We start from the raw sequence: 55179 nt of genomic DNA, 5'->3' as shown, positions 1-55179 counted from the left end.
AGACCTGCTCGCGCATCAGCCCGCCGAAAACGTAAGTGGTGGCGGTCAGGACGGCGATCGTGACATAGGCGACGGGCGCGGCGGTGCCGGTGAAGACTTCGCCGAGCAGTTTCGGCGCATCGGCGAAGTAGAAGATCCAGGCGCCGCCGGTGGCCGCTCCGATGATCAACCAGATGGTGTGCTTGATCGTACGCAGGGAGAGCTTGCGAGCCGTCCAGGGTGCAGCGTCCAGCTTCATACGGGCATTGCGGTCACCCTCGATGGCGCGTTCCACGACCAGGAACAGGTCTACCCAGACGGTCTGCGGACAGGCATAGCCGCACCAGGCACGTCCGACCGTTGACGTGACGAGGAAAAGGCCGACGCCCGCCATCATCAGAAGGCCGGCAACGTAGTAGAATTCCTGCGGCCAGATCTCGATGAAGAAGAAGTAGAAGCGCCGGTTCGCCAGATCGATGAGAACGGCCTGGTCGGGCGCGAAGGCTCCGCGGTCCCAACGCAGCCATGGCGTCAGGTAGTAAATGCCGAGCGTGATCGCCATCACCAGCCATTTGAACTGGCGGAATCGGCCGGAGGCGCGCTTCGGAAAGATCTTCTTGCGCGCGGCGTAGAGAGGCTGCCGCGTCTTGGCGGAATTGACCGCTTCGGCCTCGAGCCGTTCTACCTGCGTTTGGTCCAGCACGTGCATCTCCGATGGCGGCAGGGAAGGTGCCGCTTTCATCGCGCAGTCTTGCCGCAGGTCTCATCGTCGCGCGTTGATGCAGGTCAAGAATCTGCCGATGGAAGACAAGTCGAGGCCCGGCTTGGCCGGGCCCCGTCGCTTGTACGGTCCAGGGCCGGGAACTAGACCCCGTTCCTATTTCCCGCCCCCAAGCGAATGGACATAAAGCGCCAGTTCCTTGACCGTCGTCTCCCCAAGCCGCCCGGCCCAGGCCGGCATGACGCCGTGCCTGGGGGCGCGGACCTGGGCGGCAATGTTGTTCTCGCCGGATCCATAGAGCCAGATCGCGTCCGTCAGATCGGGGGCGCCGAACTCCTTGTTGCCCTTTGCATTCTCGCCGTGGCAGGCCACACAGTTTTCCTTGAACACCTTGGCGCCTGGCTCGATCAAACTTGCGTCCTGGACGGCTCCCGACAGGCTGGCCACATAGGCGCTGACCTGCCGGATCTGGTCCGAGGTGATGACATCGCCAAAGGCAGTCATCTCCGACTGCCGGGTATCGGGGTCGGACGCGAAACGGATGCCGTGCATGATCGTCTGCTGGATTTGCTCCGCGGTGCCCCCCCACAGCCAGTCGTCGTCGTTGAGATTGGGGAAGCCCTGGGAGCCTTGGGCGCCCGAGCCGTGGCACTGAACGCAATTGACCTTGAAGGCGGCGCCGCCGGCCGCGACTGCAAACTCGCGCAAGGCATCGTCGCCAGCGACTTCGGAAACGGTCTTCGACTCGATCGCCGCGACATATTTGGCCTTGGCGGCTTCCGCGGCGGCCATTTCGATCTTCACGTCATTGCGGCTCGAAAAACCCAGCACCCCTCGAGTGGCGGAACTGAGCATCGGCCAGGCCGGATAAGCAATCGTATACGCGAGCGCCCAGGCGATCGTAATGTAGAAGCAGATCACCCACCACCGCGGTAGCGGATTGTTGAGCTCCCTGATTCCATCCCACTCGTGACCCGTCGTCGAGATACCCGAGACGTCGTCGATATGCTCGTTGCTCATGTCAGTCGTCCTTGAGTGGAATGCGCGCGGCTTCGTCTGCCTGCGGCTTGCCGCCAGGACGGAGCGCGAAGGCGATACAGCCGACGAAGAACAGCGCCATGGCGAGCAGGCCCCAGCTGTCGGCGAATTCCCGCATCAGATTGTAATCCATGGGCCCCTCCTCAGCGGTAGCCGGCGGCTTCGTCGTAGGTCTTGAAGTCGACCAGGGTTCCGAGCATCTGCAGGTACGCGACCAGGGCGTCCATTTCGGTGACCTGCTGCGGATTGCCGTCGAAGTCGCCGATCTTGGCCTTCGGGTAACGCGCTTCGAGACCCGACGTGTCGGCATTGGGGTCCGCCTGCGCCAACAGATCCGCATTGGCATCGGCGATCATGTCGTCCGAGTAGGGAACGCCGACGCGCCGGTTCGCCACCAGATGGGTGGAGAAGTCCCTCACGTCGATCGGCGTGTCCTTCAGGAAGGCATAGCTGGGCATGATCGATTCCGGCACCACCGAGCGCGGGTCGGCGAGGTGCTGGACGTGCCATCCGTTGGAATAGCGATCACCGACGCGCGCCAGGTCGGGGCCGGTGCGCTTCGACCCCCACTGGAACGGGTGGTCGTACATCGACTCGGCCGCCAGGCTGTAATGGCCATAGCGCTCGACCTCGTCGCGGAACGGCCGGATCATCTGGCTGTGGCAGAGATAACAGCCCTCGCGGATATAGATGTCACGTCCGGCAAGCTCGAGCGGCGAATAGGGTCGCAAGCCCTCGACCTTCTCGATCGTGTTGTCGAGGTAGAAGAGCGGCGCGATCTCGACAATGCCGCCAATGGTCACGACGAGCAGAGACCCGACGAGAAGAAGCGTGGCGTTCCTCTCGATGAGCGCGTGTTTGTCCATCAAGCCCATTTTCGGCTCCTTATTCGGCAGGCTGGAGGGCGGGCGCGGAGCCCGGCAGAGGTTGTTCCTCGCGCTGGTAGCCGAGGATGGTCATGGTGATGTTCCATGCCATGATCAGGGCGCCGGCGAGATACATCGCGCCGCCCGTTGCGCGCATGACGTAGTAGGGGTGCATGGCAGCGACCGTCTCGGCGAAGGAATAGACGAGGAAACCCTGCTCGTCGTACTCGCGCCACATCAGGCCCTGCATGATGCCCGAGACCCACATCACCGCCGCGTAGACGACGATACCGAGTGCCGCCAGCCAGAAGTGCCAGGTCACCAGCCGCAGCGAATAGAGCCGCTGACGGTTCCACAGTTTCGGCACCATGTAGTAGATGGCGCCGAACGAGATCAGGCCGACCCAGCCGAGCGCGCCCGAATGGACGTGGCCGATGGTCCAGTCCGTGTAGTGGGACAGCGAGTTGACCGCCTTGATCTACATCATCGGACCTTCGAAGGTGGACATGCCGTAGAAGGCGATGGCCGCGACCATCATGCGGATGATCGGATCGGTGCGGATCTTGTCCCAGGCCCCGGAGAGGGTCATCAGGCCGTTGATCATGCCGCCCCATGAGGGCATCCACAGCATGATGGAGAACACCATGCCGAGCGTCTGGGCCCAGTCGGGCAGGGCGGTGTAGTGAAGGTGATGCGGGCCTGCCCAGATGTACAGGAAGATCAGTGCCCAGAAGTGGATGATCGAAAGGCGGTAGGAATAGACCGGCCGGTTCACCTGCTTCGGCACGAAGTAGTACATCATGCCGAGGAACCCGGCGGTGAGGAAGAAGCCGACCGCATTGTGGCCATACCACCACTGGGTCAGCGCATCCTGGACGCCGGAAAAAGCCGAATAACTCTTCGATCCCAGGAATGAGGCCGGCATCGACAGATTGTTGACGACGTGCAGCATGGCGATGGTGACGATGAAGGACAGGTAGAACCAGTTGGCGACGTAGATGTGCGGTTCCTTGCGCTTCAGAATGGTGCCGAGGAAGAGCACGAGATAGGCGACCCACACGATGGTCAACCAGAGATCGACATACCATTCGGGCTCGGCATATTCGCGGGCTTCGGTGATGCCGAGCAGATAGCCGGTCGCAGCCATGACGATGAAGAGCTGGTAGCCCCAGAAGACGAACCAGGCCAGATCGCCCCCGAACAAGCGAGCGCGGCAAGTGCGCTGCACCACGTAGAGCGAGGTGCACAGAAGCGCGTTGCCGCCGAAGGCGAAGACGACACCCGATGTGTGAACGGGGCGCAGGCGGCCGAAATTGAACCAGGGCGCGACGTTGAGGTCGGGATAGGCGAGCTGAAGCGCGATAATCACGCCGACCAACATGCCGACGACGCCCCAGAACATGGTTGCGATGGCGCCGTAGCGGACCGGCCCATCCATGTAAGCCTCGGGGTCAACCGGCGTCGCCGGCTTGAAATCCGTGTGGCGCAACAGGATCACAGTGAAGCCAGCGACAATGAAGAACAAAACCCACATGTGCTGACGAAAAGGTTCGTCCACGCCGAAGCCGGCGGCCACAAGCGCCGCAAAAGCAAAAAGGCTCAGAAGAACGATCTCCGTGCCAAATCTCATCGCAAGTCCCCGATCTCGAATTCCGGCGGATGCCGACGCCCGCATGAATTCCGCAATCGGAGACAATCGGCCTTGATTTAAGTCAAAGCCCCGTCGTTTCGGTTTGGGCAGCCTCGAGTCCGGTTCGATCAGGAGGCGGTCGTTGAACGAAAAAGGGCACGCCGGCACGTCGCCTTGGGGATGCCGCGACCATGTGTCACCGGAAGATGGGTTCGGTGATCAGGCCGTGCCAAGCGCTATGATGAGACGTGCGCATCGGGAAAAGCTGCGGCTCTGCGACGCGCTCGAGAAATTGGCCGACGCCCTGCCGAACGTCGACCGTCTACAATGCCTCGGCGTGGCCAACACCATCGTTCCACTGCTGCGAGAGATCCATCGCTACGAGGAGACGGTCGTCTTCCCGGCCTATGAGGCGGCTCTCACCCTGGCCGAGTCCAAGCTGGCGTCCACCAACCGGTTGCGCGCGGAGCATCTCGAGGATGAATGCTACGCGGACGAGTTGACCGAGGCGCTTCTGGCGATCGGCCATGGCGACAGGATCGAGAATGCTGAGGCCGTCGGTTTCATGCTGCGTGGCTTCTTCGAAAGCGTGCGCCGCCACATCGCGTTCGAACGCGAACACATTCTGCCGAGGATCGGACTAGGCGGCTTCTAACGTCCCTCGACTGAGGCATCGCCAACGGAGTCGCCCACGCGTTTCAGTCGCCGCAGCGCTGTTCCAGTCGGCTCGTGCTTTCCACCGTGACATGCCGGTTGTTCTCGATCCGGATCACGCCGTCGGTTCGCAATCTCGTAAGCTGGCGGCTCACAGTCTCGATCGTCAGTCCGAGGAAATCGGCGATGTCGGCGCGCGTCAGCGGCAGGTCGAAGCTCGCCGACTTCACCGTGGGATCGACGGCCGGATCGATGTTCTTGGCGATCATCAGAAGGAAGCTGGCGACCTTTTCCGCCGCGGTCTTGCGTCCCAGCGTCACCATCCAGCTGCGTGCTTCGTCAAGCTCGTTCAGCGCCTGCCGGAGCAGGCGATGTTCCAGCTCCGGCGAGTCCCTCATCATCCGCTCGATCACGGTTCTTGGAAAAGAACACAGCGACACCTCCGTCGCGGCCTCGGCGTTGATCGCACTTTCGGTCTTGAAAGGCCTTCCGAGAAAATCCGGCGCGAACTGAAGACCGACGATCTGCTGCCGGCCGTCGGAAAGGCTTTTCGTCAGCTTGACCACTCCCGAAAGCACGTTGGCATAGCTTTCAATCACTTCGGCATCGCCGACCAGCTCGACGCCGGGTGAAACGCTTCGCCTCGACGAAGTCTTGGCCAATTCGATCAACTGGTCAGCGTCGAGCGCGCCGCACACGCCGCGATGACGCGCTTCGCAGGATTGGCAAAGCACAGGGATGCCGGCGCTGTGGATATCCTGTCTGATCGTCATTGCGTTGCCTGAAGTCATCACCCGAAGTCCGGGACACGCACAGGATATCACCGTCGCTTCGCAACATGTTGCGGCAGTTTGTCCACGCCGCCGGCGGCTTGATCAGGATCAAGGTCCAGCGCGGTGGAGCGGCTAGTTTGCCGGCCATGCAACAGACAGCCGCCAACGACTCGCGCCCCGCTCTCACAGCCAAGCTGGCAGAGAACGTGCCGCGCTACACGAGCTACCCGACCGCGCCGCATTTTCATTCAGCGGTCGACGCCACAACGGTACGCGGGTGGATCAATGCCATCGCAGCCGGCGACGAGATATCGCTCTACCTGCACATTCCGTATTGCGACAGGCTGTGCTGGTTCTGTGCCTGCCACACCAAGCAGACACGCCATTATGCGCCTGTCGCGACTTTCCTTCGCTCGCTGCATCGTGAGATCGGGACGATAGCCGGCCTGGTGAGCGGCAAGGGCAGGGTTCGTACCGTTCACTTCGGCGGCGGCTCCCCGACCATGCTGAAGCCCGCAGACATCCTGGCGCTTGGAAAAGCATTGCGCGATCAATTCGATTTTCTTGACAACGCCAGCCTCAGCGTCGAGATCGACCCCAACGACATGGATGAAGGCCGCCTGGATGCGTTCGCCGCGATCGGCATGACGAGGGCGAGTCTTGGCGTTCAGGACTTCGATCCGAAGGTGCAGAAGGCGATCAACCGCGAGCAGAGCTTCGAGCTGACGCGCGATGTGATCGAAGGCATCCGCCAGCGCGGCATAGATTCCGTCAATCTCGACCTGCTCTACGGATTGCCGCACCAGACGCTGGAAAGCGTCGCCTCCACCGTGACCCAGGCGCTGACACTGCATCCGGACCGAATTGCACTGTTCGGCTACGCGCACGTGCCCTGGTTCAAGAAGCATCAGACGATGATCGACGAGGCCTGGCTGCCCGAATCCGAGGCACGTCTGGCGCAATCGCAGCTCGCCTCGCGGATGATCGTGGATGCCGGCTACGAGGCCATGGGTCTCGATCATTTCGCCAAGCCGGCCGATTCACTCGCGGTCTCGGCGCGCGCCGGCACGATACGCCGCAATTTCCAGGGTTATACCGAGGATGGGTGCGATACTCTCATCGGCCTTGGCCCTTCGGCGATCAGCCGGTACCGCCGGGGTTACGCCCAGAACATTGTTGCGACCGGAGAGTATGAGAAGGCCGTGAACGCGGGTCATTTGGCGACCGCGCGCGGCATCGAGTTCAGCGTCGACGATCTGGCGCGAGGCTGGATCATCGAGCGCCTGATGTGCCACTTCTCGTTTTCAGCCGTCGAACTCGTCGAACGTTTCGGCGAAGTCGGACGGAAGCTGCTGCTCAAGGCAAGCAGCGTTGCCGTCGACGACGGCGGCAGCATGCTTGCGCTCGATGGCGAGCACTTCGTCGTGCCGAGAGACAACTGGCCGCTGGTCAGGACGGTGGCGGCAAGGTTCGACAAGTACCTCGGAAACGGGACCGGCAAGCATTCGGTGGCCGTGTGACCAGCGCCAGCAAGCCGCGGTTCAGAAGTGCTCGCCGACCCTGAAGGGGCCGATGCGGGTTCCGGCAGCGATCAGATAGGCGGTCGACCAGCCGATCAGCAAAAACCCGTTCACGCCTTCCAGGGCTGCCAGGACGCGCCATCCGTGCGCCGGCACCACATCGCCATAGCCAACCGTCGAAAAGGTGATGGTGGAAAAATAGAGCGGTCTCGAAGTCCGGCAACACGCCGACCGTCAGATATACCCCTGCCCACAGCCACACTTCGGTGGTGATGATGGCAAAGAGCCCCACCACGACGCTGATCATTGCCGCGATGCGACTGCGCCGGCCATGCATGCGGAAGCGGTCGACCAGGCGCGCCATCGCATGGGTGACAGCGATGAGACCGAAAGTGTGGATCAGGACGGTCAGGCTGATCACCACGGTGCCGAGGCAAAGATTAAGGATCATCCGAGGAAACTAAGGGCAGCGACGGTCGCGATCCTTGCGCAAAATCAAGCCCGGTCCAGGTTCTTAAGACGACTGCATGGCTCGGCGGCGCCTGCCAGGTCGACCTTATGCGCCACCCGGGTTTGGGGCAGGACCAAGGCGAAAGAACATGGCGAGCTTCAGGCTCGTCGCTATCCGTTCGGCGCGTTCGACGAACACCGCCGCGGTTTCGGGAGCGAACAGTTCAGCCGCCGTTTCGGCAAAGAGGGCCAACCAGATGGCGAAGTCTGCTTCGGTGACATCCTTCAGCTTCAGGTGAGCCGGCACCGGCCGCCCATGATAGTCGCCGCTCTTCAAGACGACGGAACACCAGAAGTCCGTCATCTTGTCCAGATGAGGCTCCCAATCACCGGTGATCTCGCGGGCGAAGATCGGTCCGAGGCGTTGGTCCTTCCGCACCCTTGCATAGAATTGGCGGACCAGCGCTCCGATCGACTGCCGATCGACGCCGGGGCGCTCCAGCGACGCCTCGGCGGCAGGGCGAACCCGGTCAAGCAAGACTGACTTTGAAATCATCACGTTCCTTGTTTCTCGAGCAATCAGGTCAAGCCCAGGCGGTGAAGGGCGGCCTGAAGGAAACCGCGGCGATCACGGACGAGCCGGAAGCCGAGATTGTCGGGCGGCGTGCCGACCGCGCAACCGCCGCTTTTGCCGTCGCGGATGAAGTTCGACATGTAGGTTCGATGGAAACCTTCGACAACATGCACGCCGCAATTGTCGACCGAACTGCCGATGCTGGCGCCGTCGCTCGAGATCGAAGTGTGGGTGTAGCATGTCGATGTCCACTCCCAGACATTGCCGGCAATGTCGGCAACCCCCTTTGAGTTGAGGCCGAAGGCGCCGCGTGCCCGCGGCTCAGGATCCGGTTTGCGACCGAGCGCGGCCTCGTTGCGATACTGCTTGAGCCACCGCTTCGCGGGGTTCGCCGGATCGGCTTCGCCGGCCTCTATGTCTCCCCGAAATCGCTCACCGGCGGCATAGGCCCACTCCGCGTCGGTCGGCAGCCGCCACGCTTCACCTGTGCGCGCCGACAGCCATTTCGCATAAGCTTCGGCATCGAAAAGGCTGACGCCGGTCACCGGAACATCGCCGGCGAGACGCGAGTCGGCAGGCTTGCAGACGCCGTCGGCGACGCAGCGATCGTAATCCAACGCCGTCACCTGGAACTTCATGATCTCCAGCGGCGCATGGAGGGTCTCCTCCAGGACCGGTCCTGGTGCCGGGTGACCGTCCTTGAGGAATTCACCGGGCAGCGGGTGATTGAAGGAGCTCGGTTCCAAGACCACCAGCTCACTCAGGACAACCGGATCCCCAAACTGCGAGGAGGGCTCTTTGATGGTCTGGCTAAAGCCCAGACCGACAAGGGCAGCCGCCCCGAGAGTTCCGAATGTGAAGACAGGATCGAAAGACATGTGGCACTCCCGGGAGGCAGCGCAACCACCGCCAGTGGTTGCGCTGCGATTTTTGGCCTCCAGCTATGAGGCAACCGCCCTGGGAGCTTCGATCTGCATCATCAGATCGTCGTCCCATTTTCCGTCGACCGTGAAGTGCGCGGTCGCCCCGAGTTCGACTGCCTCGATCAGATTGTGATTGACGTAGGCGTAGACGCCGGGCTGCAGGAATGTGTAGAGCGCCGCCCCTGCGGAACCGCCGCGGATGAACCAGGTCTCCATGTCCTTGGCAGGTGGGTTCGCGAACTTGCCACCTTCCCAGACGAAGTCACCGTGACCGCCGATCAGGTGCGGACGCGTGTCGCGATTGGCCTGCGAGTGAATGATGAGAACGGTCTCGCCGACGTTCGCCTTCATCGCGTTGTCGCCCATCAGCGATCCCGCGCCGCCGTTGAACACGACATGCGTCGGGATCAGGCCACGCATCACCTTCACGGTGTCGTCGTAGTTGTCACCGACGGAGTCGTATTTCTTGAACTTACCCTGCTCGTCGCGAGGGATGTAGAAGTCGTTCTCGCCGATGTAGTAGATGCGGTCGTAGCGGATGGCCTTGCCCTTGTTGTCCTTCAGACCGTCGCGGGGCAGCACCATCACCGCTCCGCTCATTCCCGACACGACGTGCCAGGGGATCATCGCCCCGCCAGGCGCGCAGTGATAGACGAACGTTCCGGTTCGCGTCGCCTTGAAGCGCAGCGTCACCTGCTCACCGGGGTTGATCAGCGTCAGCGCACCGCCGCCGAGAGCGCCCGTCGCCGCATGAAAGTCGATGTTGTGAGCGAGACTGTTGGTGTCGGGGTTGATCAGCGTGAGCTCGAGATAGTCGCCCTCATGCACAACCATGAGCGGGCCTGGGATGGAGCCGTTGTAGGTCATCGCGTTCAGCTGCGTGCCATCGGCGTCGATGACCATGGGCTTTTCCTCGATGGTCATAGTGAACTCGACGACCTTGGGGCCTCCCTTGGCCACCTGATCGTGAGGGTGCACCAAAGGCGGCGCGACCAGGGTCACCTTTTCGCGCGGCAGCCCGGCGACATCCTGTGCCTTGGCACCCGCCATGACCGGCGTCGCGCCGGTGGCAGCGACTGCGGCTGCGGTAAGAACAGAACCCAACAAAGCCTCGCGTCTGGTAAGCATCTCAGTCTCCCTTTGGTTTCGACCATTCGATGCCATTAGGATAGCGGTTGCGGCGGATACTTCTTTGCACCGGCGCAAATCCGTGCTCCTAAAATGATTTGTTTTTGAGGTGCTTGCGTGGCCCAAGAGTCGCAACGGGAGAGAGGGCAGCAACCAGCACACGCTGAGGCCATCGCATAGCATGGCCGACACAAAAGGCCGGACAGACCACTCCCCTGGTCTGCCCGGCCTGTGCCTTCGGCCCGCCATTGCCGAAGGCAGTCTCACATGGAAGTCACGTCAGTTGGACGCAACCTTGCTCGCTTCGGCGAGCAGTTCGGCGAACACGGTCTTGGCCTTGCCGACCTGCTTGACGGCCTCCGCCGCGGAGAGGTTGACCGGCTTGCCGACGAGGATCAGAGCCACCATACCCATGCCGTAGTGGGGAGCGCATTTCACGCCGTAGACACCTTCCTGGGTCAGCGTCACGTCCACTTCCTCATTGGGCTTGCCCTTGAACGGCTGGGCGCCGTCGGGGATCATGTCCTTGATGCTTTCGGCATTGTGAGACTTGTCGGTCGGAACGAACTTGATCGTGTCACCGGGTGCTGCCCGGACAAAGGCGGGCTGGAAGACCATCGAGCCTTTTTCGCCCTTGTTCAGCATCTGCACTACGTGTTCTTCGGCATTTGCCGCGCCAGCGATTGAGAGCAAGGCGATCGCCGCGGCAATCAGGGGCAGTTTCATTGGAGAATTCCTTTCTTAATTTCACCACGGCACTAACCGTGGCGCCTTTGTAGTTCATGAGACGACTTGGCGATTTGCGCTGGCGCAAATTGCTAGACGAAATGATCGGTGCAGATCCGGGGTGGAAATTGAGCAGCGGGGCCTTGCCCGCCTATCTCGAATTCTCACGGCGCCCGCCAACACGCGGCCGCATGAGCATGCCGCCAAACAGGATCGCATAGCCGGTGAAGGCGGCCACCCACAGCGCTGCCGAGATGTGCAGGAGGATTGCGAAGGAGGGCGCCAAGCCGGCGGCCACGCGCAGGATTGCAGCGACGACGATTGCAACGAAAACCGCGCATGTTCCGCCGCTTGCTTTCAATTCACGACCGGTGTGGCCGAAGGTGGCGCGGGTCATGACGGCAAGCGTCATGCAGGCGATCGCCCCCACCGCCAATGCGTGGATCCCTGCCGCCATGGGAATGGTTTCGGGGGCGAAGGCAGACAGCCCGGCAAGCAGAAGCCCAACGGGCACAAAGGCGAACGCGATGTGCAGGATCAAAACCAAGGGATCGGGCAGTGTCCGGGCGCCCGCCCAGCGGGCGAGCCGGGCCGCATTGAAGACCGCACCGGTGATCAGCAGAGCGCCAGTTCCTGTGGCGTCGGGAAAAATGGTCCATGCCGCAAGCCCGACCGCAGAAAGGGCGATGGTTGCGATATCGAATCTGCCGAACGATGCTGGCAGCCGGCCCGGCTTCTCGCGAACCAGCCAATTGCGGGTGAAGCTCGGAATGATACGGCCGCCAATGATCATGACGAGGATGACCACTGCGCCCAGACCGAGACGGCGGCTCGCGTCTGAAACCCCGTCGTAGTGAGCTTCGACATGAAACATGGCATTTGCCGCCAGAAGGGTCGCAACCGGCAGCAGCACCTTGAGGTTCCGCCAGTTTCGACCGGCGATGATTTCCGTGGCGGCTGCAACGACCACGGCAAGAGAAGAGAGCAGTCCATGACTGCGGCCAGGAGTCAGCCGGTCTCCTGCGAAAAGAACACGGCAATCCGGCCCATGATCCAGAGCGATACCAGCACCAGCAAACGAAAGTCCTGGACGGGCAATCGTCCGGTCCAGTTCGGAATCGCGGTGAGCAGGAATCCCGTAACGACAGCTGTCAGATAGCCAAACAGCAGTTCGTGAATGTGCCAATCCACAGGCACCAACAGGCTGAGCGTCGCGAGCTTGCCGTAGTAGAGAGGCAACCACAAAAGCATGGCGACGCCGGCTTGCAGCGAGCCGAGCAGAAAGAAGGGCCGGAAGCCGTAGGAGAGAATTGCAGGATAAGCGCTTGGCTGTGTCCGCGGAATTGCCATCATATGCCTCTCTGGAAGCGGGCAGGATGCCCATCTTGCTCTTCTATCCGGTGTGCGACGGATGAAGTTTGCCCCAGCGCAAACAAGGCCCGCGGACGACGTTGGACAGGAGGTGTCACCTTGTCGATAGGCGGTCGGCCGTGACACAGTCTGGCAAGGTGCGCGCGCGCCTCGTAGTGTCGAAGCCGGGGAGGACGGGCAGTTGGCAAATCTCGACCGATCGCTGATTGCCGGGCTGGATGTCTTCGAGAGCATGACTGCCGCGGATCTCGACCGGATAGTCGGGCAGGCGAGGTCCATGCGAATCGCCCGGGACCAGCCGGTTTTCGAGCAGGAGCAGGATGCGCATTCCTTCTTCCTGCTGCTCGATGGCCATGTGCGAGTCGTGAAATCCACCCCGGATGGGCATGAAGTCACCGTGCGGTACATTAGCCCGGGCGAGTTGATGGGGATCGCCAGCGCGCTGGGCCGGACCACCTACCCGGCAAACGCCATCGCCGCCGTTGACTGCGTGGTGCTCGCCTGGCCGAGCCAGCTCTGGCCCACATTCGCGACCAGTTTTCCGAATTTCAGCGCCAACACCTACAAAACCGTGGGCAGCAGGCTGCAGGACGCCCATACGCGCGTCATCGAAATGGCCACCGAGCAGGTGGAGCAGCGCGTCGCCCACGCGCTGCTCAAGCTCATCAAGCAATCGGGAAGGAAGACCGACGAAGGGCTCATGATCGATTTTCCGCTTTCCCGTCAGGATATTGCGGAAATGACAGGCACTACCCTTCACACCGTGAGCCGGCTGCTTTCGGCCTGGGAAGACCAGGGCCTGGTCAAGAGTGGGCGCCAGAGGGTGGTCGTGGTCGAACCCCACAAACTGCTTGTCGTCGCCGAATGTCGCACGCCGAAAGGCTAGTCCGGGCTATCCCGGTCCATGGCTGCCTCCAGATCGCGACGGAGCCGGTCCTCGTCCAGATCGTGCTCGCGTGCCGCATCCGAAATGGTGTGAAAGGAAGCGATCGGGCAACCGACGCAGAGCATGCGGTGCTGCAGGACGACACGGATCGCCGCCGGCCTGTCGCGCATGATCCCGTCCATTGTCGCATCGTCGTCGAGTTTGCGTTTCATGGCGCTTCTCCACTGCGGAGGCGGGCATGTTGCATCCTATTCCCGGGATGCTCGTTGCGCTAAGACAAAGAGCGCGCAGTTCGCTGTCGTCCCCGTTCACATTCGAACAGTGCAGATCGTCGATCGCGTCAGGAACCGCTTCTCCCGCCCATTGTCGAGCGAGAACATACCACCACGCCCTGGCACCACGTCGATAATGAGATCGGTATGCTTCCAGGCCTCGAATTGCGGTGCCCCGATATAGAACGGCATCTCGGCGATATAACCGAGCAGCACATCCTACTCGCTGACAATGAACCCGTCGCGCGGGTAGCACATGGGCGACGAGCCGTCGCAGCAGCCGCCGGATTGATGGAACAGCACCGGACCATGCTCGGCAACGATTTCGGCGACAAGCTCGAGGGCAGCCGGCGTTGCAGTGACCTTCGCTTGCATGGGCTTTCCCCAGCCTTCACTCTAGGCGCGGCTTCCTTTCGATGCCGCCCCTACGAGCCAGAGAGGCGATCAGAAGAAGCCGAGCTTCTTCGGGCTGTAGCTCACCAGCATGTTCTTGGTCTGCTGGTAGTGATCGAGCATCATTTTTGTGTGTCTCACGGCCGATCCCGGACTGCTTGTAGCCGCCGAACGCCGCATGCGCGGGATAGGCATGATAGCAGTTCGTCCAGACGCGTCCGGCCTGGATAGCGCGACCGAACCGGTATGCGCGGTTTCCGTCACGCGTCCAAATACCCGCGCCAAGGCCGTAAAGCGTATCGTTGGCGATCCCAAGCGCTTCATCATCGTCCTTGAAGGTCGTCACCGAAACCACCGGCCCGAAGATCTCCTCCTGGAAGATGCGCATCTTGTTGTGCCCCTTGAACACGGTGGGCTTGACGTAGTAGCCGCCCGCCAGATCGCCGGGCAGAAGATTGCGGGCTCCGCCGGTTAGCACCTCCGCTCCTTCCTGTCGGCCAATATCGATATAGGATAGGATCTTTTCCAGCTGCTCCGACGAGGCCTGCGCCCCGATCATCGTTGCCGGATCGAGCGGATCGCCTTGCACGATCGCCTCGACACGCTTGAGCGCACGCTCCATGAACCTGTCGTAGATCCCTTCATGGATCAGCGCGCGGCTGGGGCAAGTGCAGACCTCCCCCTGGTTCAGCGCGAACATGACGAAACCTTCGATTGCCTTGTCGAAGAAGTCGTCGTCCTCGGCGACAACGTCCTTGAAGAAGATGTTCGGCGACTTACCGCCAAGTTCCAGCGTGACCGGGATCAAATTCTGGCTGGCATATTGCATGATCAGCCGGCCCGTCGTGGTTTCGCCAGTGAAGGCGATCTTGGCGATGCGCGGCGAGGAGGCCAGCGGTTTGCCGGCCTCGAGGCCGAAGCCATTGACGATGTTGAGCACCCCCGGTGGCAACAGATCGGCGATAAGGCCTGCCCACAGCATGATGGCGGCGGGCGTCTGCTCGGCAGGCTTCAGCACCACGCAATTTCCGGCCGCCAACGCTGGAGCAAGCTTCCAGCATGCCATCAGCAGCGGGAAATTCCACGGTATGATTTGGCCGACCACACCAAGCGGCTCATGGAAATGATAGGCCACGGTGTCATCGTCGATCTGGGAAAGGCTGCCTTCCTGACTGCGTACAGCGCCGGCGAAATAGCGGAAATGATCAATGGCCAAGGGCAGGTCAGCCGCAGTCGTTTCGCGGATCGGCTTGCCGTTGTCCCAGGTTTCGGCGCATGCGAGCAGATCGAGATTTTCCTCCATGCGCTCGGCGATGCGGTTGAGGATAAGCGAACGCTCGGCTACGCTGGTGCGCCCCCAGGCATCCTTTGCCGCGTGCGCGGCGTCCAAGGCTGCTTCGATGTCCTGGGCATCCGAACGCGCTACCTCGCACAACAGCTGACCGTTCACCGGCGAGTGGTTCTCAAAGTAACGACCGGAGCGCGGCTCGGTCCATTTGCCGCCGATGAAATTTCCGTAACGCTTGTCGAAGGGAACCTTAACCGAGCGTGAGAATTCAACCTTGTTCATGCGTCTTCCTCCCAAAGCTGGCGCCGCGGAATGCGACGCTTCGAGGAGAAAGACTTGCGGGTTTCGCCGCTGTTGTCACCGCGTCGAACGCGGTGCCCGGCCAGGATGTGTCGCAAGATTGCGACACATCCTGCGAGGATTCTCGTAGTGCTCAGTGAGATCGGGGGACGTCCAGGCGATTGAGCTTCCGGTGAAGCGTCGCTCGGCTTATACCAAGCGCCTGGGCCGCAGCCGAGACGTTCCATCCGCCCGCGCCAGCGCGCGCTGCAGGACACCGCGCTCCGCCTGCGCGAGGACTTCAGCGCCTTTCTCCGCCCAGCCGAGCAGGTCGGCCGCGAGCATGGGCTTGTCGAAACACTTTTGGGTGATTCCAAGTGCAAGGCGCGCCGACCGGGTGGCCCCTACCACGAGGTCGTCACCATCGACGGCGATCAGTGCGCCGGAACCCTTGTCGGCGACTGGCGCCAGCAGTATCCGCGCCTTGGGGAACGCAAGCTTGAAATTCTCCGCTTCGATCCGGCGCGCTGCGTCGACCACCGCCACCGAGATTATGTTGACGAAAGCCTCAGTTAGATCGGCCCGGCAGGAAGACACGTCGAGCGCGGCGACAAGATCGCCCTGGTGATCGTAGATCGGAGCGGTGGTGCAACTCAGCCCCGTGTTGCGAGTATGAAAATGCTGATCGCGATGGATCGTCAGCGCGCGCTGCTCAACCAGACAAGTGCCGATGCCGTTGGTACCCTGGCTTTCTTCATTCCAGACGGAACCGGCCCACAACCCCCAGGAATGAAAGGTCTTGTCATCCGCTGGCGCGCCGCGCCGTTCGACCGGCACGCCCTCGCGGTCAGCCAGAAGGACGCAGCATCCTACGCCACCCACAGCAAGATAGAGCCGGTCGAGACTGGGTTGGGCAGCCCGGATGAGCGGTTCGACCGCGCCCCAGTTCCAGCTCCGTCAGGTAACGAGCCGGGCCGCGGTCGGCCGGATCGAGCCGATGCAAATTGGAAGACCGCCGCCAGGAGGCGACCAGCGCGGACGTCGCGGCCGCGTTCGAAGCGATAGCGGCCTGAATCTTGTCGGCATGATGATCGGCCAAATCCTCGTCCTCCCAGAGTTTGCCACGGCTCCCGATTTCTCAACCGGTCCGACTGAGAGCGGCGCCGTCCGGATGCAGTTTCTGATGCAATCAGCGCGCCCGTCAATTCGACAGAAGGACCAGGCAAAATGCGAGATGGGTGTTTTTTGGTCTACGAGGCCGCTGCATGGCCGGACGTTATCGAGACGGTTTAACGGACCAGCCGGGAACTGGTCGACACCCAGAATTCGCAACTCGCTTTCATTGTCGTCCAGAGTAATGCGCGCGGGCGACTGGCCGCATGACATCATTCTCCCATCGCAAGCAGCGTATCCCACTTGAGGATTTCGACGCTGCGCAGGCTGAGCAGCCGGATCACGCCTTTCTCCTTCAGGCGGGTGAAGACGCGCGAGACGGTTTCGATCGTGAGGCCGAGATAGTCGCCAATATCGATCCGCGACATCGGCAATTCCACCTGCCTGAGCTCGCCCTGGCGCTCCGAAATCTCGACCAGGAATGCAGCAACGCGCTCGATGGCGTTCTGACGGCCAAGCACGAGAAGATGCTCTTGCGCACGGGTAAGGCTCTTGAGAGCCAGGGGCAGGAGCTGGCGGGACATGTCCGTTCCCGCGGAGGCGCGAAAGACCCGCACGCCGGTTGAGTTGATCGCTTCGGCGAAGAAATGGTGCGTGGCATCGGCTTCGAAGCCGAAAGTCTCTCCCGCCAGATGGAATGCGCTGATCTGTCTACGGCCGTCGGCGAGCAGGCGGTAAACGCGGACCGCGCCGAATTCGACCTGGTAGAGAGCGCCCGCCTTTTCGCCTTGAGCGTAAATCTCGCTGCCTGCAGGGAAGAAGCTGACCGGCTGCACCGTCGCTCCTTCGAAGACTGGCGAGGGATCCTGCTGCGGCAGATAGGAGGACGGCAATTCAATCTTGGCGGAAGCTTGAGCGTGCATGAGCGTGATCCTGGTTGATCCGTGACAACAGCAATCGCGCAAATCCTCCCATGCCGAAATTCGGTTTGGTCCCTACGGGAAAATACTTAGCTTCGCTCTGGCGCGTTGGTCGAATGTCTTGCTCATACATCCCACAGCGATGCGCGGGGCGTTGTGACCGGCAACCGTCACGGTTTTCCTACTCCGGTCGTGCTGGCTTTCTTCTGCGCCGATTGGTGTGCGACTGCGCGACGGCGACCAATTCGGGCGTGATCGCCGGGGACGCAGTCTCTGCCCCGGCCGGGTTCAGCGGCCCCTGGATCTGGACGGTTGGGAATGGGAGTTCGATGCCCTGCTCCTTGAAGACCTGGCGGAGGCGTACATAGAATTTGCGTTTCATACCGAAGGCGCCTCCCGGTATGGTTTTGACCTTGACCCGCAATACGATGCCGTACTCACCGAACTCCTGCACGCCCTGCATCTTGATCGGTTCGAGCACCCAGTGTTTGAACTCGGGATCTTCCGCCAGTTCGAGGCCAATTCGCTTGATCAGCCTGCGAGCGAAGTCGATATCGGTGTCATAGCCGACGGTGATGTTGAATTTGTCGGTAACCCAGTCACGGCTCTGGTTCTGGACTGCCCCGAGTTCACCGAAAGGGATGGTGAACAGCGAGCCACGATGGTGCCGCAGCTTCACGGAGCGCAGCGAAAAGCTCTCCACGGTGCCCACATAACGGCCCGACGAGATGTATTCGCCAACACGAAACGCATCATCGAGCAGAAAAAATATGCCCGAGATGACGTCCTTGACTATGGTTTGCGCCCCAAATCCCACAGCGACGCCAACGACGCCGGCGCCGGCGATCAGCGGGCCGATCTGGATACCCATTGAGGCGAGCATCATCAGCACCGCCATCACGACGATCAATGCGAGCAGAATGTTTTGGATGATCGGCAAGAGCGTGTGCAGACGCGCCTGCTGCGGATCGACAATCGGCATCTCCTCGTCGCCGATCACCGCGTGCGGCGTCTCGAGGGAATCGAACGGGCTCCGGGGGTTTTGCACCCAACGACGCAGTACCCTCGGTCAGGGCCGCACCGCAGACCGGACCGGGCGGCCAGAGGATTGTTCCGTGACAGGGATCGTCTGTCGAACAGTTCGCCTTTGCCGAAACATAGGCGGCCCGCTCCGCTTATCGGAATCATAACACGGGCCTACTCCACCTTGGGGGTGGGGATGATTTCAATGACCGACATGAGGCGGGTAGGTTCGACATCGCCACCCCACATCACCTCGTCGACCTCCGGCGGAGTTGTCGGCTGGTACCGTCCAGAATGGACTATTCAAGGCCTGCACGTCGTAGGCCTTCGATATATCTGGCACGGTCCTCCGACCGTATCAGTGGGTGGTATTTTTCGACCCAGTCGATGCTGAGATTCGGCTGTAGACGTTTGCATTCGACGAGTCCTTGACGTGCGATTTCCAGATCACCGGCCAGTCCTGCGGCTGCTGTGAGTGTGCGCCAAGCGGTTCCAAAGTTTGGTCTCATCAGCACGGCCCGACGTTCAGCTCTTACCGCTTCGGCGTAACGGCCGGCGACTAGATGGCAAAGACCTTCGACCGAAAGATTCGCTGCTTGGGTTTGGTCAAGGGGGCTCAGTCGTCGTGCGATTTCGAGCTGGCGGAGACCATCTTCTGCAAGCCCGGCATAGCCGTACGCTACCCCCAAGATTATGTGGACGAATGCAAAGTTCGGGTTGCGCTGCAGTGCCTCGTTCAGTTCCTCCACCGCCGGCCCAAATCGTCTCGAAAACGCTGATATGTACCCTGCCGCGAAATGGGCCCATGGGTCGTCGGGATCGAGGTCTATCGCACCCTGGGCAAGCGCGAGGGCACTTGATATGCCTGGTTCAAACTCCAAATTGCCGGAAATTACACGGGTGGCGAAGGCCCACGCGAGTAGGCTGCGAGCGCGTGCATAGTGGGGATCGAGCTCAATCGCTCGCTTCAAGAGGCTGATGCCAGTGTCCTCGTCTTGGATAACCCATGTCCAGATATAAGGCATTGCTCGGACAACGCAGCCCCAGGCGTCGAGACTCTCCGGCGCCTTACTTTGAAGGCGAAGGCGTTCGGCTGCGTAAATCTGCGGCTCTATCGCGGCGACAACGCTATGAGTGATCTCGTCCTGCACGGCGAAAATATCAGAGGCGGGGCGGTCGTAGCGCTCTGCCCAGATGTGATTGCCGCTGGCCGCATCGATAAGCTGGCCAGTTACCCGCAATCGCTCACCCGCCTTGCGGACGCTGCCTTCCAGTACATAGCGAACATTCAGCTCGCGCGCGACCTGACGGATATCTGGCGCCTTGCCTTTGTACGCGAAGGATGAATTGCGCGCGATAACGAAGAAGCCCCGCAGCTTGGATAAGGCGGTGATGATGTCCTCCGCGATCCCGTCGCCGAAGTATTCCTGTTCGGGGTCGCCGCTCATATTCTGGAACGGGAGGACAGCAATCGACGGCTTGTCGGGCAGGGCCAGTTTTCCGCCGGAAGGGTCGGGCACTGTCGACACGCTTGCGATGTGACGGTCTAAGGCCACGCGATAGACTCGCACCGGCCGTGCAATGTTTTTGAGTTCTTTGTCGCCGATATCCTCGAAATCAACCTTGAGCTTGTCGCGCACTTGTTCATATGCCGCACCCGACAGGCAAATACCGTTAGGTTCGCCGATCCCTTGCAGACGGGCAGCAATGTTGACACCGTCGCCCATCAGGTCGCCATCGCCCTCCTCGACTACATCGCCAACATGGATTCCTATGCGAAACTCGATACGTCGATCAGGCGGCACCCCGGCGTTGCGTTCGAGCATGGCGTTCTGCACTTCGATAGCGCATCGGACGGCATCGACCACGCTACGGAACTCGACAAGGGCTCCGTCACCGGTGCGTTTCACCACGCGTCCGATGTGTACCGCGATGGTAGGATCAACCAGATCGCTGCGGAGCGCCCGCAGGCGCGCGAGAGTCCGATCTTCGTCCACGCCAGCCAGTCGGCTGTATCCGACGACATCGGCGGCCAGGATCGCCGCAAGCTTGCGGGTCTCGCTCATTTGCCCCTCCTTCCCTATCCGACATAGCACAGACTCATGGGCGTGGCTGCTCCGTTCGACTTTGACCCCATTGCGAGCATCGTCACTAGGCGCCATGTTCTCAATCGTGCCAAGTCGGCTTCACGAATTAGGGGAGAACTTGCATGGCTGATTTTAACGTCGGCTTCGTGATTTTCCCCAACATCACTCAACTCGACTTCACAGGCCCGTTTGAGGTCCTGAGCCGGCTTGCAACGCCGCCGTCGATCTCGGCTCGCAGCAAGTTCCCGCAGTCGAGCACCCACGTCGTCGCGAAGACAATGTTGCCCGTCGTGAGTGACCGCGGCCTTGGCATCATACCCACCTGCACTTTCGAAACTTGTCCCGCACTCGACCTCCTTTGCGTGCCAGGCGGCTCGGGCGTTGTGGAAGCGCTCGCCGATGCAGTGACGATCGACTTCATTCGCCGGCAGGGCGCGCACGCACAATTCGTGACATCGGTATGCATGGGTGCGTTTCTTCTTGGGGCAGCCGGACTGCTGAAGGGGCGGCGGGCATCGACGCATTGGGCCTATGTCGACCTATTGCCTCTGGTCGGCGCGCGTCACGAAAAGGCGCGTGTCGTGCGAGACGGCAACGTCTTCACGTCGGGTGGCGTCTCTGCAGGAATCGACTTCGCATTGAGCATCATTGCCGAACTTGCGGGGCCGGAGGTCGCGCAAGCCATCCAACTTGGGATTGAATACGACCCATCGCCCCCTTTCGATGCCGGCCATCCCGATAAGGCGTCCGAAGCGGCCACGACTCTGATGGTTCACCGCAACGAGGAGGCCCATGCGGGCATCAAGCGGGGGCTCGAGAAGTTTTCGTACAACTAAGATGTAGCCACCTCTTCGGGAGTGTGCCGCGCCTCACGGGAGGTAGCTGCCGGGGGGTACGACCTCACACTTTCGCCTGTCGAATTGCCCTCTGTAAGTGCCGCCAAGCCGGCCATGTCTGCTCCCAGATGATGGAAGGGGCCGGCGGAACGACCGACAAGCTGAAGGGTTTCGGGTGCCGTCAGGCGTACGAAAGTCTCTCATGCAGGAACCCGCGAGCAGCGGGCGGTGAGCTATGGGGATTTGTGTTTCGAGGTTTTCCAGCGGCTGTCGCGAACGTCCGCGTGCGGTGCTATCAGGGCGTCGAAGAAGTAGCTTCCGGCCAGGTCGGAGAGACTGTCGCGATGACGACGGTCGGGTTCGGGTACCGGGAGACCGGCGCCACAGCGAAGCGCACATGGCATCCCGTTGACCGGCGCCGGCGCGGCGCGGCCGTACGATCAACTTGGCCATGCCGGGTCATGGGGCGTTCTCCCGGTTTGGCGCTCTTGAGGCAGGCGGTTGCACGAGGCTGGCACCACCGTTCGAACCTCTCGATGACCACCATGCGTCCGCCGCAGCAAGAGCAAGGCGGGCGGACGTCAGCCGGTTCTTCCGGAATGTCGTCTTCAGGCGGCGGAGCAACGTTCAGCAGTTCGCGCGCGAGCGCGAGGCTGGCCTCACGGGCGGAGCCGGCGAGCAGCCCATAGTGACGGATTCGGTGGAACCCACGCGGCAGGACATGGAGCAGGAAGCGGCGGATGAACTCGTCGGTGGCGAGCGTCATGACATGCTGTCGGTCGGCGCCGTCGCGGCGATAGTCCTTGTAGCCGAAGGTGACGCCGTCCTCGTCGAAACGGATGAGGCGGCGGTTCGAGATGGTCGAGCGGCCCTGCCACCGCGTGGATCGTCCGGGTCGAGACCTTGGTGTAGAGCGCTGTCGTTTCGAGCTTGCTGTGCCCGAGCAGCACCTGAATGACGCGGATGTCGACATCCTGCTCGAGCAGGTGGGTGGCGAAGCTGTGCCGCAGCGTATGCGGGCTGACGCGCTTGCGGATGCCGGCGACTTCGGCGGCTTCCTGAACCGCGCGATGGAGTTGCCGCGACGAGATCGGATCGGTGCAACTGCGCCCCGGGAAGAGCCAGCCATGCGGAAGCATCACCCCGCGACGCCTGCCTTCGCGCCACCACAGCCGCAGCAGTTCCAAGAGTTGCGGCGAGAGCATGGCGTTGCGATCCCTGCGTCCCTTGCCCTGCTCGACGCGGATCAGCATGCGTGTGCTGTCGATAGCATTTCATCGAGCAAGGTGCCCGAGCAGGCGAGGGCGGTGGCGCTGGTCACCGATGCCTCCAACGCCTGCGTGCTGGCGCTCAGTCAGTCAGCCTCGCAGGCGGCGCTGTTCTCCGGTAGCACCAGCGTCAAGCTGAACGGCTGCTCGGTCATGTCCAACTCAACAGCCTCGGATGCCATTAAGGTGCAAGGGGCGTCCGGTCTGCAGGCTGACTGCCTAATCACGGTCGGCGGTATGGTGCTGAACAACCCAGTGACCACGCAATGCACATCGAAAATCACCCAGGCGCTGCCGGCGTCCGATCCCTTCTCCTCCCTGCCGGCGCCGACAGCCAGCGGCGGTTGCAAGAACGTTAACGGCACCAAAACGACGCAAACACTCCAGCCAGGGACTTACTGCAGTGGTATGAACCTCGGCGGCAACGTCATGTTCGCGCCGGGCGTCTATGTCCTTCAAGGCAATATGAAGATCAACGCGGGTGCAGTGATCTCGGGCAGTGGCGTCACCATCTATATGTCGGGCAGCAACACGGTGAGTATGAACGGCAACGCCACCGTGACGATGAGCGCGCCGACCTCCGGCACGTATTCCGGGGTACTGTTTTACGGCGACAGGACCGGCACCACTGCGCAGAGTACCTTCAACGGCACCGCCACTTCCTCGCTGACGGGAGCGATTTATTTTCCCAAGCAGCAGGTCAACTATCTAGGCAATTTCTCCGGTCAGAACGGCTGCACGCAGGTGGTAGCCGACACCATCCAGTGGTCCGGCAATTCCAACATCAACCAGGACTGTTCGAGTCTGGGAATGAAAGACATTCCGGCGACTACCTCCATTCGACTCGTTGAATAAGACTGAGCGTAGGGTCTGCGACACTCAGCCCGAAGTTCTCATCAGGAGATGGCATACGGCGGCGCGGAAAGCTCAACCGCACTATTGTAGGTGCGAATGGTTTAGGACCCTGGTTGCCGTAGTCGCTTCGCGCGAGCCGTTTCAATCCGGCTCCGTAGTCGTCCTGCAGTCAGCCGCGACTGGCCGCTCGGCTCATTGTTTCATTTCGGGACTCACTGTGCTGGCATACGTCTTGCAGGAGACCACGCATTCGTAACAATGATGGAATGGACAATTGCGATTGCTTGCTCAACCCGGGCGGAAGCCAGGCTCACCGAAATCCATATTCTCAGAGCCGCTGCAGCTTGATGCGGCACGGCTCGAACAGAGTGGGGAGGTGACCATCTCGATTGTTGCTGATGATATCTACTCAAAAAACTCCAAACAGCGCTATCAAATCATCTTGACAGAAGCTGAGCTGCGATTACTCGGCAATTTGCAGGCGCCCGAAGACAGCGCGAAGGGCAGAAAAGGGTATGACGCGGTTATCGCTTATTGACCTTTGGACTTTCCGGCCTGAAAACGCCTGGCCAGCACCGAGCGCAAAGGCAAGCTTGACGCGGGGAATGAAGAATTCAACAACGCCTTCTATGCGACTTCCGGAGCGCAAACGGGCAGACGTCGAGGGCACGTCATATGTTCCCGTATGCTTCCGCCGCTCATTCGCTCGAACCCAATTCTCAGAGGAACCTGCTGGTGTCTGGCAGATGGCGCCCAAGCCATCCCTGACCGGGCGGCGTGCTGGTGCGGTAGCTGCCGCTGCTTAGTGCATCGACGGATGGCCGAATTGGGCCGACATCGAAATGTCAGCTTCAGTCTCACAGATCCTTCAAAGAGCGGACATTTGGCTGGGCTCGGACATCGTCGGTGACCTGTGACTCGAACCAGCCACATCACGGGCAGCTGCGAATCTGACGTAGCGCCCCGGTCGACCCCGTCAGTCGTTGGCCAACGTTTGCGCCGCGGGGGCTCAGGGGGTATGATCTAGCAGTAAGATCGTCAACTCCTGAACTGGCCCGGCGGCTTCGGCTTCCGGGCCTTTTTCGGCTCAAATCGCGATCGAGGCCGCAACCGATGTCGACACTCGATACCCAGCGGTGAGCGCCAGTGCGCTGCCAACTCTGCCGCGGCGACGCGGCCGCGCCAACTCTACCGTGGCACCGTACGGCAGGAGACGCCATCCATCGACGCTAGCGGATTATGCTACTGCGGCAGTTGGCCTAAGCCGGTTAGAAACTTAGAAATGATAGTTGATGCCGATACGAACCGTGTCGAAATTGATGCGGTCCTGGGACGGATCCGGCGGGTTGGTGGTCGGGAAGGACGGCGTGCCAAGGTCGACATGCAGATATTCGGCCTTGAGCGATATCTGCTGGTTCATGGCCCATTCGACGCCGGCGCCAGCGCTCCAGCCCCAGCGTGTGTCGCTGTAGCTGCAAGACGGACCAATGCCGCATGCGCCGAGATCGGCCGAGCCCTTCACATGGCCGACGGCAAAGCCGCCTGTGGCGTAGGGAAGAAAATTCTCGAAAGCATAGCCTATGCGCGCCCGGCCGGTCCCGAACCAGTCCACCTTGGCGGTACAGCCCTCGATCCCGCACGGCGGCACAAAAGGAACCATGAGAACGCTGCCGTCCAAATCGGCATAACTGATGTCGGCTTCTGCACCGAAAACAAATTGACCTTGCTGCCAGTTGTAGCCGGCAGTCAACCCGCCAACAAAGCCGTTGGAATCGAAGTCAACCGAGCTTCCAAAGTAGTGATAGCTGTCGGACTTCCACCCGTAGCCGGCGACGCCGCCGATATAGGCACCCGACCAGTTGATGCCTTCAGCCGGGGCGACCTCCACCGCATCGGCGGCCATTGCGGACCCAGTCAGCAAAGCCAGCAGACCGGCAAACAAGAACGAAAGCGAGCGCATCGAAAAACCCCAGCAAAAAACCGACCTCCAACTTATCAGCGACTGCTGATCAGTGATGTATTATTTGTGCAACATGCCCAGCCTTTCGGTGCTGAACCGACACCCGTCAGGAATCGGGTTCGGAAACAGGACCCTGGGGCTTGCGGGCAACTCTGCCTGCCAGACAACTCCCCCAAGGTGACCCCAAGCTGGGCCCAGCTCGCAAATCCTGTGTCACACTACGATAAGCCGGCCGGCCGCCTAGGTTCCGATCCGGCGCCGTCGCTTTGAATGACTGCCAAAGGCAGTTGCTCCCGCTGTTCCGTGTCTTTTTTAGCGAGACGGCGCTCATTCCAAGCTTATCAAAGATCCGCCGCAGTAACGCCAGGTCAGAAGGGTTCGTAGATGCCACTGCAGGGCAACGTTTGGCATGGCGGCCGCGCTGACCCTAGGCAGTGTTTACATTCAGGATTCCCAATTTGGAGAAAGTCTGATTCATGTGTGGACGGCCCCCGTTGAGCAAGAAGATTCTGACAATGGCAATACTGAAGCGGTCAGGTTCATTCATGTGTTCGGCCTGTTTTTGTGCGGCCTCAGGCCGCTGGCCATGATGGTGTCGGTGGATCGGGCCCTCATCAAGCTGCCGCGCTGCGATGCGCGTTGAATCACTCAGGTTCTCCCGATCCCCGGCTTGACCGGATCTGCATCACTGATGTCGTTCTCTCCTGCCCAAACTGGATGTCATTTCGCGCGACCGTCGTTACCCTCGAGCCATTGACGGCGTCGCGCGGTAGTTTTCCTCACGCGCCATCACCGCCCAGGCGATCCGCGCTACCTTGTTGGCGACAGCGACTGTGACCAGCCGTGCCGGCTTACGCTCGAGCAACTGGTTCGCCCAGGTACTGACGGTCGTCGCTTTTCGCCGCGTGTATCGGATGACCGCCGTGGCGCCGACGACGAGGAGATGCCGTAAATAGCGATCTCCCATCTTCGAGATTCCTCCCATTCTGTCTTTGCCACCGGAGGAATGTTGTTTTGGAACAAGGCCGAGCCAAGCAGCGAATTGACGACCGGAGCGGAAGACTTTTGCGTCGACGACGGTGGCAGCGAGGGCGGTCGCCGTGATGAAGCCGATTCCGGGAATGGTTGAAAGCCGCCGGCAGACCTGGTTCGTGCGATACCACGCCAGAAGCTCGATCTCGATCTTCCGGATTTGTGCGCCAAGCCCTTCGATCGTTCGGGCGAGGAGGATAAGAACCTGTCGCGCCATCGCGGGGAGCGGCCCATCGCCCTTGTCAAGAGCTTCGATTAGACCACGGACATGGGCCCGGCCCTTCGGTGCGACGACGCCATACTCGGCCAGATGCGCCCGCATCGCGCTGATTTGCGCTGTGCGCTGCCGAACCAAGAGGTGGCGAGCCCGATGAAGCATCAGAATGCTCTGGGCATCCGCCGATTTGACAGCCACGAACCGCATTGTCGGTCGCGTCACCGCCTCGCAGATCGCTTCCGCGTCGGCCGCATCGTTCTTGTTGCGCTTGACGTAGGCCTTTACGTAAGCCGGCGGCATCAACTTGACCACATGCCCGAGTGCAATCAGCTCCCGCGCCCAATGGTGCGCCGTCGCGCAGGCCTCCATGCCGATGAGGCACGGCTGCATATCGCGAAGCAACGGAATAAGCTGATCGCGCCGAACTTTTCGACGGAGCACCGCGTTTCCTGCATTATCGACGCCGTGAACTTGAAAGACGTTCTTGGCGATATCCAATCCGATCGTGATAACTTGCATGCGGACGGTTCCTTCCCTCTGATGGTCCTTTGACAACGCCATCTTGGCACATTGCGATGCCGCTGGGTCGGGGGCCGTCCACCCCATCAAGCTGCTGGCTGGATGGAGGTCAGCATGGATGGACCGACAGGAATTGAATGACGCGGTTTGGGAACGGATAGCACCGGTGGTGTCGAAGCGGCGTTTGGGAAAGGCTTTTCAGTGCTTTGAACGATGACGCCGACTTTGAATACGTCCTCGTCGACAGCACCATCGTGCGTGCACACCAGCACAGTGCCGGTGCCCCAAAAAAAGCGATCGATCCGAAAGTCGGTTTGAAGCTCACGCGCTGGGACGCTCCAAAGGAGGGCTTAGCACCAAGGTTCACGCTGCAGCCGATGCTTTGGGCAACCCGATCCGCTTCATCCTGACCGGCGGCGAACGCAATGACATCACCCAGATCGAGGGGCTGCTCGAAGGGCTGAAGACGGGCCATGTCCTGGCCGACAAAGGCTATGACGGGCAACGCGCCATGGACGCCATAGCAGCTGCCGATGCCAAGCCGGTCGTGCCACGTCGCAAGACCACCGCCACATGGCGAACCTTTGATGCCGAAGGACACACACACCGGTCACCCGGTTGGGTACATCGCGGCGTGGTGACCTTGGGGCAGCAGCCGGGCCGCAGTAGGGCAGCAGGCATTCGGCAGCCCGTTCGATCTCATCGGCAGGGCTCATGCAAGCCATGGGGGCTGACCATGATTTTTCCTTCGCAGAGGGATACGCTCGGCGAGAAATTGGAGGCCGTAACGATGCGCCGCGCCGCGACCGTTACGAAGATGCCGCTGGCCAAAAAAACAGGTCGCGACGAGGCGCTGCCATGGTGGATGGCAGGTTCCGCAGTTGAAACACGAGATAAAGCCCGAGTGCACTGCCGCTGCCTCCGGCCAGTAGCGAAGTGAGCAAAGACGGGGAGCTGGCGCCAAGGGCACCCGCTCCCTTAGCATCCTGAACTCAATAATCGCCGTTATAATAGCGGTCGTCGCAGGGTGCGGTGTAGATACGGCCGTAGCGGTCCTGATAGCGGCAGAGCTGCTCGCCGCGGCGCTGCGGGGTGGTGGCGCTGCCGACGACGGCGCCAAGCAGTGCGCCGCTCGCCGCACCGATCACAGTGCTCTTGGTGTTACCGCCGATGGCCTGTCCGACAAGCGCGCCGCCAGCGCCGCCGATCAGCGCGCCGGTGGTGGCCCGCTGCTGGCCCTCGGTTTGTGTCTCGCATCCGGCAAGTGCAGCTGTCACAAGGACCGCTACGAAAATCTTCTTGATCATCATCTCCAGAACTCCTTCGAAGCCCCAAAGACCAAAAGAAACAGGGGCGTACCTGGCCGAACTGGGCTCGCATTGCGGCGGAACGGCGGCGCGCCTGCTCACGAACTGAGTCATGGTTTCCCGGCTGTTGAACAGCATGGTCGCCAAAATGGAAACGAGGCAGCAGAGTTGATGCCCTTCAGGATAACGATGGTGCAAGCCGCCGCTATTTTAGACAAACCTTAATTGCTAGCGGGCTGGTGCGGGCCAGCCGAAGTCCACTTTGGCGCGATTGCAACGCCGGCGGGTTGGGTAACATGGAAGTGGCGTTTTCCGAGGACGAGTGCCAAACCTGCGGCGGCACCCGCACAATGTTCGAATGCCCCAGATGGCGAAGCTCTAACGGACATTGCTGCCCCGCGGGCACGCATCAGCATGCTTTCCGGGCGTGAGCAGGCGCTGCATGGAGTGCGAAGGGACAGGCCCTGGGACGAGGAAAGACACGCAGTTTTCAGCTCGGCCGGCCTGCTAACTGTCTTGGAGCCTTCAGACGTACCTGGATAGTGGTGAGCGCGTCCTTATCGGCTATTACGTGCTCAGGCGATGTCGGCTCCGGAATGGGTTCGCCTTCCTCTATGAGCCCCTCGACATGAAAGGCGAGCGCACTCTCGGCGAGCCGATGCACTTCGGCGATTGTCCGGCCGGCAGTGACGACACCCGGGAAATCGGGAAAGGACAGCCCGAAGTCGCTGTTGTTTTCTTTGTGGATCACCCCAACGTATCGGCGGATGCCATCTCCATAGCTTGTCAACCGCCCCGGCGGGCCTATTTCAAGGCCGCGGGATGGGATCGGGCCGAATCCAACTCACTGCCCTGAGGCGGCGAAGTCGCTGGATCAAGCCATTCGTACGACGGCGCGAAGCGATGGACAAGGTTTCAGCGGCTCGCAACACCCCTCAAGTAAGGCGGGCGGTGGTCCGTGCAGCTCAATATCTGCGAATGTCCACCGAGCGACAGACCTACTCCATTGAAAACCAGAGAGATGCGATCCGCGAGTACGCGGCTCTCATGGGTTACGACATCGTCGCCACATACGAGGATGCCGGCAGAAGCGGCCTCAACATCGAAGGGCGCCCGGCTCTGCGGCGGCTGCTGGCGGATGTCGAAAGTGGGCAAGCCGATTTCGAAACTGTCGTCGTCTACGACGTGAGCCGTTGGGGCCGCTTCCAGAACATCGATGAAAGCGCTTCCTACGAATACCGGTGCCAAAGGGCCGGCGTGCGGATCGAGTTCTGCGCCGAGCAATTCGCAAATGACGGCAGCGTCGGATCGGACGTGCTGAAGGCCATCAAGCGCAGCATGGCTGCCGAATAGAGCCGCATGCTCTCGCAAAAAACCTTCATCGGTCAAACTCGGGTCGTCAAAATGGGTTTCCGTGGAGGCGGGCACGCCGGATATGGCTTTCGGCGTCGACCAGCATCTCCTCGTTGCTGATGCGGGAGGCGCGCGCCTGTGCGACGGCTCGGGCACGCTCGAACAGCTTGCGGCTGACGAGCGGCGTCGACACGTTCGCCGCGCGGATCCATGCGCTCGGAGGATTTTTCACCCGGTTGCGATGAAGCCTTTCGGAAGTTCGGTTCCAGACATTGTTGCCGATGTATTTCTCGTGGGTGAGTATCGAGCGCACTGAAGCGATCGTCCATGGCTGGTCCAGGTCCGTGAGGACGCCGCGCTGGTTCAACGCTCTGGCGATCTCGACTTCCAGCTTGCCCTTTACAAACTGCTTGAAGATCCAGCGGACGATTTCAATCTCTGATTCCGGGCCGGGCACGAGCACGACGCGGTCCGTCGCCAGCGACTTCCACTCATGGCGTTTGAGGATGGCTTTGGGCTTGCCTGATGCGTCCACCAGGAGGCCTTTCCAGGCTTCTGGAAGAGCGAGGATCGCTGTCGGGCTCGATCATCAACGCTGCGCCCGACTGTCCGCCGAGAAGCCTTTACATTCATCGCTTCGGGAGCCTGCAGGCGGCTTACCACCTGGTCGGATACGAGGCCTCGGCGAATTACCGCTATTTCAATGTCAACACCCAGCTTCATCGGCGCCGGCTCGAGATCATTGAGGATCTTGTAACGGCCATCGGCCAGGCGGGCGGGCAGGCTCATTACGACTCCAAGGCCAAGCTTGTGACGGTCAATAAGGAATTCAACATCGCGGTGTGGATCGCCCGCTGCCGGCCCTCGACTTACGGCTATCCTCACTGGCCATTCCACAAACGGCGGCTCCTCGGGGGCGACATTTCGGTGCTGATCAGGATGTTGCCCGACAATGTCACGGTGCGCGACTTTTTGATCGTGCCGGCATGGGAGGCGGAGCGCGCTGCGCCCATGCTGTCCCCTAACAACGGCGTACGCCTTGACGCCTTCCTGTTCCAGTCGCTGGATCCTTTGGTGGACATGGCAAAACGCGCGCCGATTGAGGGAGGCGGATGACGCAAGCCTCTCCGATCCTGAAGAGCAATCGGCACGCAATTCATCTGACCGGCGATTTGCGCGAGCCCGCAGGCCCACTGCACAAATACGTATTTCTTGTCACCCACAAGAATCTGAACGACCGAATGCAGTGTTATCCGCGAGGCGAATGCGTCATGGGAGCGGCTGCAGAGCGTCGTTGAAGCGCTCCGGCAGCTGCTGGCGCTAGACGCTTTTCGAGACCTGTTGAAGGCTGAGGGGTTCACCGTCATGCCAGCGGTGCTGGCGGATAGAATCGCGGGCCGAACTGGTTCGGTTGCTGGAAGGAAGCTTAACCAAAACGAGACCAGCCAGCAGCCTCTCGGAGGAATTTGCCCTGAGGTTTTCCACCTCCTGCAGGACTGCGTCGCACCGCCTAAGATGTTCGGGCTGCTACGCCAGGTTTTGCCGAGTCGACAGGTCGAGATCGTAGAGGCCATGATCGCGCTGGAAAGGGTTAAGCTCAATACCGCCAGGGTGTTTGTCGTACTCACACCGCAGTCACAGCTAACCAATCCATCGGTCCCGAGGAAGCATTTCGCGGGCATCGCTCCCGAGCAGTTTTCCGCTATGGAAGTTGAGTTCGCCGAGTTGAGCAGGGGATTCCGGAATGCCGCCGAGCGCAGTGGCGCCTGGAGCCTCGAGCTCGTGGCGGCGAGGGGCTATGTCAACCGACTGATGGAGAGCGCCAGGGTGGTGAGATATCTTGCCCATGACTTCCCGTGCCAACTTGGGTGCTTCCAGATGCTGTTGGAGACGGCACGCAACTGACCCGCTCTGCGCCCAGCAACAGAATTGGCGCCTGCGGTCTCAGCTCGCGTTGAGTCCGTTGACGAAGACACTAGTTAAAGGGCATGCCTGCGCGCCGAAAAGTCGATCCAAATGAAAAGCTGGTTGCAGAGTGGCCGCTTTCGCCGGCGGCAACGCTTGGATCGTCGGTGCGGGCGAGGGGCATTTTCCTCGAGATGCGCACTCGTCTCCCGACGGCGTTGAAAAAGCTGCTTCACATCGAATCCAGGGTGCTTACGCTGCGGCTGCCGGAAGGCTCGGATGCTGATGTTGAAGCGGCATCTGCGATTATCTCCGAGGCCATGACGGGAATAGAAGACCTGCCCGTGATCCCGCGCGAAGTCGAAGACATCCTGACGATCTCCACAAGCGAGCGGCAACGCTGGCTGAAGGACGGCCGTTTGCGCAGCGCTGGGACAAGAACGGTCAAACTGCGCGGGCGCGCTAGGAAAATCACCTTCCACGTGTTCGATCCACGCCAGATCGAAGATGTGCTTGACCGCGATCTGGTCACCGTCTGGCGCGAGGAAGACGCGGCGACAGCCACCGAGAATCGGCGCCGAGCCGCCGCAAAGGCCGTCCTGAGGCGGGCGCAAAAGAGCCGCCGTGTGGCTGTAGATTTGAGCAATAGCGATGACGACGCATCTCACTCCAAGTTACGTGGCTGGGAGGATTTCGAGAGCGAAGGCCTGTTGCGCTGATGGCTTAAACCTCACGCCGGCGCGTCCGCATCGACCGGCTTCTTCCCGCCCACGCAAGCAGCGCTACGCCCGTGAGCAGACCGATACACCGCTCGGACATGGCGCTCCTCCCGAAGCACCTTGGCTACGGCGTGCCGCTGCATGCGACAGCCGATGCAGCAGGCTCTTGCCTCCGTCAGGTCGACCCTCTTTGAATGCTATCTCTTCGTTACGAACCCGGGAAGATGCCGTTGGTCCAGTCACTGGCCATCGCACTCCAGGCAAGGTCGATTGAGCAGGAGAGGGCCTTGATCATGCCAGCAGCTGTGTCGGCACGCCAAGCACCGGCGCGGCTGCGGCAAGCCGTTGGTCAAGGGTGTACACCGTCGCGCCATGCTCCGACGCAGTCGCGAGATGCAACGCGTCGCCGGCACGAAGCCCGAGCGTATGCTGATCGATGAACTTCGCCGCGGCTCGAAACTGCCCGCTCGTGACCGAACGCACGGTGAAGCTCTCGGCGACCAACTTGTTGAACATTGCCAGCGCTGCCGCGCGCTGCTCCAAATTGATCTGCCCGGTTCGTAGCTTGATCGCCATGGCAGAGGACATCTCGGTGATCGTCCAATCGCTAATCAGAAGCTGAGCGGGATTCTGCTCCGCGAGCCACAGTTGGACGCGCGGAGTCATCGCTTCATTCGAGAGCGCCGCGACGATCAGCGACGTGTCCAGATAGAGCATCAGTAGCGATCGCCATCTCGCATCGACCGTACCAGATCGACGGCACCCTCCGCCTGCACCGGCATGCTTGCCGTCAGGGATCGGAGCAGGGTCGCATCGATCCGCATGCGTGGCCTGGCCACCGCAGTTAGGCGCGCGACCGGCTTGCCGCGCCGGGTGATGTCGATCGAATCCCCAGCCTCAACTCGGTCAACCAGTTCGCTCAGATGGGCCTTTGCATCCGCCAGATTGATCGCATCCATGTCCAAAGCTCCTGACCATGTAGATGGTCATATAGCGCAGGGGACTCAAAAAATCCACTGGGAGATTCCATGCGCCCATTCTGTTTCGTAGCAGCCCTTTTGACATGCTCTGGGCACATCTGTCTCGAAGGTGACGCCGGAAGGTTTTCATTCGCTCCCTACTCGGTCTGGTCTTGTAGCCAAAGTAATATCCGCTTCTATTTCCGGGTCCGCTCACCGAACCCGACCTTGGCTGAACTCGCCGAAATGGCGAGGAAATGGAGATTGATCCGAGCGTCGATCTCCTTCAGGCGCTGCCGGATCCAGAGAAAGTCCACGCGTTTCGGCAGAGACTACGACATCCTTTGCTGACGAAGCGAGGGGTTTTTGGTTGGTCGCCGCGCGCGCATACGATGCTCCGGGCCGAGAGGTTAAAGAACATCAGAATGTTGGTTGAGGCCGTCATCCAATTCCTGGCGATTTGATCTAGACCGGCGTCTGGCGCGGCGGAGCCTGCATCTACATGCGCGCTATACCGGCAGCCCACGGGCAGAGTGAACGCAAGGTGGTCGTAGCCGATTCATTTGAAGGATTGCCGCCCCCCAATGGAAACAATATCCGGCAGACAAGCGTGACAAACTCTCAACGTTTGACGAATTGGCTGTTTCCTTGGATGACGTGAAGCGCAATTTTGCCGCTTATGGTCTGCGCCGACTCGCAAGTGCAGTTCGCGAAGGGCTTTTCAAAGACCCATTGGGAAAGCTGGACAATGAGCGTTTCGCGCTGATCCGTCTGGATGGCGACATGTACGAGTCGACCATGGACGCGCTCACCGCCCTTTACGACAAGGTTTCCCCGGGCAGCATGTCATCGTGGACGACTATGGCGGCATCACCGCTTGCCGTAAGGTCGTGCATGATTTTCTTGACCAGCGGGGGCTGGCACCAAAAACCCACCGCAGTCGGGTCGCAAAAGGAAGATCGGGATCGAGCCGCAAGAGCCTGATGCAGAAGGCGACGGACTCAGCAGCTTTGTGGCGCTCGGCGTCACAGCCGCGGAGATCGACCAATCTTTATGGCTGCGGCTGCTCTATGAAGTGGCGGCGCACAAAGTCTTCAATCGGCCCGGTCAATGAGCCGGCCTCGGACTTGATTTTGTCATCATCCCAGTCCCACCATCGTATAGCGAGCAACTTCGAGATGACTTCCGGAGCGAAGCGATACCGGATGATTTTCGCAGGCACGCCTCCGACAATTGCATAGGGCGGAACGTCTTTTGTCACGACGGCATTCGCTCCCACGACGGCGCCGTCACCAATGGTTACGCCAGATGTGATGATTGCGTCGTGTCCGATCCAGACATCGTTGCCGATCGTAACCCCAGTCTTTTTGCCGCCGTTTTCGATCGGCTCGGGTGTTCCAAGCACATTTGCATAAATCGGGTAAGTTGTGGCGCAACCTGTTTTATGCTCGCCCCTGCACATGATCACCACTCTGTCGGCTATCGAGCAAAAGGCGCCGAGGCTCAGAGGCGCGGTCTCTGAGGAAAATTTGATCGTGGTCCCGGCGTATCCGTATGAGTAGCGTCCGACACTAACACCCGGCGGTATCCTGTACGGCCTCGGCTGCATAACTCCCATGGCGCGCAGCAATTTCGTCAGTTTCGACACGCAGAACGTCCCCCAGTGATGCATGCGCAGCACTAGGGAAATCCATTCCGCTGTACAAGTGGCCAGAGGCCAAGCTTCGCTGCTTCCAGCCCAGAAATCGGCAACGATGTATTTGCGATCGCCAATACAAGTTCCGGCCGCCGGATAGGAACAAGCAACCACATAGTCGAGAGGTCCCTCCGGGACGGCAATTTCGCGCTGGCGTTTTCGCTCGTCCTACAATCCGAAGGCGGCTGCGGGCGCCACCTGAAAGGCCTGAGATTCACCAATTTCCGGCGATACATCGATTCCAAGGGCAAGGAGGATCTGCGGCATTCTCTGGCGTGCAATTAACGACGCTATCGCAAATTCTACTGGGACGCGATCTCCGGCGACGAAATCTCTGATGGCGTCGACTATGTCGTGTTCGGCCCGCTGTGAACAGCGGGACCATTCGATCAGATCTGGCTATGCTGGAAGGTCGCATCCGCACGCAGACGGGCTGCCAAAAACCGCAGGTTGCTCTATCAACAAGTATAACTCCCAACACCTCATTTGTTAAGAAACTGCAACCGGCGACAACTTCTGGTTTTGGCAGTCCAGTTATTAGTCATTGCTTGTTCGTTTAACGCTAAATTAACCATGATAAGGGATGATAACCCTGAGATCGAGACGCACCGTCCGGCTCAACAAGGGGGTTCGATGAACTTGCTTCGCGCCGCGATGGCTTTGGCCCTGCTGGCAGCATGCGCTGGCGAGAGGGCATCGGCCGCCACCGGGAATGTGCTGTTCAATGGCACCATCACTGCGACCTGCACGTTGACCGTCAACTCCAACGGCACGATGACGGTCGGCAGCAACCTGCAATCGTTGAGCTCGCACAACGCCGGTGGTGCTGCAGGCAGCGTCCAGGTCGACACCACGGGCGGCGTTTCGCTGAGCGTTGATCCGGTGACCTCGACCGCGGTGCCGGCCGGTGACACCAGCACCACGACCTGGACGCCGACATTCGCTGCCACGGGGGCGCAGACGATCGCTGAAACGGGCACTGCGACGGCACTCACCGTGCCTGGCACATCGACGGTCGCGGTCAATCTCGCTGGCACCAAGGGCGGTACCGACCGGTTCTCGGCCGGCGCCTATCAGGCAACCGTCACCCTGAGGTGCGAATAGCCATGCCGATGGAGCGGTCGTTGAAAAACTGGATACTCACAGCTGCAATCATCGTTGGGCTCCCTCCTGCCGCGACGGCCCAATCGATGACGCCCATGCGCGGCGAGGTGAAATCCTTCACCGATGCATTTGCCGTGCGGGTCTTCCCGGGCAACCCCTATGACAAGCGGATTCGGGTCGAGGTCCACGTTTATGACCAGAACTTCCAGCCGATCCCGGCCGAGATTTCGCCGAAAGCCTTTCTTCTGGCGGGCCAAGCGTCGCGTCCGGTTCTCGTGGTCGTTCCATTCGACGGTGCGACCGAGCGTAAAGTGCGTATCTGTACAGAGAGTATCCCTTTTCCGGGCGAGCAGACGCAGATAAGGGCACAGATATGCGGAAAGTTCTTCGGGCATCGCAGCTTCTGACCCTTTCGCTGCTGGCCGTCTTGGCGGTCGTAGGACAGGGGTTTGCCGAGGATATCCTGAACCTGAACCAGAACCAGACGGGCTTCACCTTGCCCGGCGTCAGCCTGCCGCAGGGCCAGGACGAGGTTCATGCCAGCGATGGCACGACCTGCCGCTCGGCCGTGTCAGGCAGCGGCGCCTATTTGGATGTCGGCGTCGTCCGGGGCAATGACAACAGCCAGTCGAACAGGGACGTCGCCACATACGGCCGGGTCGTGGTACCGATCGGACGGACGCCGAAACGCGTCGATTGCAGCCGCCTTTACGAGCTCGAGGTCGAACGCCTGCAACTTGAATTGAAGCTTCTGAAAATGGGACTGGCCGACGGCGGCCAGACCGCGAGTACGACGAGCGCGGCTGCCACAGTTCCCCAAGGCACATCGGCCGGTTGGGCCAACGAAGGCTGGAGCATCAGGGGCACGAACGGCAATGAAAAGAAAAAGAAGAGGAAATAGCCCCGCGCTGCTTGCCGTGGTCGCGCTCGCCGCTTTCTGCTTGCCTGCGCGCGCAGCAATCGTCGGCACCTGCATGATCATGATCGGGGCTTCGGGCACGATGACGGCAAACCCCGCGATCAACATCTTCGGCTCCAAGCAGGCTGGCGGATCAAGCGCTACCGCAACCATCACGGCCGATTCCCTGCTATGCACTGCGCTCGACCTGCTCGACTGCTATTCCGTCTCGGCGCCGGCGCCAGTCGCCTTTGGCTCTGCGCCGAGCGGCGGCGACACCAACGTCACCTTCGCAACCGTCTTCCGCCTCGACGGCTCGGGGCTCGACATTCCGGGCAGTTCGCCGCAGCGGATCACCAACGGAACCCATCCCATCCAGGTTGATCTCACTGCTGCCAAAACCGCGGGCATCTTCCCGGCAGGCAACTATCAGGGAACAGTCACGGTCCGTTGCGAATGATGTCAGCCGCTCGCCGGAGCTGCCGAGACGGTCTGTGGCTCCGGGTCGCCACCGCCCCGGCGGGGGCGCCAGGTCCTGCATGCGAAACAAGGAAGTCTGTAACACCCCCTTCATCGCCGGACCGGGCGCTGCTGCTGATGGAAAGCAATTCTCCAGGAAAGGTGTCGGTCGCCGAGATCGCGAGTCGACTGAATCGCTCGCGACGTCTGTTCGAGCGTCTTTTCGCAACAGAACTCGGCACCAGCCCGATGGCCGTCTATCTGGCGCTCGGGGTGCGCTACGACACGTCGCTGCTGGAAGGCAGCGACTTGCCATAGGCGATATCGCCTAACGATGCGGCTTCCAAAATGTGGGATATTTCAGCCGCGTCTTCCGTTAGGCATCCCGCCAACCCATCCAAGGCATCCGAACCGATCCGCACATGCTGCCGGCGAAAGGTTCACCCTAATCGTGACGACGTTCTAATGGTCATCTCCAGATCTCTCGGGCAAGGCGCATGAAGTTGCCACCCATCAGATAACGGACAGTTTGTTCGGGTTGACCGCGGCGCAGCAGGATTTCAATCAATTCCGCCATTTGGCTCGGCATGGAATACGTTGATTTGCCTGCGGGATATTCGCTCTTCGGCCAATAATGCGGATTGCTGGCGATCATGTCATCGATGCCATCGATCTCAACCGGGAAAGCATAGTCCAAGCCGATGCCGACGTGGCGCGGGCCAGCGAGGTCCACCAGATACTCCACGTGATCGGCCAGCCGCTCGGAATCCGTCCGCTCCCCGCCAAGGAAGCGATTGAGCCCAACGACCCCGACAATGCCGCCCGTGCGGGCGCAGGCTTTGATCTGCTCGTCCGTAATGTTGCGGCCATGGGCGCAGAGCGCCTTGGGATTGGAGTGGGAGAAGATGACCGGTCGATCCGTGTATTCCATCGCGTCCATGGTGGTGCGATACCCGGTATGGCTCACATCCACAAACAGACCGAGACGGTTCATCTCAGCGATCACCTGACGGCCGAACGCTGTGAGACCTGTGTCGTCGTCATGGCATCCGCCGCCGGCAAGGTTGTTGCGGTTATAGGCGAAGAGCATCTGGCGCACGCCGAGGCGATGGTAGAATTCGACCATTTCAACTCGGCCGTTCAGGGCGTTCATGCCTTCGATGTCAAAGGTGACCGCCAGTTTGCCTTGCGCTTTCGCGGCGAGAATTTCGTCCGCCGACGCGACTAGCGCGTAGTCGGCGGGACGCGCCAGGATCCAGCGCCGGAAACAGGCGAGCGTGGCCACCGTCTTCTCCCAAGGCAGCAGATCGAACCCGACATCGATGGAGAGGTAGTCGACCCCGGCGTCGCGCCAGATCTGCAAATTGTTCAGATCCGCGGCCGCGTCCGGCATGAAACCGGAATGCGCGTCCCAGATGACTTCGCTGTCAAGGATCGACTGCACTTTGGCGTGAAGGCTCATAGTGTTTGTCTCCGAGGTTGTTTCGTCACCTTGGCGAGCGGGCGGCAAGGGAGGCATCGCCTCGATCTGCTCGGCGCATCCGCTGGTGATCGAGGCGGCGTTCCGCCATGGCGCGGCGCATGGCGCCGATGTGCTGATCGAGGCAACCTGCAACCAGGTCAACCACGAGGGCGGCTACACCGGCATGACGCCGGCCGCCTTTCGCGGCCTCGTCGAAACGCATGCCAGAAGGGCTGGTCTTCCCCTCGATCGCCTGATCCTCGGCGGTGACCATCTTGGACCCAATCCCTGGAAGCATGACGCCGCTGCCGAGGCGATGCGGAAAGCGGCCGCGATGATCGACGCCTATGCGGCCGCCGGCTTCACCAAGCTGCATCTCGACACCAGCATGGCCTGCGCCGACGATCCGGTGCCGCTCCCCGACGAGACGATTGCCGCCCGCGCGGCTGAGCTTGCCAAGGTCGCCGAGGCGGCCGTCGCGCGTACCGGCGGTGAGAAACCCGTCTACATCATCGGTACCGAGGTGCCGGTCCCCGGCGGTGCCCTGGAGCCGCTCGAGCATATGCAAGTGACCGAGCCGGCCGACGCACTCCGTTCCGTCGAGCTCCACCGCCAGGCCTTTGCAAGCGTTGGGCTCGACGAGGCCTTTGACCGGGTCCTCGGCGTCGTCGTCCAGCCCGGTGTCGAATTCGGCAATGCCGATATCATTGCCTATGCGCCGGAGAAGGCGATCGAGTTGGTCGTTGTGCTGGAACGCATGCCGCAATTCGTTTTCGAAGCGCACTCGACCGACTACCAGCCGGCGGAAGCGCTGGGCATGCTGGTGCGTGACGGTTTCGCCATCCTCAAAGTCGGCCCATGGCTGACCTTCGCGCTACGCGAGGCGCTCTACGGCCTCAGTCTGATCGCCGATCAGATGGTTCCCGACCCGTCCCGGGAAAACCTGCAGGCGGCGATGGAGCGGGTGATGCTCGCCTCGCCCGAGAACTGGCGCAACTACTATTCCGGCACATCGAACGAGCAACGCCTGCAGCGGCATTTCTCCTTCAGCGACCGCATCCGTTACTACTGGCTGACGCCGGAAGCGCAGCGCGCAATGCGAGCGGTGCTGGCCGCGCTTGGCGACACGGAGATTCCCCGCCCGCTGATCAGCCAATTTATTGGCCATCTCGATGTCGACGTCGGCGCGGGCCGCATCAGACCGACCGCGCATGGGCTTCTGCTCGGCAGCGTGACACGCGTGCTCGACATCTATCGCAACGCCACGAACCAGTAAGCGGTCTTCGCTTCCAGACCTCGGATTTGACTTAGCCCGCGTGGATCTTTCATGGAGGGCTCGAGCAAGCCGCACATCTGACAGTGGATAGTAAATCCGTTACTGCTCCTTCTTGAACAGGTCCTGGAAGATCAGCGGGCCCCAAGTGCGGCCGCGTGCGTGCACCGCGCGCCACCGTCGTCCGGGCTGTCTATGGTAGTTGATCTTGCGGCGAAAAAGTGCAGCTATCTGGAGCGCGGACGGTACTTTTCGAGATCAGCTGTGGCGGGGTCGAAAACCACAAAGTGGGAAAAGTTGACCGATTGGCCGCGATAGCTGGTGAAACCGCAAAAATTTTTTTTGTGGCAATTTTCCCTTTAAAATCAAAAGCGTAATTTTTTGACGGTCTTGATGCCTGTGTTTGGACGGCGGTAAGAAGTATTTTCCAGTAATTTCAATGGGTTGTATGCTGTTTGAGCAATCGAGTGGGAGTAGAGGGAACGGCGGCAATAGCGTAGTTTCGGCGGCGATTTTTAGCTGCCGTATGAGTTGCCTCGTGTCCATATCTGACTCCTGCTCGACTGAGAATCTCCATCTCCGATCTGGCAGACGCGATCTGCGCCCATATTCCGGATCAAGTACAGTGCTTTCGAACGGCGCGAGTGCTGCGGCGTAGAACGGCGTGCACAAAGGCGTGTCTGCCTTGCGCCTCATATTGCTCATTCGATCGGAACGTAAGCCGACATAGCCGGTTCAGCCGCTGACGGTGCCTTTCGCTTTGCCATTTCCGCCCCAAAGGGATATCGCCGCGCGTCGAGGCACCAACCGTGTACGCCGCCTGTCTGGCCTTAGCCACCTTCCTGCAACCTCGTGGCAGGCCACTTTGCCCAATGCGATCAATTGGGTTAGTCTCGCAATATGCGCCATCGCTGATAAACCATTTCGCTGAGGGGGCGAAAGTTCATGGAGATGCAGCAGGTCCGCTATTTCTTGGCCCTGTCCAACACGTTGAATTTCACCAGGGCGGCCGAGGAATGCAACGTCACTCAGCCGGCTCTTACGCGCGCGATCAAGACGCTTGAAGAGGAACTGGGTGGAGAACTCCTGCGGCGCGAGCGTCAGCACTCGCACCTGACGGAACTCGGGCGCCGCATGCTGCCGTTGCTGCAACAGTGCTATGATGCAGCCACTTCCGCCAAGTCATTGGCCAAGGCTGTGCAAAGCAGTGACGTCGCGCCACTCAACGTCACCATTTCTAACAGTGTCAACATCGCGCTTCTGGTTTCGCCGTTCACCGAACTCTTCCGGGCCTACCCGGGCGTGCATCTCAAGATCCACCGGGGCTCACCAGCGGCCGTGGTGGAGGCGCTGAAAGGCGGTGAAGTGGAGTTGGCGATTGCCGGTCCGCTCGGACAGGCCTGGGATCGCTTGGACATATGGCCGCTGTTCCAGGAAGGGATCGAACTCGCCGTGAATTCAGATCACCCGCTCGCCCGGCGAAACGAGGCTGATGTCGCGCTGGCGCAGCTTGCCGCCGAACCCGTGCTCAGCCGGATCGATTGGGAGACGAGCGAGGAACTCGCACGTTGTCTTTCCGCCAAGGGGTATATGCCCCGGACCGCGCATGAAGTCGAGACCGACCAGGATCTTCTGGCGCTGCTTGAAGCCAACGCCGGAGTGGGCTTTGTCTCGCTTACGGCGCCTCGATCCCCGACCACCCGCCGGCTCAAACTTCGCGATCTGGATGTCTCGAGGATCGTTTCGGTTTATGCGGTTGCCGGCCGGCAGCGCGCGCCGGTCGCGACAACGCTGCTGAATCTGCTGAGGGCGGCCGACTGGTCGTCCTTCGGCGTCAGCGAGCCCGCCTGAGCGCCGCGATCAGGTCGTCGATGTCCATGCGGCGGCGGTAGTCCGGATCGACGAAGCGATCCGTAATGATCCCGTTCGTTCCGACGATGAAGGTGGCTGGAATGGGCATAAACCAGCTGCTGTTGCCCTGATAGTTAGGGATGTCGAGCCCCAGTCCCATAAGCCGCTCCATTTCGGCGCCGACCCAGATCGCGAGGTTGAGCGACAACGCATACCCGTTGTCCATGTCGATCAGGAACGGGAACTGTGCTCCGACCAAGGCCTTCATAGCCTTGGCGAATTTGCGTCGCTCCGGCATGATCGCAATCACCTGTCCGCCCAACTCCGCGATCTCGCGCTGCACTTCGACAATCCCGATAGCGTTCAAGCGGCAATAAGGGCACCAGTGGCCGCGCTGAAAGGTGATGATGGCTGGTCCCTTTGCCAGGATTTCCGCGAGGCTGACGAGCCTGCCATCGTCGTCAGGCAGCAGGAAACCAGGCATGGCTTCGCCCGCAGTCGGCGCCATTGTGCCGGCGCCTTGCTTCTCGAGGCGGTCCACCAGTCGCTCCACGGCGTCAGCGAATTCCGAGTTTAGGCGGCGAACAGCCGCGGCAATCACCCCCAGCCGCTCATTGAGAGGCGCATCCAGCTCGATGGCTGCCTGGACGGACTGCTCGAATGTCATTGCCTGGTCGTCGGCGGCCATGTCTGCACTTTCACACGTCCCGCACAGCCTAACACCGTAACCCCTCGGCAATCGCCATGTTTTTCCTGCATGGTTTCGATGCCCTGCGTGCATCGACACATGCCAGGTCTGTGTCCTAGTTCGCCGGCCTGGGCCGACGCGTTACATCATGTTCCTGATATCCGCTGTGAAGGTCGGGAAAGCGCAGATCATTTCAGATAGCTCCCGTGCCGTGATGCCGTGCGTCATCGCGAGCGCAAAGATGTGGATCAGCTCTTCGCCGGCATGGCCGACCACGTGAGCCCCAAGGATCCTGTCGGTCGTTTCCTCGACTATGATCTTCGACCATGCGACCGGCTCAGCGTAGGTCCTGGCAGAGAGCCATCCCTGCATGTCGTTCAGGTGGACATTGATGTTGAAGCCACGTTCCCTCGCCTGGGCCTCGGTCAAACCGAGGGCCGCCACAGCCGGAATGCTGTAGAGAGACGCAGGTATGTGACTGTAATCCGGCCGATGCTTCGGGCCATCGACGATATTGCGGCCGACGATCCCGCCTTCATAGGTCGCCACCGGCGAAAGTTGCGGAGAGTTCCATACGGCATCGCCGCAGACATAGACGTCTGGATTGGAACGCGAGCGCAGGTGCTCGTCGATTTCGATGCGGCCTTCGCGATGCACGACGACACCCGCCCCAAGATCGAGGCCCTCGACATTGGCCACGCGCCCCGCGCAATTGACGGCCCGATCAGCGTCAATCCTGCATTCGGCGCCATCCTTCGCAAAGCTCACCCGCAGTCGCCCGTCGGCATCTTCGATCTTTTTGACCCAAGCCTTCGTATGGGCCCTGATGCCCAGCCGCTCGCTCTCGGCACGGATTTGGGCAACGGCATCCTCGTCGAAGCCTCCAAGGAGTTGCGGCAGCGCCTCGAGGATGGTGACCTCCACGCCAGCGCGCGCATAGACGTGACCCAGTTCGAAGGCAATAACGCCGCCGCCGATGAACACCACAGCGCGAGGCAACACAGGATCGCTCAGAACATCGTCGGACGTGGTCAGAAATTCCGACCCCGGGATCGACAGCGGGCGCGGCTTCGAGCCGGTGGCAATGACGATGTTTTTGGCCTCGAGCTCTCGGGTGCCGACGCGGACGACATTGCTGGCGACGAATGCGGCCTCGCCGTGGATGACATCGACGCCTCGCTTGGCCATCAATCCGGACAGTCGGGATGGGATGTCCCTGATGATGTCCTTTTCCCGCTCGATCAAGGCGCGCCAATCGGGCCTCGGCGGTTCGACCTTGATTGCATGAGCGCCGGCCCTTGCGATCTCGTCGAGCGCGTGGGCCGCCGCGACCAGCACCTTCTTCGGCGTGCAGCCGCGATTGGGACAGGTGCCGCCGAGATCGCGAGCCTCGATCATGGCAACGGAAAGTCCGGCGGCACGCGTCGCGACCGTGACGCCCATTCCGGCATTGCCACCGCCCAGGATCACGACGTCATACTTTTCCATCGCACCGCCTCCGCCGCGCTAGAGCAATTCCAGGAAAAGTGTGAGCGGTTTTCCGTCCGGAATTGCGCAAAAACAAGGAGATAGGGCGTTTCGCCGTTTCCGTGAAACGGTGAAACGCACTAATGAAGCTTGATCCGCGGTCTGGCGCGCCTGACGATCATCTCGCCGATCGAAGCCAGCATGGTCTTCGCCAGTCCGTGCACCGCCTTGAGGTGCATCTTGTGCAGCGAGCGATAGAGGAGCCTCGCAACGAGACCTTCGATCTTCAGCCCTCCGATCAGGCTGCCGAACGCACCGTAGTCGGCCAGCGAGACCAGGGAACCGTAGTCGCGGTAGCGATAAGCCGGCGCTGCATTCCCCGCGAGACGCGCCGCAATCACCTTGGCCATGTGGTCTGCCTGCTGGTGGGCCGTCTGGGCTCGCGGCGGCAAGGCGGTTTCTTCGCCTGGCAGAATGCAGTTCGCGCAGTCACCAATCGCGAAAACATTCTCGTCTCCGGCCGCCCGCAAGGTTTCGTCGACGATCAGGCGGTTGATGCGGTCGGTTTCGAGACCATCGAGGCTCTGCAGGAACTCCGGCGCCTTGATGCCGGCGGCCCAGACGACCAATTCGGCAGGCATAAAGAGCTTCTCGACAAGTTGGATACCGTCTTCAGTCACTTCGGTGACTCTGATCCCGCATCGTATCTGGACGCCCAGCTTGATCAGCAAACGTGCCGTTGCGCGCGCCATCTGCTCGGGCAGCGCGGGCAGGATCCGCGGCCCGGCTTCGATGATGGTGATGCGGATCAGCCTTTCGAAATCGATGTTGTCGAGATTGTGCGACGCAATCTCCCGCATCGACTTGTGCAGTTCCGCCGCCAGTTCGACACCGGTGGCGCCGGCGCCGACGATGACGCAATGGAGTTGGCCAGGCGACAGCTGCTCATATTGCGCATTGGCGCGCAGGCATGCGTCGATCATCCGCTTGTTGAACCGGGCGGCCTGCTCAGCGGTGTCGAGCGAAATGGCGTGGCGCGCGGCGCCCGGCGTGCCGAAATCATTGCTGACGCTGCCGACGGCCATGACCAGCGTGTCGTAGCCAAGAACACGTGGCGGGATGATCTGGCGACCGTCATCGTCGAAGCTAGGCGCGACGAAGACTTGGCGCTTGGCACGATCGAGGCCGACAACCTCGCCAATGCGGTATCGGTAGCCGTGGCGGCTGGCATGGGCGATGTATTCCACCGCGTCGTGCGACGCGCTCAAGGCGCCGGATGCCACCTCATGCAGAAGCGGCTTCCAGATATGAGTGCGGTTTCGGTCGACAAGCGTGACGGAAAGCCGCCGGTTGCCGAACTTGCGGCCGAGGCGCGTCGCCAGTTCCAGGCCACCCGCGCCGCCGCCCACAATGACCACGCGATGCAGTGACTTGTCCGCGTGCGAGGGAGTCTCCGGGATCGTGCGGAAGAGCGCCGCGTCGTTGGCAAGCACGGCTTCCGGAATCAACCGCATGCCGGGGGTGATGATCTGCATTGGTGTGCTCCGCCGCCTTCCAGGACGCGTTTTTCTCGGTCACTCTTGGGATTCGTGGATGACGATGCCCTGCAGCATGTCGACCTCGCACTCCCACGGTTTGTCCGCGAGGACGCGCTGCCCGTGCTCGTATCCTGCCTGCCAGCGGGTGCGGATGCCCGAACGCGTGAAGTCGATGTCCTTGGTGTGGTCCTCGCCGTCCAGTCGCGGCGAAAGCAGGCGGACGAGGTGCATCACCGACGGGCAGCCATAGGAGGCGAGTTCTTTGAACATCGGATCCTCGCGACGCTCCTCGGGCACGAGCCTTCCCATTTCGCGCACGACATGCCGTAACCGATGCAGTTGCTCCTGCCGTGCAACGTGGTTCCGACCGCGGCTGGCGTATTGAAGATCCTTCTGCCGCCCCATGACCTGCCAGATCGATTTCGGCTCGGTGGCGCGCGGCTGCCACATGTTGACGGCAAAGATCAGCGCGTCTCGCCGCGGTCGCGCATCGAGCACCACCTCGATCGGCGTGTTTGAATAGATGCCGCCGTCCCAATACGGCTCGCCGTCGATGCAGACCGCCGGAAACGCCGGCGGCAAGGCGCCTGACGCCATGATATGCGCCGCCGCCAGGATCATCTCGCGCGTATCGAAGTATTTGAGTTCGCTGGTGTTGACGTTGACCGCGCCGACCGTCAGCCGCGTGTGGCGACCGTTGAGGTAGTCAAAATCGACCAGATCGTTCAGCGTCCTTTTGAGCGGGTCCGTGGTGTAATAGGACGCGCTCTCGACACCGACCTCGCGGTTCACTCCAAACATGGCGCTCAGGTTTGGTTCGAAGAACCCGGGGATGCCGCGCATCAGCGTGCCCATATTGGCAAAGATGTTGCTCGGAACCATCATTCGGAAAAATTCATCGAATGGACTGCTCCGGCTGACGCCATCCCAGAATTCCTGAAGCCTGGGCAGACGATCGCCGGGCTTGTTCCCCGCGATCAGCGCGGCATTGATGGCGCCGATGGACGTGCCTATGACCCAATCCGGTTCGATGCTGCCCTCCACCAGCGCCTGATAGACACCGGCCTGATAGGCGCCGAGCGCGCCGCCGCCTTGAAGGACAAGGACGGTCTGACGCTTGACGTCGTCCTGATGGGCTGTCGCCGGTTCCGCTTGCGGGACCGACAGGTTTTGCGTGATCTTGTTCATGGCGTTCGCTCCTCCTGCAGGTCTAGTGAGCGGTCCAACCGCCTTCGATCGGCATCACCGCGCCGGTGATAGAGGCCGCGTCGTCCGACGCTAGGAACAGGCAGAGCGCAGCAACCTGCTCGACGGTGACGAACTGCTTGGTGGGCTGCGCGGCCAAGAGAACATCGTTGATCACCTGCTGCTCAGTGATCCCACGGGCCTTGGCCGTGTCGGGTATCTGCTTCTTGACAAGCGGCGTGAGCACATAGCCGGGGCAAACGGCGTTGACCGTGATGCCTTGCTCGGCAACCTCCAGGGCTACCGTTTTGGTCAGGCCGGCGACACCGTGCTTGGCTGCGACATAGGCCGACTTATAGGGAGATGCGACGAGCGCGTGCGCCGAGGCCACATTGATGATGCGACCCCATTTGCGCGCCTTCATCGCCTGCAACGCGCGCCGGATCGTATAGAACGAAGACATGAGATCAATCGCCACGACCGCTTCCCATTTCTCGATCGGGAAGTCATCGATCGGCGCGACATGCTGAATGCCGGCATTGTTGACCAGTATGTCGACGGCGCCGAACTCGGCGATGGCCTTGTCCATCATCGAGGTGATTGCGTCGCCCTTGCTCATGTCGGCATCGTCGTATCGAACGGCAACCTGATGATCGGCGGCGAGCCTGGCCCGCAGCCGTTCGATCTCGGCGACGTCGCCAAAGCCGTTGAGGACGATGTTGCAGCCCGTGGCCGCGAAGGCTTCGGCAATGCCTTGCCCGATGCCGCTGGTCGAACCGGTGATGAGCGCTGTCTTGCCTTTGAGCATCGTCTTGTCCTTCTGGTTGAGCCGCTATGAGCGATGGCCGCGCGCGCCGGCTCTGGATCTCACGATTAGTATGCTGAACCGCTGCAAGCTGCGGAAATGCCGTTGAGACATGGATTCGATAGCTGACGGTCAGATCGTTGGCTTCAGGCCACTGGATGTCGAACGACCGGTCGGGTTGTTTGACGTAGCGGCAGCTAGTAAGATTGCGCCGCAAACGCGGGCGGTGCCGTATGCGCGTCCATTGAGGGGAGCGTGCAGTGGAGATCAGCCAGGTCCGATACTTCTTGGCCGTCGCCAAGGAGCTGAATTTCACAAGGGCGGCCGAGCAGTGCAATGTCACGCAGCCGGCGCTGTCGCGCGCCATCAAACTTCTGGAAGATGAATTCGGCGGACCGCTTTTCCACCGTGAGCGCCGATTCACTCACCTCACCGAGCTCGGCCGCATGGTCGAGACCTATCTCGAAGGCGTTTTCGAGAACTCTCGCCAGGCAAAGCAGATTGCCGAGCAATATGTGACCCTGAAGAAGATGCCGCTCAAGGTCGGCATCATGAGTACGATCGCTCCGGACGAGATCATAGAGCTCATCGCGGCCGTTCGCGCGCATCACCCTGGCGTCGAATTGCATCTTTGCGACGCGGACGCGGTGAGCCTCAGGAAAAGGCTGCTCGAGGGCGAACTCGAGGCGGCCATATATGCCTTGCCTTCAGACGTTCCCGACGAGGAAGTGCACTCCCTGCCGCTTTTCCAGGAGCAGATGGTTATGGCTGTCCACCTGGCCCATCGCCTAGCCAACCAGCGCGTTGTGCGGGTGAAGGATATGAGCAACGAAAGCTACATTCACCGCAACAATTGCGAGTTCGCGGGTTACGCGGATGCCATCCTTGCCGAGCAGGGCGTCACAGTCAGTCCGGTTTACTGGAGCGATCGCGACGACTGGACATTGGCGATGATCGCCGCAGGGCTTGGGTTCGGATTCATGCCCGAGCATACCGTCAAGCATCCTGGCGTGGTGCCTTTGCCGATCACGGAGCCGGAATTCTGGCGAGAGGTCAATCTCGTCACAGTGCGCGGCCGCAGGCATTCGCCCGCGGTCGGCGCATTGGTGCGCGAGGCCACGCAGAAGAAGTGGTTCGGCGAGCGGGTTAAGGCGTTGTCCGCCGCCGAGTAGGTTCGCCGGGCAGCATGCCTCGCATGCCTAAGCCACCGGATATCCGGCTACGTTCCCGTCCGTCAGTTTTTCTTGACGGTTGAGGTCACCGACTGAATGACCTCGGTCGCCATCTTGAACTGTGCGGGTCGATCCGTGATGCCATGCCGCTTGGCGATCCAGTCGAAATCGCTGTAGGCGGCGTAAACCGAACCGTCGGCAGTCTGGTAGACCAGCACGCGCACGGGCCAGTCGAGCCCGGCCTCGGGGTTGGATGTGATGAAGGTCGTGCCGAGCGCCGGATTGCCGAACATGACGAGCCGTGACGGCCTGACGTCGTTGCCGGCATTCTTGCCAAGCTGTGCCTGGTCGATAACGCCGAAGAACTTGATGCCTTTCTTGAGCACATCCTTCTTGATGCGGGCGACAGTTTCGGCGACTGAGTAGTCGCTCTTTACGGTGACGACGCCGTCCGACGCGGCGGCCGGGAGGGCAACCGCCACCAGCATCGCGGCGCCTGCGAACAGAGTTTTGAGTTGGTTGGTCATGTCGGTCTCCTTGGTTGGATAACTGAGTTTCGATTTCAGGTCTCAGGCCTTGGGCGTTCGCAGCACGCGCGCGATCGCGATCGCACCGGCAAGAACCGCAGCAAGCACAGCCACGCATGCAGTCCAGCCGACACGGTCGTAGATCTGTCCGATGAGGAAGCTGCCGGCGAGCCCACCGCCGTAGTAGGACGCGAGATAGATGCCGCTCGCGGCGGCGCGATCGCGCGACGCGGTGCGGCTGACATGTCCCGTGGCTATCGCTTGAGCCAGGAAAGTGCCGACGGCAACGAGCGCCATCCCGGCGAGAACGATCGGAAGATTTGGCACGAGCAGCAGAAGCAAGCCGACGATCGCCAATGAAAGCGTTGCTCCGATCCCTCCCCTGGGGCCAAGGCTCGCTGCGACTCGGCCGGCAAGGGGGGTGGTCAGCATCGATGGCAGAAAGACGAAATAAACGGCGCCCAAGGCCATTGGTGTGAGCGAAATCGGCACCGCGACGAGCTGAAAATTCACATAGGTGAACGTGCCGATAAAGACGAAGAGGATCAGGAAGCCGATCGCGAAACAGGCACGCAGCTCGACGTTCCGCAACGGGGCCTTCCAGGCGGCGCGGGCAGGCTGGCCGTCCAGTTCGGCGCGCATCATTGCCGAGGTCTTTTGCAGCGTGAACCAGACAACCGCGGCGCCGAGCAGATTAAGCGCGGCGAAGGTCAGGAAGTTGGTAGAGATACCGAACGTGTCGGCCACCGCCGCCGACAACAACCGGCCGAAAAAGTTGCTGGCGACATTGCCGGTCACATAGGCCGCAAGCGCGCTCGTAGTCTGCCGCGTGGAAAAATGCTCGGCCAGATAGGCCATCGTCAGGGTGAAGGCTGTCGACATACAGAGGCCTTGCGCCACGCGCAGCAGGGCGAAAACGACGATATTGTCTGTCTGTGACAGCAGCGTCGTCGGGATCGCCAGGATGGCCAGGCTGATCCAGATGCCGTTGCGGCGATCAATGCCGCGCCCAAAGAGAGCGACGGCAATCCCGGCCACCGCCATGCCGAAGGTGCTGGCATTGACGGCGAAGCCCATGGTGGCGCGGCTGACGCCGAATTTCACCACCAGCGAAGGCAGGATGGCCTGGGTGGCGAACAGGTCGACGAGCGTCAGGAACGCAATCAGCGCGATCAGGCCGAAGCGCCAGCTGTCCGCGGCCACCATGCGAAGCCGCGTCGGTTCGGAATGTTCACTGGTCGTCATGACGGGCTCCGTTTGCCACGTCCTCAGGCAATCGCCCGAGGACGGGTTTTTGGTTTCTGATGCCGGGATATCTTCACCGCGACGGGCGGCTCACATCATGTGGTCTTCATGCATCGCCGGCGGCAGGACGTCGGCCGAATAGAGGACGGCCGGAACCTTGCCGTTGTTCTTCCACCAGTGGGCGAGCTGGCCGAATTCGGCCGTCGCGTCGCCGGCCGGATGTTCGATGCCGACCTTGCAGGTGCTGCGATATTCGGTGATCGAGCCCTCGACGACCAGGATGTTTGCCGGGCGGACATTGTGCTCATGCCACGGCACGACGCCGCCGGGCTGAACGACGAGCTTGCGAAGGCGCAGCATGTTGCCTTTCCAGGCCTCGCCCTTGCTGCTCAAATCGATTGCGGAAAGCACGGTGTCGGTCACGCCGACCGGCTTGCTGGGATGTTCCTGGATATCGGTCGTGGCGGCCTGGCCGGCAGGGCAGTCACCCGCGAAGGCCGGGGCCGCGGAAAATGCGGCGGTCGCGGTGAGAAGTCCGAGTGTCAGCGCCAGCTTCAGCGGCACCCGCAATGCAATAGTCTTGGAAGCCATGTCTATTTCTCCTTTGTAGGTGCCCAATCGCGGGAGGCGGGGCATGACGAGGAGAGTGACCGGAGCCTCGTCGAAAGAGAAATGCTGACTGGCTCTTAAATCGATACCTGAAAGCTATCGTGGATCATCATACCGACGCGGGCATCCGCGCCACGACATAAGTCATGGCGTCGGTTTTTTTCTTCGATTTGCTATGCAGCCGTTTTCCTGACCGACAGATCGATACCGCTTTCGGGCCAGCTATGCGCCTTGACGCTGTTGACGAAGGTTGATGTGGCCGGCGAGAACCGGCGCCCTGCCACAACGACAAGCGATACCTCCCGCCAAACCTCCGGATCGATAACGGGCCTGATCTGCAATCCCGGGATGACGGCGCTGAATTCCGGGATGAAGCAGATGCCCAGCCCCCCGGAGACCATGTTTTGGATCCAGTCTTCGCGTTCGCTGGCGTAGGAGATTCTGAGCTTCACACCGCGTTCATTGCAGAGACCGGCAAGATAATCGCGATACTCGCAGTTCAGGCGTCTAAGATAGTTCTCGCCGTCGAGTTCCGAGATGGCGACATTGTCATTGCGGGCCAGCCGATGCCCGCTGGGGAACGCAAGCACAAACCGCTCGCGATAGAGCGGCGTAACATCGAATCTCTCCGGAAAACTGTTGCTGGACGCCATGATGGCGACATCGATCTCGCCCGCTTCCAGCAGCTGCGACAGGGATGCCGGCACGCCCTCGACAAGCTGCAGCTGGATGCCCTGCTGGCGCCGGTTGAAGTCCGTCAGCAGACCGGTAAATCGCCGTGGACCGATCGTGCACATCACGCCAACCTTGAGGTTTGCATTCTCTAGGCAGAGAAACCTTGAAGCCTCCTGGCGCACGCCGGTCACCTCGTCGAGGATTTGCTGAAATCTGGGGCGAAGCAAAGCGCCCAGATCGGTGAGATGCGTCAGGTTCCGCTCGCGGCGAAACAGAAGGCCGCCGACCTCATCCTCGAGCTGCTGGATCGCGCGCGACAGTGCCGGTTGGGTAATGTTGCACTTTTCGCCCGCGCGCGTGAAATTCCTGGTCTCGCAAACGGCCAGGAAGTAGCGGATGTGATGGATGTCCATGCGTATCGTCCCTCAGCTGCATAGATGCATTTGCATGCTCCAAGACTGCCGCAATGGACCGGATCACGCCAATGCGCGGGGGCTATAAAGTCGATAGCCTTTCGTCATGCGACGATGGCGGGCCAAGGCCGGGCCATCCAACTGTCTGGTTATGGGTGACGCGCCCGGGAAGTGTCAGCTGTGATGGCCGAGGGCAAAGAGCTGGGCGCAGAACTGCGCATGCGGCTTGCTCATTGCGGCGTCGTTGCATTCCTTCATCATCGCATCCTGCGTCTTCTTCGGCGTGGCCTTCCACGACGTCTCGAACTCGGCGCTCGACTTCATCGTCTTCATGCCGGAATCGGTGAAGAAGGGCTGCATGTTGGATGGTTCGTCAAGGACGCCGGCAAACGCGGCGCCGCCAAGAACCGAAAGGGCAAAAGCGCCAAGGCAGATAGCTTTGAGATCCATTTTAAAGTCCTTATCTGATTTGGTGGTCGTCATACCGACAACCTATTGATTGATTCGACAGTAATTCGGAATCTAGACGTTCCTATTTGCTGACGTCGATCTTGCGACAATCGACTAGTAACTTGCCAATGCCATCTGCATATCAAGGTTATGCCGGCTGTGCATCCCGTAGATGCTTACGAACGCGTCGCTAGTTGGCTCCGCTCAAAGCAAGCACGTTGGCGCAGAATTGGGCGTGGGTCCTGCTCATCGCCGGCTCATTGCACGCCTTCGTCATCTTGACCCGGTCATGCTTTGACAGGGCGAACCAGGCCCTCTTGAAGCCAGCCATCGGTTTCATCGTCTTCATCGTGGCGTCCGTATAGAAGGTCGGCAACGCAGCGAAATCGGTGAACGGGTTGGCGAGCGCGGAACTCGCGCCAAGGCCAATCGCAAGCGCGGCCACACAGGTAAGTCGTCTTCTCATCATTCCTCTCCTTGACAGGCTGTAGCTCTGGCAACGGCAACGCCGGCCTGATCGGAATGGAGAGTGCGGCGTGTGAGGGTCGGCAGCCAATGCAATCTGCCTATGGACTTCATGCCAGCTTGGCATTTCGGCAGAAGAAAAAGATGCGGCAGTCTCTCTCCAGTCGCCTTTGTTGGCGCCCTCGGGATGGAGACCAATCATGCTTGCCCAGTCCGCAGCGAGAACAGTTCAAGCGGTCACGTCAATACCGGATCCTGGTGTGGAAAGCCGGACGATCGAAATCGTGCTGGCAAACGACGCCCATGCCGCTTTCGTCTGGGGGGTGCTCGATCGGCTGCTGGACGAGCCGAACTGCGGCGTCAGCGGCGTTACCGCGTCCGGCTTTGCAGCGATGCAGGCGGCGGTCTTTGCCTATGGGCTGAGCGTCGGCGGCAGGCGTGGCGCGCGGACGGCACTCGCCAATTTCTGGCGGCGCGTCAGCCATGCCTCGATGTTCGCCATCGACAGAACGAGCCTGCTTCGATCGATGCTGGAACAGTCGATCGGCCTCAAGCAGATCAGTAACGAAGACTGCTCGGCGAAACTGGCCGTCCTGGCCGTCAATGCCCGCACCGACGCTGTGAAGATATTTTCCGGTGAGCATCTGTCGATCAACGCGATCGTGGCGGCAGCCACCGTCCCGTTCGTCTCCCCGCCTGTGGAAATCGACGGCGATAGCTATTGGGGGGACGGCGACATCTGGCAATTGCCGTCTGCTCGGTCACCGAAAACGAGCCACCGCCTGATCATCGCGGGCAGGCCTTCGCTGTTCACGACGCTTTGTCCGGATCGCAGCTTTTCCTCCACCCATTGCGCGACCAAATGCGCGCCGGTTCACACCATCTTCGACAGTCAATACCGAGCAGGGGCTGCACTCTTCGTCAGACCCTGGATCGACTGGGGCGAACTGACCGACATGCGTGACAGAGGTCGGCAATGTGCCGAAGACTGGCTTGCGACTGATCTTTTCGAAGCCGACGAACGCCCGGCTGTCGGCTGCAGAACCCAATACATCTAGGCGCTTCCCTCCCGCCTAGCCGCGCCTGCTTCGCATACTCCCGAATGCAGGCGCCGGGCCCTCCGGTTCCCCGGCCGGAGGGCCTTTTTTACCGCTCTCCTGAACATAGTGGCCGCGTATCAATTCCATGCCGAGACAGCATTTCAGCTCGGCGCCACGATCAGAGAGACTGATCTGCAGACGGGCCTCGAGGCCGGTCTTTCTCTCGAAACGTCAACCAGGAGACAAGCCTGTGATCAGCACCAAGACCCTCATCGGATCGGCCCTTGCAGCCGCCACCTCGCTCGCCGCGACGGCGGCATATAGCGGTCCTGCGGCCAAGCCGAGCTTCGCCTTCGAGAAATGCTACGGCGTCGTCAAGGCCGGCCAGAACGACTGCCAGACCGCGACGCATTCCTGCGCCGGCACCGCCACCGCTGACAACCAGCCGGATTCCTGGCTCTACGTGCCCGCCGGCAGCTGCGCCAAGATCGCGGGCGGCAGCGACAAGCCGAAGGCCTAGTCAACTTTTCACCTCGAGCGACCAGATTAGAAGGAGGAGACCGATGTCTACTATTTTTTCGCCACTCGCGATCCCCGCATCGGCGGGCATCGG

General features: G+C 61.0%; 57 protein-coding genes and 8 pseudogenes (2 of these 65 running past the window's edge). 24 read left to right on the top strand and 41 right to left on the bottom strand.

The features are described 5' to 3' along the window. From ccoG to ccoN, 5 genes and pseudogenes are all read right to left on the bottom strand, one after another. Positions 1 to 682, bottom strand: partial view of a cytochrome c oxidase accessory protein CcoG gene (ccoG, locus tag EJ074_RS10650; protein WP_165349907.1) — the 5' end (the start) only. The gene continues 878 nt to the left of window position 1, outside the view; only the first 682 of its 1560 coding nucleotides appear in the window; its start codon is at positions 680 to 682; the stop codon falls past the left edge of the window. Between the two features lie 174 nt (positions 683 to 856). After that, complete coding sequence (gene ccoP, locus EJ074_RS10645; RefSeq protein WP_129553303.1) at positions 857 to 1720, bottom strand: cytochrome-c oxidase, cbb3-type subunit III; 864 nt, start codon at positions 1718 to 1720, stop codon at positions 857 to 859. A 1-nt stretch (position 1721) separates the two neighbouring features. Beyond that, complete coding sequence (locus EJ074_RS10640; protein ID WP_129553302.1) at positions 1722 to 1871, bottom strand: cbb3-type cytochrome c oxidase subunit 3; 150 nt, start codon at positions 1869 to 1871, stop codon at positions 1722 to 1724. Positions 1872 to 1881: 10 nt separating this feature from the next. Beyond that, positions 1882 to 2613, bottom strand: coding sequence for a cytochrome-c oxidase, cbb3-type subunit II (ccoO, locus tag EJ074_RS10635; RefSeq protein WP_129553301.1), 732 nt, complete (start codon positions 2611 to 2613; stop codon positions 1882 to 1884). A 10-nt stretch (positions 2614 to 2623) separates the two neighbouring features. After that, a pseudogene (ccoN, locus tag EJ074_RS10630) lies at positions 2624 to 4234 on the bottom strand (cytochrome-c oxidase, cbb3-type subunit I). A gap of 238 nt (positions 4235 to 4472) precedes the next feature. Between ccoN and EJ074_RS10625 the strand changes: the two are divergent. Beyond that, on the top strand, positions 4473 to 4889 hold the full coding sequence (locus tag EJ074_RS10625; RefSeq protein WP_348627026.1) for a hemerythrin domain-containing protein: 417 nt from the start codon (positions 4473 to 4475) through the stop codon (positions 4887 to 4889). Between the two features lie 43 nt (positions 4890 to 4932). Here EJ074_RS10625 and EJ074_RS10620 read toward each other — a convergent pair whose 3' ends face one another. Continuing rightward, positions 4933 to 5661: a Crp/Fnr family transcriptional regulator gene (locus EJ074_RS10620; RefSeq protein ID WP_129553300.1), complete on the bottom strand. Its 729-nt coding sequence runs from the start codon at positions 5659 to 5661 to the stop codon at positions 4933 to 4935. A gap of 146 nt (positions 5662 to 5807) precedes the next feature. Between EJ074_RS10620 and hemN the strand changes: the two genes are divergently transcribed. Then, positions 5808 to 7181 carry an oxygen-independent coproporphyrinogen III oxidase gene (gene hemN / locus EJ074_RS10615; protein ID WP_129553299.1) on the top strand — a complete coding sequence of 458 codons (1374 nt, stop codon included), beginning with the start codon at positions 5808 to 5810 and terminating at the stop codon, positions 7179 to 7181. A gap of 556 nt (positions 7182 to 7737) precedes the next feature. On the opposite strand, the gene EJ074_RS10605 is transcribed toward hemN, so the two are convergent. From EJ074_RS10605 to EJ074_RS30725, 6 genes are all read right to left on the bottom strand, one after another. Continuing rightward, entirely contained in the window at positions 7738 to 8187 is a 450-nt protein-coding gene (locus tag EJ074_RS10605) for a group III truncated hemoglobin (protein ID WP_129553298.1), read from the bottom strand. Positions 8188 to 8210: 23 nt separating this feature from the next. Next, a complete protein-coding gene (locus tag EJ074_RS10600) occupies positions 8211 to 9083 on the bottom strand; it encodes an SUMF1/EgtB/PvdO family nonheme iron enzyme (RefSeq protein ID WP_129553297.1) in 873 nt (290 codons plus the stop codon). Between the two features lie 63 nt (positions 9084 to 9146). Further along, entirely contained in the window at positions 9147 to 10256 is a 1110-nt protein-coding gene (gene nirK, locus EJ074_RS10595; protein WP_129553296.1) for a copper-containing nitrite reductase, read from the bottom strand. Between the two features lie 279 nt (positions 10257 to 10535). Next, complete coding sequence (locus tag EJ074_RS10590; RefSeq protein WP_129553295.1) at positions 10536 to 10982, bottom strand: pseudoazurin; 447 nt, start codon at positions 10980 to 10982, stop codon at positions 10536 to 10538. Positions 10983 to 11133: 151 nt separating this feature from the next. Then, the gene (locus tag EJ074_RS10585) at positions 11134 to 11952 is read right to left on the bottom strand and encodes an NnrS family protein (RefSeq protein ID WP_348627025.1); all 819 of its coding nucleotides are present in this window, start codon (positions 11950 to 11952) and stop codon (positions 11134 to 11136) included. Between the two features lie 38 nt (positions 11953 to 11990). Continuing rightward, positions 11991 to 12335: an NnrS family protein gene (locus EJ074_RS30725; RefSeq protein WP_348627004.1), complete on the bottom strand. Its 345-nt coding sequence runs from the start codon at positions 12333 to 12335 to the stop codon at positions 11991 to 11993. Between the two features lie 199 nt (positions 12336 to 12534). On the opposite strand from EJ074_RS30725, the gene EJ074_RS10580 reads away from it, so the two are divergent. Further along, the gene (locus tag EJ074_RS10580) at positions 12535 to 13239 is read left to right on the top strand and encodes a Crp/Fnr family transcriptional regulator (RefSeq protein WP_129553294.1); all 705 of its coding nucleotides are present in this window, start codon (positions 12535 to 12537) and stop codon (positions 13237 to 13239) included. Here the strand turns inward: EJ074_RS10580 and EJ074_RS10575 are convergent. The 7 genes and pseudogenes from EJ074_RS10575 to EJ074_RS10545 form a co-directional block, all read right to left on the bottom strand. Further along, on the bottom strand, positions 13236 to 13451 hold the full coding sequence (locus tag EJ074_RS10575) for a DUF1858 domain-containing protein (protein WP_129553293.1): 216 nt from the start codon (positions 13449 to 13451) through the stop codon (positions 13236 to 13238). The genes EJ074_RS10580 and EJ074_RS10575 overlap by 4 nt on opposite strands. A gap of 96 nt (positions 13452 to 13547) precedes the next feature. Beyond that, a pseudogene (locus EJ074_RS10570) lies at positions 13548 to 13886 on the bottom strand (DUF779 domain-containing protein). A 69-nt stretch (positions 13887 to 13955) separates the two neighbouring features. Then, positions 13956 to 15474, bottom strand: a pseudogene (adh, locus tag EJ074_RS10565) (aldehyde dehydrogenase). 151 nt (positions 15475 to 15625) lie between these two features. Next, positions 15626 to 16570, bottom strand: a pseudogene (locus EJ074_RS10560) (GAF domain-containing protein). A 286-nt stretch (positions 16571 to 16856) separates the two neighbouring features. Next, the gene (locus tag EJ074_RS10555) at positions 16857 to 17507 is read right to left on the bottom strand and encodes a helix-turn-helix domain-containing protein (protein ID WP_129553292.1); all 651 of its coding nucleotides are present in this window, start codon (positions 17505 to 17507) and stop codon (positions 16857 to 16859) included. A 178-nt stretch (positions 17508 to 17685) separates the two neighbouring features. Continuing rightward, a pseudogene (locus EJ074_RS10550) lies at positions 17686 to 18474 on the bottom strand (mechanosensitive ion channel family protein); the annotation flags it as partial. Positions 18475 to 18826: 352 nt separating this feature from the next. Further along, positions 18827 to 20593 (bottom strand): adenylate/guanylate cyclase domain-containing protein, encoded by a 1767-nt coding sequence (locus EJ074_RS10545; protein ID WP_165349906.1) that lies wholly within the window; start codon positions 20591 to 20593, stop codon positions 18827 to 18829. 143 nt (positions 20594 to 20736) lie between these two features. Here EJ074_RS10545 and EJ074_RS10540 point away from each other — a divergent pair, with 143 nt between their 5' ends. Beyond that, the gene (locus EJ074_RS10540) at positions 20737 to 21450 is read left to right on the top strand and encodes a DJ-1/PfpI family protein (protein ID WP_129553290.1); all 714 of its coding nucleotides are present in this window, start codon (positions 20737 to 20739) and stop codon (positions 21448 to 21450) included. A 673-nt stretch (positions 21451 to 22123) separates the two neighbouring features. Here the strand turns inward: EJ074_RS10540 and EJ074_RS30185 are convergent. Together EJ074_RS30185 and EJ074_RS30180 are read right to left on the bottom strand one after the other, a co-directional pair. Next, a pseudogene (locus EJ074_RS30185) lies at positions 22124 to 22309 on the bottom strand (transposase); the annotation flags it as partial. Between the two features lie 97 nt (positions 22310 to 22406). Further along, a pseudogene (locus EJ074_RS30180) lies at positions 22407 to 22703 on the bottom strand (tyrosine-type recombinase/integrase); the annotation flags it as partial. A gap of 54 nt (positions 22704 to 22757) precedes the next feature. Between EJ074_RS30180 and EJ074_RS10525 the strand changes: the two are divergent. Together EJ074_RS10525 and EJ074_RS10520 are read left to right on the top strand one after the other, a co-directional pair. Then, the gene (locus EJ074_RS10525) at positions 22758 to 23573 is read left to right on the top strand and encodes a hypothetical protein (RefSeq protein WP_348627003.1); all 816 of its coding nucleotides are present in this window, start codon (positions 22758 to 22760) and stop codon (positions 23571 to 23573) included. Positions 23574 to 23853: 280 nt separating this feature from the next. After that, complete coding sequence (locus EJ074_RS10520) at positions 23854 to 24111, top strand: hypothetical protein (RefSeq protein ID WP_129553289.1); 258 nt, start codon at positions 23854 to 23856, stop codon at positions 24109 to 24111. 738 nt (positions 24112 to 24849) lie between these two features. Here the strand turns inward: EJ074_RS10520 and EJ074_RS10515 are convergent. Next, a complete protein-coding gene (locus tag EJ074_RS10515; protein WP_129553288.1) occupies positions 24850 to 25533 on the bottom strand; it encodes an outer membrane protein in 684 nt (227 codons plus the stop codon). A gap of 409 nt (positions 25534 to 25942) precedes the next feature. Between EJ074_RS10515 and EJ074_RS10510 the strand changes: the two genes are divergently transcribed. After that, entirely contained in the window at positions 25943 to 26176 is a 234-nt protein-coding gene (locus EJ074_RS10510) for a hypothetical protein (protein ID WP_129553287.1), read from the top strand. A gap of 96 nt (positions 26177 to 26272) precedes the next feature. On the opposite strand, the gene EJ074_RS10505 is transcribed toward EJ074_RS10510, so the two are convergent. After that, the gene (locus tag EJ074_RS10505; protein WP_127863028.1) at positions 26273 to 27301 is read right to left on the bottom strand and encodes an IS110 family transposase; all 1029 of its coding nucleotides are present in this window, start codon (positions 27299 to 27301) and stop codon (positions 26273 to 26275) included. Between the two features lie 229 nt (positions 27302 to 27530). On the opposite strand from EJ074_RS10505, the gene EJ074_RS10500 reads away from it, so the two are divergent. Beyond that, positions 27531 to 28241 carry a transposase gene (locus EJ074_RS10500; RefSeq protein WP_348627024.1) on the top strand — a complete coding sequence of 237 codons (711 nt, stop codon included), beginning with the start codon at positions 27531 to 27533 and terminating at the stop codon, positions 28239 to 28241. 52 nt (positions 28242 to 28293) lie between these two features. Here the strand turns inward: EJ074_RS10500 and EJ074_RS10495 are convergent, their stop codons facing one another. Continuing rightward, a complete protein-coding gene (locus EJ074_RS10495; RefSeq protein ID WP_095809067.1) occupies positions 28294 to 28611 on the bottom strand; it encodes a YMGG-like glycine zipper-containing protein in 318 nt (105 codons plus the stop codon). 487 nt (positions 28612 to 29098) lie between these two features. After that, complete coding sequence (locus EJ074_RS10490; RefSeq protein ID WP_245454827.1) at positions 29099 to 29359, bottom strand: type II toxin-antitoxin system HicB family antitoxin; 261 nt, start codon at positions 29357 to 29359, stop codon at positions 29099 to 29101. Positions 29360 to 29511: 152 nt separating this feature from the next. Here EJ074_RS10490 and EJ074_RS10485 point away from each other — a divergent pair. Beyond that, a pseudogene (locus EJ074_RS10485) lies at positions 29512 to 30057 on the top strand (recombinase family protein); the annotation flags it as partial. On the opposite strand, the gene EJ074_RS10480 reads toward EJ074_RS10485, so the two are convergent. Next, positions 30008 to 30418, bottom strand: a complete 411-nt coding sequence (locus EJ074_RS10480; protein ID WP_245454870.1) for a recombinase family protein — start codon at positions 30416 to 30418, stop codon at positions 30008 to 30010. The pseudogene EJ074_RS10485 and the gene EJ074_RS10480 sit on opposite strands and share 50 nt — an antisense overlap. Before the next feature lie 68 nt (positions 30419 to 30486). On the opposite strand from EJ074_RS10480, the gene EJ074_RS10475 reads away from it, so the two are divergent. From EJ074_RS10475 to EJ074_RS10465, 3 genes are all read left to right on the top strand, one after another. Next, the gene (locus EJ074_RS10475) at positions 30487 to 31077 is read left to right on the top strand and encodes a hypothetical protein (RefSeq protein ID WP_129553284.1); all 591 of its coding nucleotides are present in this window, start codon (positions 30487 to 30489) and stop codon (positions 31075 to 31077) included. 225 nt (positions 31078 to 31302) lie between these two features. After that, positions 31303 to 31866: a plasmid partitioning protein RepB C-terminal domain-containing protein gene (locus EJ074_RS10470; RefSeq protein ID WP_129553283.1), complete on the top strand. Its 564-nt coding sequence runs from the start codon at positions 31303 to 31305 to the stop codon at positions 31864 to 31866. 83 nt (positions 31867 to 31949) lie between these two features. Further along, the gene (locus EJ074_RS10465; RefSeq protein WP_129553282.1) at positions 31950 to 32585 is read left to right on the top strand and encodes a hypothetical protein; all 636 of its coding nucleotides are present in this window, start codon (positions 31950 to 31952) and stop codon (positions 32583 to 32585) included. Between the two features lie 291 nt (positions 32586 to 32876). Here the strand turns inward: EJ074_RS10465 and EJ074_RS10460 are convergent, their stop codons facing one another. Together EJ074_RS10460 and EJ074_RS10455 are read right to left on the bottom strand one after the other, a co-directional pair. After that, positions 32877 to 33302, bottom strand: coding sequence for a type II toxin-antitoxin system VapC family toxin (locus tag EJ074_RS10460; RefSeq protein WP_129553281.1), 426 nt, complete (start codon positions 33300 to 33302; stop codon positions 32877 to 32879). Then, on the bottom strand, positions 33302 to 33544 hold the full coding sequence (locus tag EJ074_RS10455) for a type II toxin-antitoxin system prevent-host-death family antitoxin (protein WP_129553280.1): 243 nt from the start codon (positions 33542 to 33544) through the stop codon (positions 33302 to 33304). The genes EJ074_RS10460 and EJ074_RS10455 overlap by 1 nt, the downstream gene beginning before the upstream one ends. Positions 33545 to 34180: 636 nt before the next feature. On the opposite strand from EJ074_RS10455, the gene EJ074_RS10445 reads away from it, so the two are divergent. After that, positions 34181 to 34528 carry a TylF/MycF/NovP-related O-methyltransferase gene (locus EJ074_RS10445; RefSeq protein ID WP_348627002.1) on the top strand — a complete coding sequence of 116 codons (348 nt, stop codon included), beginning with the start codon at positions 34181 to 34183 and terminating at the stop codon, positions 34526 to 34528. Between the two features lie 67 nt (positions 34529 to 34595). On the opposite strand, the gene EJ074_RS30575 is transcribed toward EJ074_RS10445, so the two are convergent. Continuing rightward, positions 34596 to 35192, bottom strand: a complete 597-nt coding sequence (locus EJ074_RS30575) for a CatB-related O-acetyltransferase (RefSeq protein ID WP_281033662.1) — start codon at positions 35190 to 35192, stop codon at positions 34596 to 34598. A gap of 681 nt (positions 35193 to 35873) precedes the next feature. Here EJ074_RS30575 and EJ074_RS10435 point away from each other — a divergent pair. The 5 genes from EJ074_RS10435 to EJ074_RS30170 all read left to right on the top strand — a co-directional run bounded on the left by EJ074_RS10435 (position 35874) and on the right by EJ074_RS30170 (position 38019). Next, complete coding sequence (locus EJ074_RS10435; RefSeq protein ID WP_129553277.1) at positions 35874 to 36344, top strand: hypothetical protein; 471 nt, start codon at positions 35874 to 35876, stop codon at positions 36342 to 36344. Between the two features lie 2 nt (positions 36345 to 36346). Beyond that, the gene (locus EJ074_RS10430; RefSeq protein ID WP_245454826.1) at positions 36347 to 36751 is read left to right on the top strand and encodes a hypothetical protein; all 405 of its coding nucleotides are present in this window, start codon (positions 36347 to 36349) and stop codon (positions 36749 to 36751) included. After that, a complete protein-coding gene (locus EJ074_RS10425; protein ID WP_129553275.1) occupies positions 36718 to 37245 on the top strand; it encodes a hypothetical protein in 528 nt (175 codons plus the stop codon). Before EJ074_RS10430 ends, EJ074_RS10425 begins: the two co-directional genes overlap by 34 nt. Next, the gene (locus EJ074_RS10420; protein ID WP_129553274.1) at positions 37220 to 37702 is read left to right on the top strand and encodes a hypothetical protein; all 483 of its coding nucleotides are present in this window, start codon (positions 37220 to 37222) and stop codon (positions 37700 to 37702) included. Before EJ074_RS10425 ends, EJ074_RS10420 begins: the two co-directional genes overlap by 26 nt. Before the next feature lie 137 nt (positions 37703 to 37839). After that, entirely contained in the window at positions 37840 to 38019 is a 180-nt protein-coding gene (locus EJ074_RS30170) for a hypothetical protein (protein WP_245454825.1), read from the top strand. Between the two features lie 151 nt (positions 38020 to 38170). On the opposite strand, the gene EJ074_RS10410 is transcribed toward EJ074_RS30170, so the two are convergent. Next, positions 38171 to 39163: a membrane dipeptidase gene (locus EJ074_RS10410; protein WP_129553273.1), complete on the bottom strand. Its 993-nt coding sequence runs from the start codon at positions 39161 to 39163 to the stop codon at positions 38171 to 38173. Position 39164: 1 nt separating this feature from the next. On the opposite strand from EJ074_RS10410, the gene EJ074_RS10405 reads away from it, so the two are divergent. Both EJ074_RS10405 and EJ074_RS10395 read left to right on the top strand, forming a co-directional pair. Beyond that, entirely contained in the window at positions 39165 to 40439 is a 1275-nt protein-coding gene (locus EJ074_RS10405; RefSeq protein ID WP_129553272.1) for a D-tagatose-bisphosphate aldolase, class II, non-catalytic subunit, read from the top strand. A gap of 942 nt (positions 40440 to 41381) precedes the next feature. After that, entirely contained in the window at positions 41382 to 42287 is a 906-nt protein-coding gene (locus tag EJ074_RS10395) for a LysR family transcriptional regulator (RefSeq protein WP_095809004.1), read from the top strand. On the opposite strand, the gene EJ074_RS10390 is transcribed toward EJ074_RS10395, so the two are convergent. The 5 genes from EJ074_RS10390 to EJ074_RS10370 all read right to left on the bottom strand — a co-directional run bounded on the left by EJ074_RS10390 (position 42271) and on the right by EJ074_RS10370 (position 47973). Beyond that, positions 42271 to 42975: a peroxiredoxin-like family protein gene (locus EJ074_RS10390; RefSeq protein WP_129553271.1), complete on the bottom strand. Its 705-nt coding sequence runs from the start codon at positions 42973 to 42975 to the stop codon at positions 42271 to 42273. The two genes, EJ074_RS10395 and EJ074_RS10390, sit on opposite strands and share 17 nt — an antisense overlap. 141 nt (positions 42976 to 43116) lie before the next feature. After that, a complete protein-coding gene (locus EJ074_RS10385; RefSeq protein WP_095809006.1) occupies positions 43117 to 44463 on the bottom strand; it encodes an NAD(P)/FAD-dependent oxidoreductase in 1347 nt (448 codons plus the stop codon). Positions 44464 to 44582: 119 nt separating this feature from the next. Beyond that, positions 44583 to 45977, bottom strand: coding sequence for an NAD(P)/FAD-dependent oxidoreductase (locus tag EJ074_RS10380; protein WP_245454824.1), 1395 nt, complete (start codon positions 45975 to 45977; stop codon positions 44583 to 44585). 39 nt (positions 45978 to 46016) lie between these two features. After that, the gene (locus EJ074_RS10375) at positions 46017 to 47168 is read right to left on the bottom strand and encodes a patatin-like phospholipase family protein (protein ID WP_129553270.1); all 1152 of its coding nucleotides are present in this window, start codon (positions 47166 to 47168) and stop codon (positions 46017 to 46019) included. A 22-nt stretch (positions 47169 to 47190) separates the two neighbouring features. After that, positions 47191 to 47973 (bottom strand): 3-hydroxybutyrate dehydrogenase, encoded by a 783-nt coding sequence (locus tag EJ074_RS10370; RefSeq protein ID WP_095809008.1) that lies wholly within the window; start codon positions 47971 to 47973, stop codon positions 47191 to 47193. 257 nt (positions 47974 to 48230) lie between these two features. On the opposite strand from EJ074_RS10370, the gene EJ074_RS10365 reads away from it, so the two are divergent. After that, positions 48231 to 49142: a LysR family transcriptional regulator gene (locus tag EJ074_RS10365; RefSeq protein ID WP_095809009.1), complete on the top strand. Its 912-nt coding sequence runs from the start codon at positions 48231 to 48233 to the stop codon at positions 49140 to 49142. A 62-nt stretch (positions 49143 to 49204) separates the two neighbouring features. Here EJ074_RS10365 and EJ074_RS10360 read toward each other — a convergent pair whose 3' ends face one another. From EJ074_RS10360 to EJ074_RS10335, 6 genes are all read right to left on the bottom strand, one after another. After that, positions 49205 to 49630 (bottom strand): DUF302 domain-containing protein, encoded by a 426-nt coding sequence (locus EJ074_RS10360; RefSeq protein WP_245454869.1) that lies wholly within the window; start codon positions 49628 to 49630, stop codon positions 49205 to 49207. 81 nt (positions 49631 to 49711) lie between these two features. Then, positions 49712 to 50914, bottom strand: coding sequence for an MFS transporter (locus EJ074_RS10355; RefSeq protein WP_129553268.1), 1203 nt, complete (start codon positions 50912 to 50914; stop codon positions 49712 to 49714). A 90-nt stretch (positions 50915 to 51004) separates the two neighbouring features. Continuing rightward, a complete protein-coding gene (locus EJ074_RS10350; RefSeq protein WP_129553267.1) occupies positions 51005 to 51505 on the bottom strand; it encodes a cupin in 501 nt (166 codons plus the stop codon). Between the two features lie 191 nt (positions 51506 to 51696). Beyond that, the gene (locus EJ074_RS10345; protein ID WP_095809013.1) at positions 51697 to 52611 is read right to left on the bottom strand and encodes a LysR family transcriptional regulator; all 915 of its coding nucleotides are present in this window, start codon (positions 52609 to 52611) and stop codon (positions 51697 to 51699) included. 174 nt (positions 52612 to 52785) lie between these two features. Next, positions 52786 to 53061: a hypothetical protein gene (locus EJ074_RS30165; protein WP_095809063.1), complete on the bottom strand. Its 276-nt coding sequence runs from the start codon at positions 53059 to 53061 to the stop codon at positions 52786 to 52788. A 190-nt stretch (positions 53062 to 53251) separates the two neighbouring features. Next, complete coding sequence (locus EJ074_RS10335; RefSeq protein WP_129553265.1) at positions 53252 to 53527, bottom strand: hypothetical protein; 276 nt, start codon at positions 53525 to 53527, stop codon at positions 53252 to 53254. 199 nt (positions 53528 to 53726) lie between these two features. On the opposite strand from EJ074_RS10335, the gene EJ074_RS10330 reads away from it, so the two are divergent. From EJ074_RS10330 to EJ074_RS10320, 3 genes are all read left to right on the top strand, one after another. Beyond that, the gene (locus EJ074_RS10330) at positions 53727 to 54584 is read left to right on the top strand and encodes a hypothetical protein (RefSeq protein WP_129553264.1); all 858 of its coding nucleotides are present in this window, start codon (positions 53727 to 53729) and stop codon (positions 54582 to 54584) included. Positions 54585 to 54816: 232 nt separating this feature from the next. Then, the gene (locus EJ074_RS10325) at positions 54817 to 55086 is read left to right on the top strand and encodes a DUF2282 domain-containing protein (RefSeq protein ID WP_095809015.1); all 270 of its coding nucleotides are present in this window, start codon (positions 54817 to 54819) and stop codon (positions 55084 to 55086) included. Positions 55087 to 55129: 43 nt separating this feature from the next. Next, on the top strand, positions 55130 to 55179 hold the 5' end (the start) of the coding sequence (locus tag EJ074_RS10320) for a DUF692 domain-containing protein (RefSeq protein WP_129553263.1). It continues 985 nt past the right edge of the window; 50 of the gene's 1035 nt are visible here — the first part of the coding sequence; it begins with the start codon at positions 55130 to 55132; its stop codon lies off the right edge, out of view.

Origin of the sequence: Mesorhizobium sp. M3A.F.Ca.ET.080.04.2.1, from assembly GCF_003952525.1 — a bacterium.
In the GTDB taxonomy this organism is placed as follows: Bacteria; Pseudomonadota; Alphaproteobacteria; order Rhizobiales; family Rhizobiaceae; genus Mesorhizobium.
The sequence above is the reverse complement of the archived record's forward strand: the minus strand, read 5'-3'. Positions and strand labels throughout refer to the sequence as shown.

Coding starts and splice junctions, on each gene's coding strand:
- ccoP (WP_129553303.1), bottom strand. CDS start 1,720: ATGAGCAACGAGCATATCGACGACGTCTCGGGTATCTCGACGACGGGT.
- EJ074_RS10640 (WP_129553302.1), bottom strand. CDS start 1,871: ATGGATTACAATCTGATGCGGGAATTCGCCGACAGCTGGGGCCTGCTC.
- ccoO (WP_129553301.1), bottom strand. CDS start 2,613: ATGGGCTTGATGGACAAACACGCGCTCATCGAGAGGAACGCCACGCTT.
- EJ074_RS10625 (WP_348627026.1), top strand. CDS start 4,473: ATGATGAGACGTGCGCATCGGGAAAAGCTGCGGCTCTGCGACGCGCTC.
- EJ074_RS10620 (WP_129553300.1), bottom strand. CDS start 5,661: ATGACGATCAGACAGGATATCCACAGCGCCGGCATCCCTGTGCTTTGC.
- hemN (WP_129553299.1), top strand. CDS start 5,808: ATGCAACAGACAGCCGCCAACGACTCGCGCCCCGCTCTCACAGCCAAG.
- EJ074_RS10605 (WP_129553298.1), bottom strand. CDS start 8,187: ATGATTTCAAAGTCAGTCTTGCTTGACCGGGTTCGCCCTGCCGCCGAG.
- EJ074_RS10600 (WP_129553297.1), bottom strand. CDS start 9,083: ATGTCTTTCGATCCTGTCTTCACATTCGGAACTCTCGGGGCGGCTGCC.
- nirK (WP_129553296.1), bottom strand. CDS start 10,256: ATGCTTACCAGACGCGAGGCTTTGTTGGGTTCTGTTCTTACCGCAGCC.
- EJ074_RS10590 (WP_129553295.1), bottom strand. CDS start 10,982: ATGAAACTGCCCCTGATTGCCGCGGCGATCGCCTTGCTCTCAATCGCT.
- EJ074_RS30725 (WP_348627004.1), bottom strand. CDS start 12,335: ATGATGGCAATTCCGCGGACACAGCCAAGCGCTTATCCTGCAATTCTC.
- EJ074_RS10575 (WP_129553293.1), bottom strand. CDS start 13,451: ATGAAACGCAAACTCGACGACGATGCGACAATGGACGGGATCATGCGC.
- EJ074_RS10555 (WP_129553292.1), bottom strand. CDS start 17,507: ATGCACGCTCAAGCTTCCGCCAAGATTGAATTGCCGTCCTCCTATCTG.
- EJ074_RS10545 (WP_165349906.1), bottom strand. CDS start 20,593: ATGAGCGAGACCCGCAAGCTTGCGGCGATCCTGGCCGCCGATGTCGTC.
- EJ074_RS10540 (WP_129553290.1), top strand. CDS start 20,737: ATGGCTGATTTTAACGTCGGCTTCGTGATTTTCCCCAACATCACTCAA.
- EJ074_RS10515 (WP_129553288.1), bottom strand. CDS start 25,533: ATGCGCTCGCTTTCGTTCTTGTTTGCCGGTCTGCTGGCTTTGCTGACT.
- EJ074_RS10510 (WP_129553287.1), top strand. CDS start 25,943: ATGGCGGCCGCGCTGACCCTAGGCAGTGTTTACATTCAGGATTCCCAA.
- EJ074_RS10505 (WP_127863028.1), bottom strand. CDS start 27,301: ATGCAAGTTATCACGATCGGATTGGATATCGCCAAGAACGTCTTTCAA.
- EJ074_RS10495 (WP_095809067.1), bottom strand. CDS start 28,611: ATGATGATCAAGAAGATTTTCGTAGCGGTCCTTGTGACAGCTGCACTT.
- EJ074_RS10475 (WP_129553284.1), top strand. CDS start 30,487: ATGCGTCCACCAGGAGGCCTTTCCAGGCTTCTGGAAGAGCGAGGATCG.
- EJ074_RS10465 (WP_129553282.1), top strand. CDS start 31,950: ATGCCTGCGCGCCGAAAAGTCGATCCAAATGAAAAGCTGGTTGCAGAG.
- EJ074_RS10460 (WP_129553281.1), bottom strand. CDS start 33,302: ATGCTCTATCTGGACACGTCGCTGATCGTCGCGGCGCTCTCGAATGAA.
- EJ074_RS10455 (WP_129553280.1), bottom strand. CDS start 33,544: ATGGATGCGATCAATCTGGCGGATGCAAAGGCCCATCTGAGCGAACTG.
- EJ074_RS10435 (WP_129553277.1), top strand. CDS start 35,874: ATGAACTTGCTTCGCGCCGCGATGGCTTTGGCCCTGCTGGCAGCATGC.
- EJ074_RS10430 (WP_245454826.1), top strand. CDS start 36,347: ATGCCGATGGAGCGGTCGTTGAAAAACTGGATACTCACAGCTGCAATC.
- EJ074_RS10425 (WP_129553275.1), top strand. CDS start 36,718: ATGCGGAAAGTTCTTCGGGCATCGCAGCTTCTGACCCTTTCGCTGCTG.
- EJ074_RS10420 (WP_129553274.1), top strand. CDS start 37,220: ATGAAAAGAAAAAGAAGAGGAAATAGCCCCGCGCTGCTTGCCGTGGTC.
- EJ074_RS30170 (WP_245454825.1), top strand. CDS start 37,840: ATGGAAAGCAATTCTCCAGGAAAGGTGTCGGTCGCCGAGATCGCGAGT.
- EJ074_RS10410 (WP_129553273.1), bottom strand. CDS start 39,163: ATGAGCCTTCACGCCAAAGTGCAGTCGATCCTTGACAGCGAAGTCATC.
- EJ074_RS10395 (WP_095809004.1), top strand. CDS start 41,382: ATGGAGATGCAGCAGGTCCGCTATTTCTTGGCCCTGTCCAACACGTTG.
- EJ074_RS10390 (WP_129553271.1), bottom strand. CDS start 42,975: ATGGCCGCCGACGACCAGGCAATGACATTCGAGCAGTCCGTCCAGGCA.
- EJ074_RS10385 (WP_095809006.1), bottom strand. CDS start 44,463: ATGGAAAAGTATGACGTCGTGATCCTGGGCGGTGGCAATGCCGGAATG.
- EJ074_RS10380 (WP_245454824.1), bottom strand. CDS start 45,977: ATGCAGATCATCACCCCCGGCATGCGGTTGATTCCGGAAGCCGTGCTT.
- EJ074_RS10375 (WP_129553270.1), bottom strand. CDS start 47,168: ATGAACAAGATCACGCAAAACCTGTCGGTCCCGCAAGCGGAACCGGCG.
- EJ074_RS10370 (WP_095809008.1), bottom strand. CDS start 47,973: ATGCTCAAAGGCAAGACAGCGCTCATCACCGGTTCGACCAGCGGCATC.
- EJ074_RS10360 (WP_245454869.1), bottom strand. CDS start 49,630: ATGCTGGTGGCGGTTGCCCTCCCGGCCGCCGCGTCGGACGGCGTCGTC.
- EJ074_RS10355 (WP_129553268.1), bottom strand. CDS start 50,914: ATGACGACCAGTGAACATTCCGAACCGACGCGGCTTCGCATGGTGGCC.
- EJ074_RS10350 (WP_129553267.1), bottom strand. CDS start 51,505: ATGGCTTCCAAGACTATTGCATTGCGGGTGCCGCTGAAGCTGGCGCTG.
- EJ074_RS10345 (WP_095809013.1), bottom strand. CDS start 52,611: ATGGACATCCATCACATCCGCTACTTCCTGGCCGTTTGCGAGACCAGG.
- EJ074_RS30165 (WP_095809063.1), bottom strand. CDS start 53,061: ATGGATCTCAAAGCTATCTGCCTTGGCGCTTTTGCCCTTTCGGTTCTT.
- EJ074_RS10335 (WP_129553265.1), bottom strand. CDS start 53,527: ATGAGAAGACGACTTACCTGTGTGGCCGCGCTTGCGATTGGCCTTGGC.
- EJ074_RS10330 (WP_129553264.1), top strand. CDS start 53,727: ATGCTTGCCCAGTCCGCAGCGAGAACAGTTCAAGCGGTCACGTCAATA.